This window comes from Flavicella sediminum, from assembly GCF_006381105.1.
Lineage (GTDB): Bacteria > Bacteroidota > Bacteroidia > Flavobacteriales > Flavobacteriaceae > Flavicella > Flavicella sediminum.
Map to the genome: position 1 here is coordinate 115,343 of NZ_VDET01000008.1, position 57,671 is coordinate 173,013.

Sequence of the window (57,671 nt, forward strand, 5' to 3'; positions counted from 1 at the left end):
TAAGCCACATATATTTCCATGGCCGTAAACTCTGGGTTGTGCGTTCTGTCCATACCTTCGTTACGAAAGTTTTTAGAAAACTCGTACACCCCATCAAAACCACCAACAATTAATCGTTTTAAATACAATTCATTGGCAATACGCATATACAACGGAATGTCTAATGAATTGTGATGTGTGATAAACGGTCTTGCTGATGCACCCCCTGCAATAGGTTGCAAAACTGGCGTTTCTACCTCAAAATATCCAGCTTCGTTAAAGAAATTTCGCATGGCGTTGAATAACTTTGTACGCTTTACAAATACTTCTTTTACATGTGGGTTCACTACTAAATCGGCGTAACGCTGACGGTAGCGCAATTCAGGATCGTTAAATTCATCGTATGTTTTTCCTTCGGCATCCGTTTTTGGTAAAGGCAAAGGTTTTAAAGCTTTACTCAATAATTTAAAAGTGCTTACTTTTACTGAAATTTCACCTACTTGTGTTTTAAATAACACACCTTCAATTCCAACAAAATCTCCTAAGTCCAATAATTTTTTAAAAACATCATTGTACAAAGTTTTGTCTTCATCCGGACAAATTTCATCTCTATTTAAATAGATTTGAATTCTTCCTTCCGCATCTTGTATTTCTGCAAAGGAAGCTTTTCCTTGAATCTTCTTTCGCATTAAACGTCCAGCAAGAACAACTTTTTTCCCTTCTACATAATTTTCCTTAATCTGTTTAGAATAAATATCTACAGGAAATAAATCCGCAGGATAAGGGTTGATTCCCAAAGCTCTTAATTTGTCAAGCTTTTCTCTTCTTACAATTTCTTGTTCTGATAATTGCATGGTTCGTTTTATTTAAGATAATGAATTTTATAGCTTGCAAAGATACCGAATGAAAAGTGAATTAGAAATAATAAAAGCCAAACTTTCTATGCACCAATTTAATAGCTATTTATTCTGGTTTTGATAGTTAATAATTTTTGCTAAACGTTGTAATTTGCCTATATTTGCCATGTGTTGTTTTGATGCTTTTAGAAAAAAGCATCGTGGTTTTTGTTGAAACCAGTGGAAAGCTTCCCTAAATAGGGTTGCTTTTTTTTTGTCTTATTAGGAAAAAAAATCAGCTTTGAAGGCCCATAGATCTGCAAAGAAGTAATAGCAAAACACAATTCCCACAATAAGTTTTAGTCCTGTTGAAAACAAGAATCCTATAAACGAACCAACAGCTACTTTAAAAGCGTGCTTTGTTTGTTTTGGGTTGCCTAAGTATTCACCTAAGAATGCTCCCAAAAAGGGGCCTGCAATGATTCCGATGGGGCCAAAAAAAAGTCCAACAATCAATCCTAAGGTGGCGCCCCAAACACCTTTTTTTGTGCCTCCAAATTTTTTTGTACTTAGTATTGGAATGATATAATCTAAAACAGTCACTAGTATGGCAATAAATAAGGTAGTCCATAAAAAGTTCCAGTTAGTAGGTATAGCATCGGTAAGGTGCAATAATAGAAGTCCAACCCAACCTGTAGGTGGCCCCGGTAATACGGGAAGAAAGGAGCCTATGATTCCTAAACTTATAAAAAGAAACCCTAGTATCGCTAAAATAATATCCATTGTTTTTTATGCAAAGTAAGTTTATTTTTTGTTGAATTAAAAGTGGGGTATGCAATTGTACCATTTTAAGGTTAATCAGGTCTATTTCAGGTGTTTTATTATCTATTTAATTGTCGTAATTTCACCAATAATTAAAGTAGCAAATTTTGTTTAAAAGAGTACTTCTTATTTTTGTGTTTTCTACGTTGGTGTCCTGTGAATTTTTACAAAAAAATATTGGAGCTAAGTTGAGTCCTGTTTCTTTAGATACGGTGGTTGATTTTGGGAAGGTAGATCAGTTTCCTGCATTTGCTAGTTGCGATAGTATTTTAGATTTGGATCGTAAAAATAGATGCTTTACAAAAGAATTGTATGCGCATTTATCCAGTACCTTATTGACGCAAACGTTTCAGGTAAGTGAAAGCATTAATGAAGTGGTGAAAGTAAAATTGGAAATTGATAACTTAGGGAAGTCTACGGTTGTGAAAATTGAAGCCAGTGATTTGATTTTAAAACAGCTACCTAGTTTGGATAGTTTGATCCGAAGAAGTGTAAAAACATTGCCTCAACTGTTTCCTGCACAAAAAAGAGGAATTCCTGTAAAAACGGTATATGAGATACCGATTGTTATTCAGATAGAATAGAAAAAGGAGATACAAAACAATTGTATCTCCTTTTTTATTATTTAAATGGTACTTATTAATTATTAAGCAATGCCCAAATTTTGTCTTTCAACTCCATCAATCCTATTTGTGCTACGGAAGAGAAAAATAAACTAGGAACACCTTCTGGAAGTTCCTTTGCGAGTTCTTCTTTTAGTTCGTCGTCCAACATATCACATTTAGAAATTGCTAAAAAACGTTCTTTATCTAAAAGTTCTGGATTGTGCTTTTTTAATTCATTTAGCAAGACTTTGTATTCAGCCTTTATATCGTCTGAGTCTGCAGGAATTAAGAACAATAATGCAGAGTTACGTTCAATATGTCTTAGAAAACGATGTCCTAAACCTTTTCCTTCAGAAGCACCTTCAATAATTCCAGGAATATCCGCCATCACAAAACTTTGATGATTTCTATAATCAACAATTCCTAAATTTGGCTTTAGGGTTGTAAAAGCATAATCAGCAATTTTAGGTTTTGCTGCGGTAATGGCTGCTAATAAAGTAGATTTTCCTGCATTTGGAAATCCAACCAATCCTACATCGGCTAATAATTTTAATTCCATTTGAAACCAACCGTCAATACCAGGCATACCCGGTTGGGCATATCTAGGTGTTTGGTTGGTAGATGATTTAAAGTTCCAGTTTCCTAGACCTCCCATACCACCTTCAACTAAAATTTTTTCTTCACCATCTTCAGTAATTTCAAAAAGGATTTCTTGTGTTTCTGAATCTCGCACAATGGTTCCTAAGGGAACAGGTATGTATTTATCAGCACCATCTTTTCCTGTACTCCTACTTTTACTACCGTTTCCACCATGGTCTGCTCTACTATGTTTTAAAAAGCGCAGGTGGTGTAATGTCCACATTCCTTTATCGCCTTTTAGTATTACATGTCCTCCACGTCCACCATCACCACCATCGGGTCCACCTTTGGTAATAAATTTTTCACGGTGTAAATGTGTAGATCCACCTCCACCATCACCAGATGCTGCGTAGATTTTAATATAGTCAATAAAGTTTCCTTCTGTCATGTTTTCTATAATTTAGTAAGTACTTATAAAGTATCTACTACGTCAGAAATTAGTTGGGTAATAGAGGCAATAGAACCAACTCCGTTAATTCCGTAATATTTATTTTGTTTTTCGTAATAGTCTTTTACAATAGCCGTTTTAGTATTGTATTCGTTGAATCTATTGCGAATTTTTGCTTCATCTTGATCATCCGCACGTCCAGAAACTTTTCCTCTTTCTAACAAACGTCCTACTAAGATATCTTCTTCAACTTCTAAAGCAACCATACCGTTAATAGTCGCATCTTTTTTTGCTAAAAAAGCATCTAGTGCGGCAGCTTGATCTTCCGTTCTTGGAAAACCGTCAAAAATAAATCCGTTAGCTTGTGGATTTTTTTCTACTTCTGCTTCCAACATGTTGATGGTTACTTCGTCAGGAACTAAGTTTCCATTTTCGATATAAGACTTTGCTAATAAGCCAAGTTCCGTATCGTTTTTCATGTTGTAACGAAATACATCACCTGTAGAAATGTGTACTAAGTTGTATTTGTCTTTTAATACATCTGCTTGAGTTCCTTTTCCTGCTCCAGGAGGGCCGAATAATACAATATTCTTCATGTTGCTTTAATTTGATAATTTATATATATCTGGAAGGTTTCTTCCCAATCCATCATAATCCAAACCATACCCAACAATAAAATGATCAGGGATGGAAAAACCGACATAGTCGATATGCAATTCTTTTCTGAAAACTTCTGGTTTAAAGAAAAGTGTTGCCACTTTTAATTGCTTTACTGGTTCCTTTTTTAGGAGGTCGTACACTGTTTGAAGTGTCGTGCCAGTATCTATTATATCTTCTAAAATAACAACCGTTCTATTGGTTAAATCTTCATTTAAACCTATTAACTGGTTCACAATACCTGTGGAACTTGTTTTTTCATAAGAAGCCAATTTTAAAAAAGAAATTTCACAATTCCCTTCATAAGACCTCATAATATCTGCAGTGAAAATAAAAGAGCCGTTGAGGATGCCAATAAATAATGGAATTTCCTCCTGTAAATCTGTTTTAATTTCTTTAGCCAAGCGTTTAACGGCTAAGTTTATTTTTTTACTTTCTATAAAACAATCAAAACTTTTATCGTAAAGTTTAGCTGACTTCATTTTGCAAGGGTACTAAATTTATTTTTACTTGAAATAACACAAAACCGTCCACAAAATAATTTGGGACGGTTTGCTACAGAGTTTCCTCGTATATTATTTCTTTTTTTCTTCTGCTTTTTCAGAAGTATCAAACATAATTGGTGATGCAATAAATAGAGAAGAGTAGGTACCTACTACAACTCCAATAATCAATGCAAACATAAATCCTCTAATAGAATTTCCTCCAAATGTGAAGATAGCTAGTAAAACAATTAAGGTAGTTAAAGAAGTATTGATAGTTCTTCCTAAGGTACTACTTAATGCTTTGTTTACTACATCACTATATTTCCAGTTTTCATGTAGGTTTGCATATTCTCTAATTCTATCAAATATAACCACGGTATCATTCAATGAGTATCCAACCACGGTTAGAATTGCCGCAATAAATGATTGTCCGATTTCCATATCAAAAGGCATTACTTTGTAAGCAATAGAAAATATAGAAAGTACAATTAATACATCATGGAATACAGCAGCAACAGCTCCTAAACTATATTGCCATTTTTTGAAACGCAATAAGATGTATAAGAAAACAACTAATAAAGATCCGATAATAGCCCATTGAGCAGCCGTTTTAATATCATCTGCAATGGTAGGTTCTACCTTAACAGCGCTAAATACACCGACTTTTTGTGCGTCAAACCCTCCGTTGAATTCTTCTAAAGTAGTTCCGTCAGGTAGTAAAGATTTTACACCTTCAAATAAAGCCGTTTGCACTTCTTCATCTACTTTAGGTCCTTCTTCGTTAATTCTATATTTTGTTGTGATTTTTAAGTTGTTGCTAGCTCCATAAGTTTTTACCTCAGGAGAACTTCCAAATACTTCTTTTAAGTTACTTGCAACCTCTGTAGGGCTTACTGCTTGTTCAAAACGAACAACATAAGAACGTCCTCCAACAAAATCAACTCCATAGTTCAATCCGTTTGTAAACAAAGATCCTAAACCAACGACAATAATAATAGCAGATACGATGTACATTGATTTACGTTTCTTTAAGAAATCAACATTGATTGTTGTAAACCATTTTTTAGTAATTCCAGTATTAAATGTCAATGTTTGTCCTTTACCAGAATAAGCATCAATAAATAATCTTGTAATAAAAATAGCTGTAAATAAAGAAGTAGCAATACCGATCATTAAGGTAGAAGCAAATCCTTTTACAGGACCAGTTCCGAATATAAATAAGATAAGACCTGTTAATAAAGTCGTAATATTTGCATCTAAAATAGAAGACAATGCGTTGTTAAAACCGTCACTGATTCCTTCTTTTAAGGTTTTACCTTTTGCCAATTCTTCTTTGATACGTTCAAAGATAAGAACGTTCGCATCAACCGACATACCAATTGTTAATACAATACCTGCAATACCAGGCAATGTTAACACGGCTCCAAAGGCAGATAAAATTCCGAATATGAATAAAATATTTACTGCCAAAGCAATATCACTAAAGATACCTGCTTTTCCGTAATAGAATACCATCCATACCAATACTAAAATCAAAGCCAATACAAATGAAATCATTCCGCTGTCAATAGCTTCTTGTCCTAAAGAAGGACCTACAATTTCCGATTGGATGATATGTGCTGCAGCTGGTAATTTACCTGCTTTTAATACATTTGCTAAATCTTGCGCTTCTAATACAGTAAAGTTACCAGAAATAGAAGTTCTTCCTCCTGTAATAGCTGTATTTACACTTGGAGCAGTATACACATAGTCATCTAAAACCACGGCAACAAATTTCCCTACATTTTCAGTAGTCATTTTTGCCCATAACTTAGAACCTCTAGAGTTCATGGTCATGCTTACTTCAGGTTTTGTTCCTAATTGATCGTATTCTTGAGAAGCATTTACAATAACGTCTCCTTGAATAGGAGCGATATCTTTTCTGTTTCCTTTAATAGCATATAAATTAATAACCTCAGTATCTTTAATAGGTTTTGCGTCCCATAAAAATTTAACATACTTTAATTCTGCTGGCAAAAGATCTCTAACTTCTTTCATTGAAAGATATTGGTTTACCTTTGCTGTATCAATAACAGAAGCCGATCCAATAATTGAAGAAATTTCATTTTGACTTCTAGGAATTCTAGGGTACAAAACACTAAATAGATTATTTACTTGTGCTGCATCAGTAGCTGTAGAATCTTTAACTTCTCCTAATAAATCGTCAATATCACTTCCTTCTTTTTTAGCGTCACTTTGCGTTTCTTCAGTAGACTCTTGTGCTTTTAAAAGTTCAGTGATTTTTAAATTAGCTGTGTATAAGAATTGTGCTGTTTCTTGGTTAGAGTATACTTCCCAAAATTGTAATTCAGCAGTAGATTGTAATAATTTCTTTACACGCTCTATATCTTTAGCTCCAGGCAATTCAATTAAAATACGTCCCGAGTTACCAATACGTTGAATGTTTGGTTGTGTTACCCCAAACTTATCAATTCTACTTCTTAATACCTCAAAAGCAGTGTTGATTGAGCTACTAATTTCTAAACGAATAGCTTCTTTAGTCTCAGTATCTGTTTTTTGGAAATTGATTTTCTCACGAAGCGTTTTGTTTCCAAAAATATCAGGAGCGTTTAATTTCACATCTCCTTTGCTGATTTCATCAAATGCAGTAAAAAACAAATCTAAATAAGGTGCAGTACTTTGTTTTTGAGCAATGGTAGCTGCTTTTAAAGCTTCATTGAAAACTGCGTTTTTAGAGTTGTTTGAAAGTCCAATTAAGATATCTTTTACAGATACTTGTAAAGTTGCGTTGATTCCTCCCTTTAAGTCAAGTCCTAAATTGATTTCTTTGTCTTTGATGTCGTTGTAGCTAAAAGTTACACCGAATTGATCGAAAACAGGAACATTGGCAACTGAATCTAAATAGATTCTTTCGAATTTTGCAAGAGCCCGTCCATCATTTTCATCTTCTGCATGCGCAATCGCATATTCTTTTGCGTCTTTTTCAACGCCACCAGCTAACCAAGTAAATGAAAGTTGGTACAAACTAACGATTCCAAAAAGGATAGCGAATAGTTTTATGAGTCCTTTGTTTTGCATTCTTTTTAATCTTAAATTTTATAAACGTGCAAATATAGTATTTCAAATAAGAAAAGGCAATTTTTTGCTGTCTTATATTTAAATACTTGCTTTATATCTAATTAGCTTGTTATTTCTATGCTTTTCGATGGTTTATTGCATTTTTTGTTTTAGAATTTTGTTCTAAAAATTTGTGTTTTCTGCTTTTGTCATTTTCGTGAAAAACGATAAAAATTTAATAAAAAAAAGAGCAACTCCATTTGGAGTTGCTCTTCATTAATTTTATGGAATATCGACTTACAATTCTAAAAGAGCATTTGTCTTTTTAACTGCAGCAGCGCTTTCGCCTAATTTTGTTTTTTCAGCGTCGCTTAATTCAATTTCTACAATTGATTCAATACCGTTTTTACCTAGTACTACTGGTACTCCAATACATAAATCATTCAATCCATATTCTCCTTCTAGCAAAGTAGAACAAGGGAATATTTTTTTCGTGTCACATGCAATTGCTTGAACCATAGCAGATACTGCTGCTCCTGGTGCATACCATGCTGATGTTCCTAACATTCCTGTTAATGTAGCTCCTCCAACCATGGTTGCTTTGGCTACTTGTCCAAGTTTTTCTTCTGATAAAAATGCGCTAACTGGAACAGAGTTTCTAGTTGCTAATCTTGTCAAAGGAATCATTCCTGTATCACTATGACCACCAATAACCATTCCGTCAACATCAGAGGCTGGTGCTCCTAAAGCTTCACTTAATCTGTATTTAAAACGAGCACTGTCTAAAGCTCCACCCATACCAATAATTTGATTTTTAGGTAAACCGGTTGCTTTGTGTGCCAAATAAGTCATCGTGTCCATTGGGTTACTCACAACAATAATAATTGCGTTAGGAGAATGTGCAATTATATTTTGAGATACCGTTTTTACGATTCCAGCATTGATTCCGATCAATTCTTCGCGAGTCATTCCTGGTTTACGAGGAATACCACTTGTAATTACGGCAATATCGCTATTTGCTGTTTTTGTATAATCATTTGTACTTCCTGTAATTTTTGTATCAAATCCATTTAAAGAAGCTGTTTGCATAAGGTCCATTGCTTTTCCTTCTGCGTAATTTTCTTTAATGTCTACTATTACAACCTCAGCTGCAAAGTTTTTGATGGCAATGTACTCAGCACAACTTGCACCAACAGCACCTGCTCCAACAACGGTAACTTTCATTTTGTTTATATTTAGATGTTTTACTTAAATCTCTGAAGTAAAATTACTAAATAATAGCTAAATAAACATGCTTTTGGTAGATAGATTTCTGAAAAAACAGCAACTCTTAAAGCTTTAAAATCAGTAGGATTGTATTGAGGATATGTTATTTATTTCCTATGATTTTTATCACTTTAGTAAATGAAAAATTATTTTCTTTCTAAGAAATCTTGGTAGCTGTTTTGAGTGATCGCTTTTCCTAAGTCTTCATGTTTTTTTGCATTGTTTCCTGTTGAAATGATTTCTTTTTTACTTAGGTAGTCGTATACAAAAACATTGTCTTTACTGATGTTTCCAAATCCACGGTTGAATATATAGTGCGCATAGTGGTTTTTTGAACTTGTAAAAATGTTCTTGCTCCATTCAAATTTAGTGGTGTCTCCTTTTAGTAAAGAAAGTAAAGTATATGGGAAATCAGATTGTGATCCAAAAGTGTCTACTTGTTCGCTTGTTTTATTGAGTGCACCTCCTATCCATAACATGGGTATGTGGAATTTTTTCGGACTGTTAAAGGCACCTTCGTGCTTTGGTTGTGCGTGTCCATGGTCTGCCATAATTACAATCAATGTATTTTTCCACCAAGTTTGTTTTTTTGCATGCGCAATAAAATTTCCAATGGTTTTGTCGGTATAGGCATGGGAGCTTCTGAATTTGTCTGTGTCTGTGGTTTTTCCAAATTTATAGCTGTCTGGAAATTCAAAAGGTTCATGACTGGATAGTGTAAATAGGGTTTTGAAAAATGGTTGTTTTGTAGTTTCACGATCAAGGTCTTTTGAGAATTTGTTAAAAAGCACATGGTCATGGGCTCCCCATTTTGAATTGTGGTCTTTGCTATCAAAATCACTTTCGTCAACAAAGTAATCTACTCCACCAGATCTTAAGTAGGTTTTCATATTTCCAAAACTCAAGTCGCCACCATGGTAAAAAGAGGTGTTGTAACCTAGTTTCTCCATTTCTTTAAATAAAGAAGGAAGCGTTCTGGTTTTGCTTGGTGATTTGATGATGCTTTTGTGTGCTTGCGGGAAATAGCCACTTAATATGGCAACCAAACCTTTGTCGCTTCTGTCTCCATTAGCGTAGAAGTTCGTAAAGAACAAGCCTTCTTTTGAAAGTTGGTTTAAGTTTTCTGTAACGGTGGGTTCTCCATCCAATGCTCCAACTAGTTTGGCGGTAAGACTTTCCCAAATGATTAAAATGACATTGGGTTTGTCTGTGTTTAAAATAGTTGTAAATCTTGAGTCTATCGGGGCATTGTTTATTAATTCGTTTTCTTGTTGAATCAGTTTTTGAGCTTCTTCTATTGGTGATAATAGGAACGGATTTGTCATGTCGTAACTATTAGAGCTAACGGCATTGGCAAAATTCCAAGCGTAGTTTATGGCTGCATGATTTGCATACATTTTATCAGAAAAATAAACATTGCTGTGATTGATGGGGGTATTTTGAAGTCCGCCACGCATGATAATAACTAGGGAACCTGTGGTGAGTAGAAGAATAGGGAAATTCCAAATTGATTTTTTGCCAAAGCTTGAAAATCCTTTGTTAATGACTTTGTTGAAAATGATGCCGCAAAAAATGGAGCTAAGTATCCATGCGCCAATCGTTAAATAAAGTTCAAGAGTTGGGACAGAAGCTAGCATTTCTCCTGGGGTATTGATATAGGTTAAAGGAGTTGCATCAAGTCGTATTCCCCACGGGCCATATAAAGCCAAGTCGAATAGCAATAATAAAATCATTAGAACAATAAAGATATAGGTGTAGGTCTTTAGTATGTGTTTTAGAAATGTAGTCGAATTAAAAAGAGAGCTAATAGTGATAAGTAAAAAGGGGATACTAGCAAGGTATGCACTAAAGGCTAGGTCTAACTTGAATCCGTAAATGGGTATTTGTAGAAAGGTAGTAAAATCTAGTTCTGCAGTTTTGCTGGCGTAAAAAGCTAAAAAAGTAAATCTGGCAATGATAAAAAACAGTACCCAAACACTGAAATAATTTAAATTGAATAATAATCTGTTTTTCAAGGACTGCATATTTTTATTTTTTTTGCAAATCTCGTTAAAAAAAACGAATTGAATTATGAGGATGAAAAAAGTTCTTAAAAAATAAAAGGACTGCTTTTTGGGAAAAGCAGTCCTTTATATATGTAATAAGTCGTTATTGAATGTTATGCGTCAATATTTGCGTATTTGGCATTTCTTTCAATAAAGTCTCTACGAGGTGGTACTTCGTCTCCCATTAACATAGAGAAAACTCTATCTGCTTCAACATCACTGTCGATAACAACTTGTCTTAAGGTTCTGAATTCAGGATTCATGGTTGTGTCCCATAATTGTTCTGCGTTCATTTCTCCAAGACCTTTATAACGTTGTATATTCACAGATCCTCCTAGTTTTGTAGCAATCAAATCACGCTGGTCGTCGTCCCATGCGTATTCTCTCTTTTGTCCTTTTTTTACTAAATATAAAGGCGGTGTTGCAATATATACATAGCCTTGCTCTACCATCTCTCTCATAAATCTAAAGAAGAAAGTAAGAATTAGCGTTGCAATATGACTACCATCGACATCGGCATCACACATGATGACTACTTTGTGGTATCTTAATTTTGATAAGTTCAAAGCTTTGCTATCTTCTTCAGTTCCGATAGTTACTCCTAAAGCGGTAAACATGTTTTTGATCTCTTCGTTTTCAAAAACTTTGTGAACCATTGCTTTTTCAACGTTTAAAATTTTTCCACGCAAAGGTAAAATGGCTTGGAAATTTCTATCACGTCCTTGTTTCGCTGTTCCACCTGCCGAATCTCCCTCGACAAGGAATATCTCACATTGTTCTGGGTCTGTCTCAGAGCAATCTGATAATTTACCAGGAAGTCCGCCAATAGACATAACGGTTTTACGTTGCACCATTTCACGAGCCTTACGCGCTGCGTGTCTAGCTTGTGCTGCTAAAATTACTTTTTGAACAATTGTTTTTGCATCACCTGGGTTTTCTTCTAGGTAATCCGTTAACATTTCAGAAACTGCTTGTGATACCGCGGCAGAAACTTCTCTGTTTCCTAGTTTTGTTTTTGTTTGTCCTTCAAACTGTGGTTCTTGAACTTTTACAGAAACAATAGCTGTCAATCCTTCACGGAAATCATCACCAGCAATATCAAATTTTAGGTTTTTAAGTAAACCCGAGTTGTCTGCGTATTTCTTTAAAGTACCCGTCAGTCCTCTTCTGAATCCAGAAAGATGTGTTCCACCTTCATGTGTATTGATATTGTTTACATAAGAATGTAAGTTTTCAGAGTAAGAAGTGTTGTATACCATGGCGACTTCCACAGGAATTCCGTTTTTCTCACCTTCCATTGAAATTACACTTGCAGTCAATTGCTCACGTGTACTATCCAAGTATCTAACAAATTCACTTAATCCTTCAGAACTTGTAAATGTTTCTTTGATGTCGTTTCCTTCATCATCTTGATTTCTTTTGTCTGTTAAATGAATAACAATCCCTTTGTTAAGGTAGGATAATTCTCTTAAACGAGCAGCTAAGGTATCGTAGTTGTATTCTGTTGTTTGTTGGAAAATAGTTTTGTCTGGTGTAAAAGTTACTTCTGTACCTCTTTTATCAGTATCTCCAATTAATTTTACAGGGTATAAAGCCTTTCCTTTAGAGTATTCTTGTTCGTAAACTTGACCATTTCTAAAAACCGTAGCTCTTAAATGATCTGACAATGCGTTTACACAAGAAACACCTACACCGTGCAATCCACCAGAAACTTTATAAGAATCTTTGTCGAATTTACCTCCGGCACCAATTTTAGTCATAACAACCTCTAAGGCTGAAACTCCTTCTTTTTTGTGCATGTCAACAGGAATTCCACGACCGTCATCTAGTACGGTAATAGAGTTGTCTTCGTTGATAAAAACATCAATATTGTTACAATGTCCTGCTAGTGCTTCATCAATGGAGTTGTCAATAACTTCGTATACCAAATGGTGTAAACCTCTTACGCCAACATCTCCAATATACATGGAAGGACGCATTCTAACGTGTTCCATTCCCTCAAGGGCTTGGATGCTATCCGCAGAATACTGTTGTTTGTCTTCTATATTACTCATTATATATAATGTGTTTAGTTTTGTTTTTTATGCTGTTCAAAAACGAGCCAAACAAATATAATTAAATAAGCGTTTTTAAAAAGCTATTTGTTTAAAACTTTAAAAATTGTTGATAAATACAAAAACGCCTTAAATCGTCTAAAAAACACCTTAAATAAGAAAGTTTATTTCTTGTGTAACTCGGCTGTTTTGAAAATAACAAAAATGGATTAGCGGTTAAATTTCAGCTTTTTGAAATTGGAGGAAAACGTCAAGTTTGATAAAGTTAGCTTTGTTTTTTTTAAAATTTTAAAATGAGATTTACATTTAAAAGAGTAAACGAATGCTTTGTTTAAAATGAATTTAATTTAAAGTTAACAAGTCTCTTAGACTTGTTAGATTTGGTAATCTATAGCCGTATTTTTTTTCAAGAGGAATCCCTTCCAACTCCGCTAAAACTTTCGTAATTTTGCCGACTTAAAAGTTTGACTTGTAAACTAAATAGATAAAGATGAGTAAAATTATGACAGTCGACGTCTTGTCGAGTATTAAAGGAGCAAAACCGTCAGAAGCGGTCAATCAATTATTTGATGTGATAAAAAATGCACATCCTACAAATAATAATGCTGCTGTTAATGTCCATAATAATGCGGTTTCTTTAGATGATTTAAGAGAAGATGTTGTTATAGAAAGTTCAGCAATTGAAAAGCAAATAATTATAGAGAATTTTCCGAACGAGAAGGATGGGTATTTAGTTGTTGCTAAAGTTATAGAAGATTAACATGGAGTCTCAGATAAAAAAAATACACCAACAATTGGTGTCTAAACAGATAACTTGTACTGCTTTGGTGCAAGAAAAATTGGAGTTATTAAAACAAAACACGTACAATTCGGTCAATTCGTTGTTAGATACATTGGCGCTAGATTTGGCAGCTAAGGTAGATGCGAAGATTGCCAATGATGAAGAAATTGGTTTGCTAGAAGGAATTCCTTTTGGTATTAAAGATGTGTACATGGTTCAAGGAACCTATACAACGGCTAGTTCTGATTTGTTGAAGAAATACAAATCGGCGTATACAGCAACTGCCATTCAAAAATTATTAGATGCAGGCGCTATTCCTTTGGTAAAAGAAAATTGTGATAGTTTTGGTCATGGTTCTTCTTCTGAGAATACGATTTTTGGAGCGGTGAAAAATGCAATAAATCCTGAATTGGTAAGTGGAGGATCTAGTGGTGGTTCTGCAGTAAATGTAGCCAAAGAATATACCGTTTTTTCTATCGGAGGAGATACAGGAGGGTCTGTTCGTCAGCCAGCAGGTTACAATAATATATATGGTTTAAAACCTAGTTACGGAAGAATTTCTCGATATGGTTTGATGGCCTATGCTTCTTCAACGGATTGTGTTGGTCCTTTGGCTAAATCTATTGAAGACATTCGAATTGTTTTGAATGTAATGAGTGGAAAAGATGGAAGAGATCAAACAAGTTATGTTTCTGAAGAAATTTCAGAAGCTTCTGTTTTAGAATCAAAAGAAATTAAAACGGTAGGCTACTTTAAAAACTTTATTGAAAGTGAAGCAATTGCCCCACAGGTAAAAGCTGATTTTTTAGCAAGTATTGAAAAAATAAAAGCAAAAGGAATTGAAGTAAAAGAATTGGATTTCTTTAAATCTGATACTTTGGTTTCTACCTATTATACATTAGCAATGGCTGAAACGGCTTCCAATTTGTCTCGATTAGATGGAACAAATTATGGAAATAGGATAGAGGGTGAAAACTTAAAAGATACCTATTCAATTACACGTTCAGAAAATTTTTCAGAAGAAACAAAAAGAAGAATTGTAGGAGGAAATCAAGTTTTATCTCAAGGTTTTTCTGATGCTATTTACTTAAAAGGTTTGGCATTAAGAGATCAGATTTCTGCAAATTTCGACAAAGATTTTAAAGAAGTAGATGTGATTTTATCACCAGTAACACCGGCAAGTCCGCCTAAAATTGGAGATAGTTTAAATGATCCTTTGGCGATGTATTTGTCAGATGCTTACACGGTAGGTTTTAGTTTAGGACAACTACCAACGTTAACTGTACCTCAAGGAACAGTGACAGGGATGCAAGTTACTGCAGCCAAAAATAATGATGCAACGGTATTGAAGTTTGCTAACTTCTTAAAAGATACACTATAATGGAATTAGAACAGTTAAACGCGGCTATTGAGGCGCACGATTTAGAATTGGTCATCGGATTGGAAACACACGTTCGATTGAATACCAAAACCAAGTTATTTTGTTCTTGTCCAAATCAAGAAATAGAAACACCAAACGAAAATATTTGTTCTGTTTGTACAGGGCAAATGGGGGTTTTACCAGCTATAAATAAAGAAGCGATTACAAAAGCAATTTATTTTGGGAAGGCGGTGAATTCCACATTTTCAAATGAGGTTATTTCATGGGATCGTAAACATTACGAATATCCAGATAATCCAAAAAATATTCAAATTACACAATTTCACAATCCTGTGATTCCAGACGGACAAGTTTCTTGTTACCGTAATGATGGTTCGCAGTTTACTGTGGAGTTGACACAGGTGCATATTGAGGAAGATGCAGCCAAGTTAATGCACGAGAAGAAAGTTTCTTTGGTAGATTTTAACAAGGCCGGTGTTCCTTTGATTGAAATAGTTACAGAACCATGTGTTCGTAATATTGAAGATGCTTCAACCTATGCACAGTACATTCAACGTATTGTTCAGAATTTAAAAATATCAGAAGCCAATCTTGAAAAAGGGGAGTTCAAATCTGATGTATCCGTTTCTTTACGTAAAAAAGGAAGTACGGAATTAAATCCTAGAACGGAAATTAAAAACTTGAATTCGTTTAAGTTTATGGTGGATGCTTTGAGAGAAGAGATTGAAAAACAACTGAATTACTATACGGAGCATAAAGAATTTCGCCCAGATCAAACTACAGTTTTATGGGATGCGGATTTGAAGCAAACAAAAACCATGCGTAAAAAGGAGTTTGAAGCGGATTACCGTTTTATCTCTGAGCCTGATTTGCCATTTGTTTCAATTAAAGAGGTTGTCAATAAGATAAAAGTAGACAAAAGTGTATTGCCTTATGCTGTTGAATCAATTTTAATTGAAGGTGGTGTTTTGCCACAGGATGCCAAATTCTTTACGGCAGATTCTTTGCGTTCTGAGACTTTTGTTTCGATTAATGAAGTGTTAAATGATCCTTCATTTGTCGCAAAAACATTGTCAAATAATATCAAACCAGAAGACTATGCTAAAGTTGAAAAAGTAGAGGATTTGATCTCCATTTTCTCTTTGTTAAAAGCAGAAAAAGTAACGGTGGTTTTGGTTCAAAACGGAATCAAATCATTGTTAGCGGATGCTTCTTTTGATTATAAAAAATATTTTGCAGACAATACCATTTCTGAAGCTCAGATTCAAGAAGCAATTCAAAAAGTAATTGCAGAAAATGAAGCGGTAGCCAATGATATTAAAAACGGAAACCAAGGAAAAGCAGGAATTCTTGTTGGAAAGGTGATCGCAATTATTGGTAAAGGTGCTTCAGGAAAAGTAATTCGTCAGGGAATTTTGGATGGAGTCCAAATTGATAATTCTACGCTTTCACAAGTTCAGGGTACTGGTTCAAAAGAAGAAGTAAAGGCTAATGGCGAACAGCTAACGGCCAAGGAGGAAGAAATTCTTCCTACCATTCCTTTGATCATCAAAGAAGAATATAGAACACATAAAATTTCTGAATTATCAGAAAATATCATTTCAGAAAAAGTAACTTTAGCGGGTTGGGTATCAAGTGTACGTGATCATGGTGAATTGATTTTTATTGATTTACGTGATTCTAGCAATGAAATCTTACAAGTTCGTTTGAGTAGAGAATCTTTTCCAAACTTAGATGAGTTGGTAAAGTTGAAATCAGAATCTGTAATTACAGTTACAGGTGTTATCGTTCAACGTAAAGAAGATGATTACAATGCAGGTTTGCGTTCAGGAAAAATTGAGTTAGAAACTTCAGAATTGGAGATTTTAAACTTGTCTAGAACTTTGCCTTTTGAAATAAAAAGAGCAACACGTACCAGTGAAAATGTACGTTTCCAATACAAATTCTTAGATCACAGAAATGAAGATGTAAGAAGAGCTGTGGTAAACAGACATAGAGTGATTAAGTTGATGCGTGATATTTTAGACGAACAGGAGTTCTTAGAAATAGAAACGCCAATTTTAACGGCAGGTACCGATGAGGGAGCAAGAGAATTTATTGTTCCTACAAGAAAACAACCAGGTTCGTTTTATACATTGCCACAGGCGCCACAGCAATTTAAGCAAATGTTGATGGTGGGTGGTTTTGAAAAATATTTCCAAATAGCGCGTTGTTTCCGTGATGAAGATTCACGTGGTGACCGTCAGCCAGAATTTACACAGTTAGATATTGAAATGGCATATGCAAGTATGCAGCAAATAATCGATTTGAATACAACAATGTTCAACGAGATTGTTCAAAAAATCTATGGTAAAAAATGGATTTTAAAACCTTTTGAGGTCATTACCTACAAAGATGCGATGGATAAATATGGTTGTGATCGACCAGATTTACGTTTCGGATTGGTAATGCAAGATATTACGGAGATTGTAAAAGACACAACTTTCCAGGTATTTAGCAAGCCTATTGAAGAAGGTGGAATTGTAAAATGTATCAAAGTTTCTGCCAAAGAGCAAGGAAACAAACGTATGTCTAAAGGTCAAATTGAAAAATTGACTTCAATTGCACAAGATCACGGATTGGGTGGATTGGCTTATATTATTGTCAATGAAAACGATTTACAGTCGCCAATTATTAAATTCTTAGGAGAAGAAATTGCGGCAGGAATTATTTCAGCAACTGATGCACAAGTAGGAGATATTGTATTTTTCTCTGCAGCAGATTATGCAACGGCAAACAAAGCATTGGATGCTGTTCGTCAAGAAATGGGTGCCATGTTGCGTTTGATCAATCCTAAGGAATTACACCCTGCTTGGGTGGTTGATTTCCCTATGTTTGAAAAAACGGATGAAGGACGTTGGACATTTACACACAATCCTTTCTCTATGCCGGCTATGTACGACTTAGACAAGCATATGAATGGTAAAGAAGAGGAGATTGGAAGTATCATCGCTCAACAATACGATTTGATTTTAAATGGATATGAAATCGGTGGAGGATCTGTTCGTGCACACAAACCAGAAATATTGGAAGCTACCTATAAAAATATGGGTTACGATAAAGAAGGGATGATGAGAAGTGTTGGTACGATGTATGAAGCTTTCCATTATGGAGCACCACCACACGGAGGTATTGCCTGGGGAGTAGATAGGTTGATGATGATTTTAGAGAAAAAAGCTTCTATTAGAGAGGTAATGGCTTTCCCTAAAACTGGAAGTTCTGAAGATTTATTATTTGGAAGTCCTTCGCAATTATCAGATAAAAAAGTAGAAGAAATGAATGTGAAAATTATGAGAAAATAGTTTGAGTCATTTTATCATATTAAAAAAGCTGTCCAATTTGGATAGCTTTTTTTTTGACTTCATTTTAAAATAAAATATAAAGAAGCGGTAAAAGTAGACCGCTAAAATTGCTTTATATTTGCGGCATATTTAAAAATTGAAAATCATGAAAAATTATTTCTACGGACTTTTGGTCTTATTGATTGTTGGGTGTTCGGTTCAGCAAAAAGTAGTGCAAACGGTTCCGCAAGTTCAAAGTACTCCTGAGCCTATTGTTGAAAAAGTAAAAGTGCTCAAACGAAAAGTGGCTATTGCTCGTTTTTCAAATGAAACTCAATATGCAAAAGGTGTTTTTTACGACAAAAGTAACGACCCATTAGGGAAACAAGCTTCCGATATTTTGGCGACCAAATTGGCTGCTAGCGATAAATTTATTTTGCTAGAACGACAAGATATGGATAAGATTTTAGAAGAAATGAAATTGCAAGGCAGTGAAGGACTTCAAAAAATTGGTGCTGATTATTTAATTATTGGTTCTATAACAGAATATGGTAGAAAAAATACAGGCGATACGCATGTGTTTTCTAACAGTAAAACACAAACTGTTGAAGCAGGTTTAAATATTAGACTTGTAGATGTTTCTACAGGGCAAATTATTTATTCTGAAGAAGCTAAAGGGACGGCTGAAACAACAACAAAAACAGTTATTGGTCTTGGCGAAAGCGCTGATTTTGATGCAACATTGAGTGATAAAGCTATTTCAGGTGCGATTTCAAAATTGGTGGAAAATGTAATTAACAATTGCATGGATCGACCTTGGAAGTCTTTTATCTTGAGTGCTTCTGAAGATGGAATTTTAATTTCTGGTGGTGTTTCTCAAGGATTAAAAGTAGGCGATGTTTTTGATGTCGTTGAAGCTGGAAAAAAAATTAAGAATCCACAAACAGGAATGTTTATTGAATTGCCAGGTAAGAAAATTGCAAAAGTTAAAATTGAATTGACAGGAGGAGATACTGTTCAGAATGAATATTCTGTAGTTTCTGTTGTTGAAGGAAGTATTGATAACAGCCGTATTAATAAATATCAAATTAAAGAAATAAAATGAAAAAGCTATTAATTTTAGTGGTTGGTATTTTGTTTGCCACTGCTAGTTGTACAGGAATTAAGACGGTTACTAAAGGACTTGAAAACGAAAGTTTTTTAGTTGTTTTTGGAGATGCTAAAACTTACGAAGAAGGAGTAGATGTTATACTAGATGACCAATCTAGCTTTAAAGCTGAGGTTAGCAAAGCAAATGGCAAATTGCCTAGAGAAACAAAATATACCATTCCAACAGGGAAGCATAAATTGGAAATAAAATTTAAGAATACTACGCTTTACAGCAAAACAATTTTCACTTCTTCACAAGAAACAAAAACAATTACACTGCCATGAAAAAAAGTATGGGACTAATAGTTGTCGCTTTTATGTTTGCCTCATGTGGTGCAAAAACACCACTTTATTATTGGTCGACTTATGAAAGAGATAGTTACAATTATTTAAAAAATAACGATCAAGAATCCATCGATAAACTTGGCTTGACATATCAAAAAATTATCGACAATCATAAAAAGGGAAAATCGATAAGAAAAGAAGTGCCTCCTGGCGTATATGCCGATTATGGTTTTTTGTTGATTAAAAACAACAAAGTAAAAGAAGGAAAAGAATTATTGGCAATTGAAATAGCCATGTATCCAGAATCAAAGATTTTTGTAGAACGAATTTTAAAAATGATTGAATAATGAAAAAGATATTCGTAGTACTAAGTCTAATAACGATCACGCTTTCTAGTTGTGCAACAAGTTCAAGAATTACAAAAGCCACAGCGTACAAGGGAATGTATGAACAAAAACCTGTTTCTGTTTTGTTGATGCCACCCATTAATAAAAGTAACAATGTAGATTCTAAAGAATATTTTCATTCTACTTTATATACGCCTATTGCAAATGCGGGCTATTATGTAATTCCTCCATTTATGTCGATGGAAATTTTGAAAAAAGAGAGCGCATACGACGCAGAATTGTTTTTAAATGGAAGTTTGGCAAAGTTTGGTGAAGTTTTTGGAGCAGATTTAGCAGTCTTTACGATTATTCATGAGTGGAAAAAACACAAGCTTGGAGGAAATGTTTACGTGAAAGTAGAGTACATTATAAAATCTACAAGAACAAACGAAGTCCTTTATACCCGAATAGGAAATGTAACCTACAATACGTCAATTTCTTCAAGTGGGGGTGGACTTATGGGAGCGCTTGTAAGTTTGGCAGCGACGGCAATTAATACGGCGGCTACGAAATATGTTTCTGTAGCTAGAGCTTGTAATGAATATACCTTTGGTGATCTTCCGGCAGGAAAATACAGTCCTTATAACAAAGTAGACGGAACACAAATGTCAGGAAAAAAAGAATTTTCTGTAAATTTAAATAGCAATTCAACCTACTAGAATTGACATAAAATAGAATTTATAAAAGCCATTTTCGAATGGCTTTTTGTTTTGAAATAAGGAAAGGAATATTTTTAGGCTCAAAAATTGGTCAATTTAAAAATCTACCTTATTTTTGCAATGTAAAACAACAAAATGAAATTCAATACAAAAAATATTTGGTGGTGGAACTCTCTTAATTCATAAGTGAGAAACTACTTGTATTTTGTGTTCAACATATAATAAAAGGCTTATCTCACGATAAGCCTTTTTTGATTCATATCCGTAAGGATGAATAATAAATTATAATTAAATGGAAAAAATAAAATTTAAATCAATTACAAAAAAACGTATCGCTGATACAGTGACGCCGGTAGGTTTGTATTTGAAATTCAGAGATAAGTTTGCCAATACTTTATTGTTAGAAAGTTCTGATTATCATAGCAAAGAAGAAAGTTTTTCTTTTATCTGTATAGAGCCTATGTTAACGGTAAAAGCGGAAAATCACCATTTAAATTTGTCTTATAAGGGGAAAGAATTGGCTTCTAATAAGTTGGAAGATTTAAATTTTTATGAGCTTTTTCAACAATACACATCAACTATTGAGTTGGATTGTGACCCGGCTATAAAAGGTTTCAATGGTTTGTATGGTTATACAACTTATGATGGTGTTCAGTATTTTGAAAATATTGAATTAACATCCAAAGAAGCTCCTTCTGCAATTCCATTAATGCAGTACAGTTTTTTTAGATTCGTCATTGCCATCAATCATTTTAATGATGAGATGATTATTATTGAAAACTTAGAAGAAGGGGGAACTTCAAGAATTTCTGAAATAGAAACAATTGTAAAATCGAAAGCTTACAATACGCAAAGTTTTAATTTTGTTGGAGATGAAACTTCAAATTGTACGGATGAAGATTTTAAAAACTATGTAAAAAAAGGAAAAGAACACTGCAAACGTGGTGATGTTTTTCAAATTGTTTTGTCGAGACAGTTTCAACAAAAATTCAAAGGAGATGAATTCAATGTGTATAGAGCTTTACGTTCTATAAACCCTTCGCCTTATTTGTTTTATTTCGATTATGGAAATTTTAAACTAATGGGCTCTTCACCTGAAGCACAAATAAAAGTGAGTGGAGGTAAAGCAATTATCAATCCTATTGCCGGAACATTTAGAAGAACAGGTGATATGGCAGAAGATATCAAATTAGGGAAAAAATTATCAGAAGATAAAAAAGAAAATGCGGAACATGTAATGTTGGTCGATTTGGCCAGAAATGACATGAGTAAACATGCCGACCATGTAAGCGTTGAAGTGTTTAAAGAAGTACAATATTTTAGTCATGTTATTCATTTGGTATCTACGGTACAAGGTGATATCAAAGGAAATCCGATAGAAATTGTTGGAGATACTTTTCCTGCAGGAACTTTAAGTGGCGCGCCAAAATACAAAGCCATGCAATTAATTGATACTTATGAAAACCAAACCAGAGGTTTTTATGGAGGTGCTGTTGGGGTTATCGGATTGGATGGATCGGTGAATTTAGCCATTGCCATACGTTCTTTTGTTAGTAAAAACAATGTTTTGTATTCTCAAGCAGGTGCAGGAATTGTGATTGATTCAAGCGAAGAAAGTGAATTGCAAGAAGTAAATAATAAATTAGCAGCCTTGAAAAAAGCGTTGATTTTAGCAGAAAATATATAGATAGTATTTTGCTTTTAGCCGTTAGCCATTGGCTAATAGCGAAGAGCCAATAGTCAAAAGCAAAAAAAATGAAAATATTAATATTAGACAATTACGATTCTTTCACCTACAATTTAGTGCATTTGGTAGAAGAGATTACTGGAATTTTTCCTGATGTATTTAGAAATGATAAAATTTCTATTGCCGATGTTGGAAAGTATGATGTGATTATGCTTTCTCCTGGTCCAGGAATTCCTGATGAGGCTGGTATTTTAAAAGAAGTCATCAGAACCTATGCAGCAAGCAAACCAATTTTTGCCGTTTGTTTAGGCTTGCAAGCAATTACGGAAGTTTTTGGAGGAACCATTATCAATATGGATAAAGTTTACCATGGTGTTGCAACAGAAATGACCGTAGTTGATAAAGATGCATTGATTTTTCAAGGTTTGCCAGAAAAATTTGAAGCAGCAAGATACCATTCTTGGATCGCTCAAAATTCTGACTTTCCTAAAGAATTAAAAATTACAGCTGTAGATGATGAAGGTGGAATTATGGCATTGGAACACGAAACTTATAATGTAAGTGCTGTACAATTTCATCCAGAATCTATTTTAACGCCACTAGGAGAAAAAATGGTTCGTAATTTTATGGATAATTTAAAATAGTCTTTTACTTTTAGCCGTTAGCCATTGTCTAGCGGTCAAAAGCCAAAAATCAAAAGCTAATAGCAATGAAGAACTTATTAAACAAACTATTCCAACATCAGACTTTATCGCATAACGAGGCAAAGGCTGTATTGATTGAAATTGCCTCTGAAAAATTTAACCAAGCACACTTGGCTTCTTTTTTAACGGTTTTTATGATGCGTCCTATTACGGTTGCTGAATTGTCTGGTTTTAGAGCTGCCTTATTAGAATTAGCAGTTAAAGTCGATTTATCAGATTTTAATACCATTGATTTGTGCGGAACAGGGGGGGATGGAAAAAATACATTTAATATTTCTACACTGACTTCTTTTATAGTTGCAGGAACAGGAAATAAAGTAGCCAAACATGGTAATTATTCGGTTTCTTCAGCTTCAGGTTCTTCCAATATGTTGGAATATTTAGGCTATAAATTCACCAATGATGAGTCGGTTTTAAAAAGACAATTAGAGAAAGCTAATATTTGTTTTTTACACGCGCCATTATTTCATCCTGCTATGAAAGCTGTAGGGCCGGTTCGAAGAGAATTAGGTTTGAAAACATTTTTCAATATGTTAGGCCCCTTGGTAAATCCAAGTCAGCCCCAAAACCAATTGGTAGGTGTTTTTAATTTGGAAGTGGCCAGAACCTATAATTATTTATTGCAAGAAACAGCACTGAATTATGGTGTTTTATATGCTTTAGATGGCTATGATGAAATTTCATTGACAGGTCCGTTTAAATTATTTTCTAAAGAAGCAGAACAAACTATATATCCCACAGAATTAGGTTTGAAACGATTGGATCCTTCAGAAATATTTGGAGGAAATTCCGTTCCAGAAGCAGCAGAAATATTTAAAAGTATTTTGGATGGAAAGGGAACCGAGGCTCAGAACAATGTAGTACTAACAAATGCAGCATTTGCATTAAAAACTTTTGACAATTCGAAAAGTTTCGAAACTGCTTTTGAAGAAGCGAAAGATTCATTGTTAGGATTGAAAGCTAAAAAAGCACTAGAGTTAATTATAAGTTAGAAACTATTTTTTCGACCAATAGAGGGATTGAGAGTATATAGTATAATAAACGTTTAAACAATGACACAGTTCAACAACATGAACAATATATTAGAACAAATAGTCGCTTTTAAAAAGCAAGAAGTTGCCAAAATAAAACAAGAGGTAAGTCTGGAAAAATTGGTAAAAAGTCCGGCGTTTAAAAGAACACCGCTTTCTTTGGCAACCGCTATTACAGAAAAAGGCTCTACAGGAATTATTGCAGAATACAAACGTCAATCTCCTTCTAAAGGAATTATCAACGATACATCTACCATTCAAGAGGTAACTCAAGGCTATTTAGATGCCAATGTTGCCGCGCAATCTATTTTAACGGATACACGTTATTTTGGCGGAACAATGGTTGATTTAATGACTGCCAGAACCATCAATACTGTGCGTCCTATATTAAGAAAGGATTTTGTGGTGGATGCTTTTCAAATAGTAGAAGCAAAAGCCATTGGCGCTGATGCCGTTTTATTAATTGCAGCTTGCTTGACTAAAGAAGAATTGAAAAATTATGGGAAGTTGGCCACTGATCTTGGTTTGAGTGTTTTGTATGAAATTCATAGCAAGGAAGAGCTCGATAAAATATCAGATGTTGATGGAAAAATCATCGGAATCAACAATCGGAATTTAAAAACGTTTAAAGTTGATTTGGAACATTCCATTGCTTTGGCAGCAGAAATACCAGATACCTGTATCAAAATTTCAGAAAGTGGAATTAGCGATCCTAAAATTATTACCGGTTTGAAAGAATTCGGATTTGAAGGTTTCTTAATAGGAGAGAACTTTATGAAAACAGACAATCCAGGTTTGGCTTGTAAACAATTTATTGATCAGTTAAGATAAACTCAAGAGACTAAAAACGATAAAGATGAAGATTAAAGTTTGTGGAATGGGATCCGTAGAAAATATAGAAGCCGTAGCTGCCTTACAGCCAGATTACTTGGGTTTTATTTTCTTTGAAAAATCTGCCAGAAATTTTAATGGAACGCTGCCAATAATTTCTCCAGAAATTATAAAAACAGGTGTGTTTGTAAATGCAAGTTTTGAATTTATTCAAGAGAAAGTAAAAGACCTAGGCTTAAAGGCTGTACAGCTGCATGGAAGTGAGAACCCCGAATTTTGTGAGGCCGTTAAAAATTTGAATGTGGAGGTTTTTAAAGTGTTTTCTATAAAAGGAAATTTTGATTTTTCTGCTTTAGCTCCTTTTGAAGGGAAATTAGATTATTTCTTGTTTGACACCAAAGGCGAATTACCTGGAGGAAATGGTTATACCTTTGATTGGGAAGTACTGAAACAATATAATTCAAAAACACCGTTTATATTAAGTGGAGGAATTGGATTGGAAGAAATAGAAAAAGTAAAAGAAATTATAAAGACAGATTTGCCTATTCATGCATTAGACATCAATAGTAAATTTGAAATAGCACCGGCATCAAAAGATGTAGCAAAATTAAAAGAGTTTTTTAAAGAGTTTAAGTAAAAAAGGCAAACAGTCAAGAGCTAATACATATATGGAACCAAAATTTCAACCTACAAAAGAAGGATATTACGGACAATTCGGAGGAGCATTTATTCCAGAATTATTGTATCCAAATGTCAAAGAATTAGAAGATAATTATTTAGAAATTATTTATTCTGAGGCTTTTCAAAAAGAATATAAATATTTATTGAACCAATATGTTGGCCGTCCAACACCTTTGTATTTATCTAAAGGCTTGTCTAAAAAGTACAATGCTTCTATTTATTTAAAGCGTGAGGATTTATGCCATACAGGTGCCCATAAAGTAAACAATACGGTTGGACAGATTTTGTTGGCCAAACATTTGGGTAAAAAACGAATTATAGCGGAAACAGGAGCAGGACAGCATGGTGTTGCTACAGCAACTGTTTGTGCTTTGATGGAGTTGGAGTGTATCGTTTTTATGGGGGAAGTGGACATCAAACGTCAGGCGCCAAATGTAGCGAGAATGAAAATGTTAGGTGCTACAGTAATGCCGGCTAAAAGTGGTAGTAGAACCTTAAAAGATGCGACCAATGAAGCCATTCGCGATTGGATTGGAAACCCTGAAGATACCTATTATTTAATAGGGTCTGTAGTAGGACCGCATCCGTATCCAGACATGGTAGCGCGTTTGCAAGCTGTAATTAGTGAAGAAATTAAAGCACAACTATTAGAGCAAACAGGAAAAGAAAATCCTGATACGGTTGTGGCTTGTGTAGGTGGAGGTAGTAATGCTGCTGGGGCTTTTTATCATTATTTAGAAGATACTTCAGTAGAATTAATAGCTGTTGAAGCAGCAGGATTAGGAGTGAATAGTGGTGAAAGTGCAGCAACATCGCAACTAGGAGAAGTAGGCGTTATTCATGGAAGTAAAACTATTTTGATGCAGGATGAATACGGTCAAATTATTGAGCCTTACTCTATTTCTGCAGGATTAGATTACCCTGGAGTTGGTCCGTTACACGCTTATTTGTATGAAACTAAAAGAGCTACTTTTTTAAATGCAACAGATCAAGAAGCGTTGGATGCTGCGTATGAATTGTCAAGAGTTGAAGGAATTATTCCAGCTTTAGAGTCGGCTCATGCCTTAGCAGCTTTAAATAAAATGGACATAAAAGCGGGACAAGTTATTGTCTTAAATTTGTCGGGTAGAGGAGATAAAGATTTAGAAACCTATATTGATAATTTAAAAGAATAGCATCTTTTAAATTATGTTAAGTAAAAGAAGAATAAATACATTTATCTTTGCGGTTCTGCAAAATATTGATATTCAGTATTTGAGCTCTTTTTAGAAGGAGGAGGCAGGCAGTGCAAGTTAAATTCATTTAAAATTATTTTTTTGAAGATTGTTTTTTTAGTTAAAATTATGGGGATATGTAGTTTGAAGGAAGTGAAGGTGGCTTTGCTGTTTTTATTTTTTTCAATGCTTAGTTTTGGACAAACGATAGAGTTTACCAAAAGGACAGGGACTGATAACCCATTGGATACAGCAGATGTTGGTACAGGTATTAATTCTGCTTCTGTAGATATTGATAATGATGGCGATTTCGATTTGTTTATTGGAAATTTAGCAGGAACAATCAGGTATTATAAAAATATTAGTACAGAAGAAAATCCTAATGTTTTTGAAGAACAAGAAGCAGCAGGCAATCCATTAGCACTGGTTGCTGTTGGAGCAAATTCTAGTCCAACTTTTACAGATCTTGATGATGATGGTGATTATGATGTTTTTGTAGGTAGTGGCTCTGGAATTTCTTATTTTAAAAATGAAGGAACAATTACAACGCCTATTTTTGTTTTGAAAACAGGAAGTGAAAATCCGCTTTCGGGTTTGGTTGGTGCAAGTAATCATTCCTATTCGACTTCTTTTGTAGATATTGATGCAGATATGGATTTGGATTGTTTTATAGGTTGGATCGATTATGAATCCGCTGATACAGCAGGCATCTATTTTTATAAAAATAATGGGACAGAAGTGGCACCCGTTTTTGAAAACCAACTGAATGCTGAAAATCCATTTAGAGACTTTAACGAATTGTATCCAAACCCTGTATTCTTAGATATGGATGCGGATGAAGATTTGGATGTTTTTATAGGAAAAGGAAATGGTACTTATTCGTATTATGAAAATACAACAGAGGCAGAGGAATTAGGTTTAGATAATATTCAAAATGAAAATGTTCACTTTTTTCCAAATCCAGCGGTGTCAGATGTAACCTTTGTCGTTCAACAAGAATTTGTAAAAGTGGAATTGTTTTCTTTGTCAGGTTTGTTGGTGTATAGCGGACAAATAACGAAGGAAACCCCAAAATTAAATATTCAAAATTTTGCAGATGGAATTTATATTCTACGTTTGCAAGATGGCGAAAATAAGATCGTAAAAAAATTGGTGATTAGTAAGTAAAGGTAAATACAGAAATAAAAACTAGTAGTACCTTTGGTAAAAAGATAAACAAATGAGTGCATTAATAGAGTTATTAAAAACAAAACAAAACAGATTGTGTTCTGTGTTTTTTTCAGCAGGTTTTCCAAAACTTGAAGACACAGCAACCATTATAAAAGAATTAAGTACAAATGGCGTAGATTTTATTGAAGTAGGTTTGCCTTATTCAGATCCTCTAGCCGATGGTACAACCATTCAATACAGTAGTGCCGTTGCTTTGAAAAATGGAATTAATTTAGATGTTATTTTTGAGCAGCTAAAATCTGTTAAAAAAGAAAATACAGCACCTTTGGTTTTAATGGGATACTTGAACCAAGTTTTGAAATTTGGTGAAGAAAAATTTTGTGAAAGCTGTAGAGAATGTGGTATTGAAACGGTTATTTTACCAGATTTACCAATGATTGAATATGAAAACCATTACAAAGCTTTGTTTGCAAGTTATGGTATTTCCAATGTGTTTTTAATTACACCACAAACTTCTGATGAAAGAATTAGAAAGATTGATGAGATGACCGAAGCTTTTATTTATGTTGTGGCTTCTTCTTCTATTACTGGTGCAAAAGGTGGTATTTCTGATGGGCAAATCGCTTATTTTGAACGTATCAAAGCCATGAACTTAAAAAGTAAATTAATTGTAGGTTTTGGAATTTCTAACAAAGAAACTTTTGATACTGCTTGTGACTATATGAATGGTGCCATTATTGGTTCTGCCTTTATCAATTTTCTAGATGAAAAAGGAGTAGCGGCTATCCCTGAATTTACAAAGGGTATTTTAGCCTAAGATTTTTAAATATTAAAAGCGCCCTTTAGATTTTTCTAAAGGGCTTTTTTGTGCATATTATTTTGTCAGAATTCCTGCTAAAAGAAAAAATACAGTTTACCTTTGTGCTCTCAAAATAGATGTATGTTTGATGCGCTAAGACGTTTTTTTATAAGTGCAGATTTTTATAAAAGTCTTACCTTTTCTATAGGGGCCTTGTTGCCTATTTTAATTAGTGAGTTTTGTTACGACAATGCCACCATTGGTTTTGCCATTGCTTTAGGGGTTTTTTACAACTCGCCAACAAATGTTGCAGGTAGTGTTCGTCATAGAACCTATGGAATGCTAATCGCTATTTGTTTGACCACCTTAGCGACGCTTATAATGGGCTATGCGGTCTTTCATCTTTGGGTGTTACTTTCTGTTTTAGGTTGTCTTACTTTTTTAATTTCTTACCTATCTGTTTTTGGATTTAGAGCTTCGCTTGTTTCATTTGCAGGTTTGTTGGCTGTGGTTATTAGCTTCGGAAATTCTTATGTTCAGGTAAGTGTATTGGAATATGCATTGCTTATTGGAGCTGGAGGTGTTTGGTATTTATTCTTGGCTAGTTTTATGAACTATATCAACCCTAGAATGTATGTAGAAGAATTATTATCGGATACTTTAGAGTTGACCGCAAAATATTTGGAAGTACGTGCTAAATTATTAACAGAAACCGAGCAACGAGAACAATTAACAAAACAGTTATTCGACTACCAAGCGCAGCTTAGCGAGAAACATGAAACCCTGCGGGCAGTCATTCTAACCAAACGTCAGAAGTCGGGAGTTTCCAATAGAATTAGACGAAAATTATTGATTTTTATAGAATTGGTTGATATGTTAGAATTGGCCATTGCAAATCCGATAGACTATCAAAAATTGGACGAATTGTTTAAAGATCGACAAGAACAAATTTTGCCGTTTGTCGATTTGATTTTAGAAATGGTTTCGCAATTGGACTATATTTCGAAAGTAATTATTCGAGGAGAAAAACCAAAATCGAATAGTGAAATTCGGTTTTTGTTGAAAAAAATTAGAACTTCTATTGATGCCTATAAGGAGAAAATTGATTTAGAAAATCATAGTGAAGGGTTTTATATATTGGTTCACCTTTTTGAATACCAAGCAGAACAAGCTCATAAAATAAAAGCCATTGAACGCGCCTTAACGGTTATTTCTGGGAATAATTCTTTAAAATCTTTTACTACAGAAGACGCCAAGTTTTTAACACCTCAGGATTATGGTTTTAATAAATTAAAAGAAAATTTCAGTTTTAAGTCCTCTATTTTTAGACATTCCTTGCGTTTGTCTATTGTTATGGTTGTCGGTTTTTTAGTAGGAGAATTGTTCTCTTTTCAAAATCCTTATTGGATTTTAATTACCTTATTGGTTATTATGCGGCCTAGTTATGGCTTGACAAAAAAGCGCATGCAGCAAAGGGTTGTAGGAACTTTAATAGGAGCAGTTATTGCTTTGGTAGTAGTTTTACTGATTCAAAATACGGTGGTGTTTGCTGTGTTGGCAGCACTAACGTTGGCTTTGGCATTGGCTTTGGTTCAATTAAATTATAGAATATTTGCTGTTTTTTTAACCTTGCATATTGTGTTTCTGTATGCCGTTTATAGCCCAGATGTTATTCATGCGGTACAATTTCGAGTTATTGATACTTTGGTTGGCGCAGCTTTGGCTTTTTTATCCAATTTGTTTTTATTTCCGGCCTGGGAGTTTATGAGTATTGAAGAATCTGTGGAAAAGGTGTTGAAAGGGAATTGTAGTTATTTAAAACAGATTGATGAAACCTATCACACAAAAAAAGAAATTGATGCCGATTATAAGTTGGCGCGTAAACAGGCTTTTTTGGCTATTGGCGATTTAAATGCTGCTTTTCAAAGAATGACACAAGAACCTAAGTCGCGACAAAAATATTTTGATAAAATTTATGAAATTGTCGTTTCTAGCAATACCTTTTTATCTTCATTAGCTTCCTTAGGTACTTTTGTAAGAACCCATAAAACAACAACGGTATCTGTTTCTGTTGAGACCTTTGTAGAGAATATTTTGGGGAATCTTGAAAATGGAATTGCCCTTTTGCAAAATAAAAAAATGACGAATCTAAATGCAGAAGAGGAAATTCAAGGGGCATTGAGTTCCTTAGAAAAAAAATACGATGCACTAACAAAAGATTATGATACCATTGAGTTGAAAGGAGCTGAGGCTTTTGCCACAAAAGAAAATTTGGTTGGTGAAATTCAAGAAGCTAAATTAGTATTGGAACAAATGTCGTATTTATTTACGCTGTCAAAAAACATGATCAACCAGATAAAAGAATATCAATTAGAAAAACAAGAAGATGTATAAAAGTATTGAATTAGTCCCCTTGCAAGCGTATGCCATTTTAATGAATGATTGGAATGAAGAAATTTCTGGTTTTTTTATTGCCGAAGGATCAGAGTGGATTTTGTTACACGACAATCAAAATGATTTTATGATTGACGGTTTGCGTTTTGTCCATAAAAGAAATATCGATGAAATACTACGTGAAGAAGATGAAATTTTTAAAGAAAAAATAAGAGCCCTAAAATATCCTGATCTTTCTATAGAACATGCATACGATTTAGATGATACGGGCATATTAATTAGGCAAATACAAGCTAAAAATGAATTATTTCACTTTGATACTTATGATGAGGAGGAATTGACTTTAGGGAAGATTACAAGTGTTGCTGACAAAGATTTTGAAACAAAAACACTGACTCCTACAGCTACTTGGGGTGATGTTTGTTTTTGTGAATTTGCAGAACTAAGCTCATTAGCCATTGAAAATGATTATTTAAACTCGCTAAGTTTTTTAATCAAATAACATTTTACAATGATTTTATTTTGGTGTTGTATCAAAATAAAATCATTGTTTTACATCTTGGTTTTTTATTTCAAATGAAACTGGTATTTCAACCCAGCCATAATTTGAAAACCTTGTACTTCAAAATTTGAAAAACGTTGGTAGTTTTGATTGAATAGATTGCTCACTTCCATAAAAGCGCTCCATTTTGAACTAAACTGATAATGTGCATTGATATTCAAATCGGCATAGGCTTTTAAAAATTGTGGTATGCTAGAACCATCGGAATTCATTAATACATCTTTACGTTTTCCAACAATGTAAAGCTCCGACCCAAAGCGCCATTTTTGAAAACTAAAATCTCCGAAAATAGTGGTGTTGAATTTTGCTAAATTCCAAGCTTCTTGCTCTAGTTCTGTATCGTACGATTTGATATGCGCATTCGCGCCAATAGTTAGATTGTCAAATAATTCTGTAGAAATTTCTCCAAAGAAATCTAAAGTTTTGATATTGTCATAAACTACATCAAATGAATTTCCGTAGTTGTAACCTTGGTCTTGAACGTCAGTTCCATCTGATAAATTTTGGTTTAAACGAAACAAAGTCTTGTTGTCTTCGTTGCTATAAGTAGCTTTTACATTGTAATTTATTCTTGAGGATAATTTTCCTTTTAAACCTGTGTAAACAGTATAGGTGTTATCAGTGGGTTTAAGGTCTAATGATGGTGATACATATGGGTTTAAGGTCGACAAGTTACGGTAGGTGTTTTGTTGTAGGCCACCGTTGATTCCTGCATATACATTAAAAAGTTCATCAACAACTACATAATCAACTTTTAGGTCGGGGTAGACTTTAAACAATGAAGTCTTGTTTTCTAAATCCGAAGTGTAATTTATTTTTGCGCCAATAGAGAAAAATAAATTTTCCTTTTGAATTGGGTAATAAGCTCCAGATTTTAAGCTTAACAAACCATAGTTAATGTTCTCGGTAGCCTCATAGTTTTGTTTGAATTCACCATTTAAAATTTCTACCGAAACATCGGCTAAAATTTTATTTTTCTTTAGTGGAAATTCAAATTGAGGCTTTAATATTAACTGCATTTCATCACTATCAAACTTGTCAGAAAATGTATGTACTTCGGCCTGAATGTTTTTAAGCTTTCCTTTTTTAAAAGCCAATTCAGCTGCTAGAGACAAGTCGTTATAAACTTGCTGCTCTTCAATAGCATCAATCACAGAGCTAAAGTCGGTTGCCATTGGCAAGCCATACCAATTGTATACATTTCTACTGTAGTTTACACTTCCTTTCCAGGTATGGTGGCGTTGCTTATTTTTATAATCTAAGGCAATATTTGTGTTGAGGTACTTGTCGTTTAGCGCCACGTTTTTGATACCACCGTTAGAGGCCTTGTTGTATAATAAAAAGTCAAACTCATGTACCCTATTTTTTTTCGTTAAAAAAGCTTCTACCAAAGGAGTTCCATAATTACCATATCCGATTCTTACAAAATTTAGATAGTTTATCTTTTTTTTAGGCTGAATAGCGGTTTTATACGAGCCTACGTTGGGTGTAAAAATAGAGGGCACTTGTGTTTCATTGATAGAATAAGTTTGTGCTTTTTTTTGCGTATCCTTGGTGTCAATTGTCGGATTGTCTTTACTTTTAAAAGCATCTGAAATTGTTGGCGTGTATGAGGTAACGACATTTATTACTTCTGTGGCAATGGTGTCTTTTTCTTGTTGCGCAAAAGTAGTTGCCGTTAGGCAAAGCAAGAAAACCAATAAAATTTGTTTTTTTAGTATCATATTATTTTTAGAAATCAGTGCTTTCATTTTCAGTTTTTGTTGTATTTCTTTTGGTAATCTCTTCTAGTATAGTTTGTGCTTCTAATTTTAAATCTTCAAACTGACCGTAGTTTTTAATTATGTTTTCTAAAATAAAAGTTGCTTGAAAGGCATCCTTTAAACCATCGTTATTTTTGGCCATTAACAATAAACCTTTTACGCCCCAGTATTTGTGTGACGCATAATCGGCCGCCAGTATTTGAACGGTTTTGTTAGAAGCTTCATAGTCTTTGTCAAGATTTTTAAAATACGCATCGTAGTATAAGGCTTCCGCTTTTAAGGCTCCTTTTGCAATTTTAGAAACTTCTTCATAAGCAGTTTTTGCTTTTTCCAATTGTGCTGTTTTAATAGCAGATCTGGCAATAAATATATAGGCATCAGATTTTACTTGATCTTCTACTTTTTTATTTTCTAGTACTTTTTCAGCATAAAGAACGGTGTTTTCAAAGTCTTGTTTTTCATACATTCCCTTCATCAAATTGCTTTGTGCAAAAACAATATTTTGAGGGAAATTAGCTTCCAGTTCCAATCTTTTTAAAATAGGAATTGCTTGTTCCCAATTATTTTTTTCTAAATAAATTTGTGCCAATCTCGATAAGGCTTGTTCTGTAAATTCACTGGCGTTTTGTGAAATAACAAATTGATATTGTTCTGCTGCTTTTTCAGTGTTTTTAGTTGAGAAATATGCTTGAGCACTATAAAAATTGGCTTTTAATGCATGTATCCCTTCAGGAAAGTTGATCAAATATTTTTTAAAGCTTGAAATGGCTTGGGTTAAATTGTTGGCCAAAAACTTTTTCTCTGCGGCCTCATACATGGTGTTGTCTAAATCAATGTCAGAAACACTGGTATAATTGATACTTCTAATCCATTCAGCATATTCATCTACTTTGTCAATATCTACATATACCTGACGCGCATTTTTAACAGCCTGAGACGCTTCTTTTGATTTAGGGTATGTACTGACAATAGATTTGTATTTGGCTATGGATTTATCTGGGTTGTTTTCGTTGTAATAGATAAGTCCCTGTTTTAGCAAGGCATTGGGTATGTATACACTTTTTTTGTGGGTGTCAATTAATTTTTGAAAAGTACTGATTGCATTTGAACTTTGTCTTTCTCGGATATAGGCATTTCCTAATTCAAACAAGGCATCGTCTTTATAAGTAGATTTTGGATGGTTTTTTGAAAAAGGTTTTAAGGTTTCAATTTTTTTGGTATTTCGACTGACAAAACCATAACTAATGGCTTTTTGGTATTGCGCATAGTCGGCATCAATAGCGTTGGCTTCTATCACTTTATTATAGGCTGTCATGGCGTTCCAATAACTTTTTCCGATAAAATGGCAATCGCCTAAACGCACATAACTATCGTAAAATTTCACCTTGTCTTTGGGTTTTGTTTTAATGAAGTTTTCAAAATATCCTTTGGCTCTATCGTAGTCTTTTAATTTAAAATAACTGTAGCCAATAGAGTAATTACTGTTTTTATACTCTTCGGTGTTTTTGGCATAAGCATTGGTTGAAAATCTTTTAAAATCAAGTAGGGCTTGTTTAAAATTATACATTCTGTAATAAGTTTCTGCTTGCCAATACAAAGCTCTAGCCTGAACTTTTTTGTCAAAAACCTGGTTGCTAGAAGTTTTAAAATGTGCTAAAGCTTCTTGGTAATCGGAATTTTGAAACAATTGAATTCCTCTATACAAGGATGTTTTTTGGTAGTTGCTATCTTTTGATAAATGTCTTTTTTGATAATAGGCCAATGCACCTTTGTAATCTTTAGAGCTGATAAAAGATTGCACGATTAATTTATTAATTTCACGTGCCTTGGCATTGTTTGGGTATTGCTGAATATAACTCATTAAAACCTCTGAGGTGTTTTTGTAAGGGTTTCCAATGTCGTAACTCAATTTGGCATAATTGTACCAAGCATCTTCTTTTATGTCTTGGTCGTAATTCAATTCCGAACAATTTTTAAATGCATTTAAGGCTTCACTCTTTTTATCCATTTTTAAATACGAGTCGGCTAAATGATAATAGGCATTTTGAGCAACGGCATCTTTTCCTTTGGCAATTCTACTAAAGGTAAGTACGGCGTTTGGAAAATCATTTTCTTTATAATACGCATTCCCTAAAAAATAATGATCGTTGGTAGACAGTCGGTTTTTCTTTCCTTTGTAGTTTTTTAAATGTGGAATGGCTTTTTTGAAATCATTCAAATAAAAATAACTTTCTCCAACAATTTTAGAAATTTCAGAAATCTGTCTTCTCGAAACAATTTTCAATAAATCTTCACCTGTTTCAACTACTTGCGTATACTTTTTTTGTTTGAAGTTGATGTTCATTAAGTAATAGGCCAAGTCGTTTTTATAACGGGCATTGTTTTCAATTTTCTTAAAATATTCTTGAGCCGTGCTGTAGTCTTCTTGTAAATAGGCAATGTACCCGTAGTAATAATTGGCTTCATCCGCATATATTTCAGAGCGGGTAAGGGGCAATAAATATTGTTTTGCTTCGGTGTATTTTTTGTTTGAAAACAACGCATAGCCCATTTTAAAATTATAATCGGCCTCTTGCTTATTTGTCATAAATTTAGGCGATGCTTTTTGAAACCATTTTAAGGAGGCGGCGGGTTTACCGTTGGCGTAGTAATGATTTCCAACTTCTAGATAGGCTTCATTTTTTCGATTGCTTGTAGGATAGTTTTGTACAAATTGTGTCATTAAGGCATCTCCTCCTTTTTCGTTTAATTTAATAGCCGTTAGTGCGTAGTAATAATTGCAATCTTCACGGTATTCCGAATTGACATCCATCGTATGGAAGGCTTTTTCAAAATGTTGATTTGCGGCTTTGAAAGCTTCATTTTTATAAAAATCAACCGCTTTAAAATAAGCCATTTTGGCCAATTCATTGTGTTCAGATTTTTGAGCAATTGCAGGGGAGCTAACCGAAATAAGTAAAAGTGAAAAAACGTATGTAAAGTACTTCATTTAATAAGGTGTTTGATATCCAAAAATAAATAATTATCTCCTAGTAAAACGTTCAAATTTTTTTTTTATTGAACAAGTTGTTAAATTCACAATTGCGCTTTAACATCAGGTTTTAGAAATTGTTTTACTGTGCATTGAATAACAAGAACCGTGCTAGAATGATTTGGAACAACAGTTGTTAGTTCGCCTTGAAATTGATAAGTTTGTAAGACTAAAATTTATCCATGGAAAATTCAATTCTCAAATTAGAAAATGTAAGTATCTTTCAAGAAAGTACTTTGGTATTGTCTGAAGTAAATTTAGATATTAAGAAAGGTGAGTTTTTGTATTTGATAGGGAAAACGGGAAGTGGAAAAAGTAGCTTGATGAAAACGCTGTATGGCGATTTGAAATTGAAGGAAGGAAACGGGGAAATTGTAAGCTTCGATTTAAAAAAATTAAAGGAGCGTCAAATCCCTTACTTAAGAAGAAAAATAGGAATTGTTTTTCAAGATTTTAAATTATTAAACGACCGAACGGTTTTTGAAAACTTAAAATTTGTTTTAAAAGCTACAGGTTGGAAAAATTCAAAAGAAATTGCGGCTAAAATTGAAGAAGTTTTGAAAAAGGTAGGCATGGAAACCAAATATTTTAAAATGCCTTTTCAACTTTCAGGGGGTGAACAACAACGAATTGCTATTGCGCGTGCTTTGTTGAATGATCCAGATTTAATTTTAGCGGATGAACCTACGGGGAATTTAGATCCGAAAACCTCTATTGAAGTTATGGAACTGTTAGGTGAAATTCACCGAAGTGGAAAATCTATTTTAATGGCAACACATGATTATGCGTTGATTTTAAAATTCCAACAACGAACTTTAAAATGTGAAGGTGGCGAATTGTTTGAGGTGGTACAACAACAGCATCAAACTATTTAAGTAAAGCAATTATTTTTTTAGCACTTTCTAGAGGGTCAAATTTTTTGAGCAGTTCTTTTCTTTGTTCAAATTCCTGATTTGTATATTCTTGGGCTAGTAGTTTAGTGATTTGCGCTCTGAACTCTTCTAAAGTATTGGCTTTGTAACAACAGTTTTCTAATCCGGTATCATCAATTATTTCATTATTTGCTACGATAAATTTACCTTGGGTTAGTATGTTTAACAAACGTAATTTTATGCCTGTTTTTTGATAAGAAACAAGGGGGTGTACATGTGCCGATTGCAACAATTGATTCATATGTTCATTGTCTTTTACTCTTTCATACCTAATGTTTGGATGTTCCATCAGTTTGCTTAAAAGCTCATCGCTAATAGAACTGCTTGCTACCACCAACGGACTTTTAAGCTTCTTAAAAACTTGAATCATAAAAAGTAAGGCTTTCTGATTGTCGGAAACACGCAAGTCGCCATGCCATAAAGCAAATTTTTCTGAGGTGCTTTTGATTAATTGTTCGTTATGATTGAAAAAAACAGGTGTGTAAATAGCTTTATTTCCAAACTTATTTTTAAAATATTCATGTTCAAAAAGAGAAATGGTTAAAATATAATTGGCTTTTTTTAAGATACGCTCATATCTCGAAAGCTTTTTAGCTTCGGTTTCAAAAAACACTTTTTTTCTTTTGCTACTTTCACTTTTTGCCAAGCCAGAATAGTAATCGTGTTCAATATTATGTGTTCTTACAAGTGTAATTCTATTCTTTAAGAGGTTGGTTGTGAGCGGGAAAGTAGTATGAAGTCCTTCAAACAAAATTGGGAAATGGTCCTTTCGTAGGCGATTTAATAAATTTTCAGAGCTTCTGGTTTTTACAATAAAAGGCTTTCGTGAAAGGATGTTTTTTAAGGAATTGTTTCTTTTGTAATAATGTACTTCCTTGCAATATTTGTTTAATTCCTCTTGTTCGCCTCTACCGTATTCATAGGTATGTAAAATTATTTGTATTCCTAAAGCCTGCAAGCTTTTTAGTTTGTAAAAAACATCAATTACACCGCCATAGTTAGGGGGGTAAGGAACGTCAAACGATACGATGTGAAGTGTGGTTAGCATTTTTTTTGGTACGGTAATTATAAAGATACTTATTTGTGCAAAGAAGTGAGTAGTTCAGTCCATTTTTTTGCAATTATATTTGGCTTTAAATGAGCCACACTGCTTTTTGCATTTTTTTTACAATGGAGGTACAACTCTTTGTCGTCTATAAATCGATTAAAGGCATTGGCTAATTTTGTAACATTGTAGTTTTCAACTAAGAGACCGTTGTGCTCATGACAAATAATTTCATTTGGCCCAGATTTACAATCAACCGACACAACGGGAGTGCCAACGGCTAATGCTTCAATTAAAACTCGAGGAAAACCCTCATACCTACTTGTTAAAACTTGAAATAAGGCAGATTTTAAATAGGGGGTAACATGAGGTGTGTATGGAATTAATTCGACATGTGTATCAAGCGAGAGTTCTGTTGTTTTAGACTTTACTAAATGCAAATCAGGTCCATCACCTAAAATTTTAAGTCGGATGTTTTTTTGAGCTAAATTAGAAGCCTTGTAGGCATCGAGTAATAGCGATAGGTTTTTTACAGATTCTTGAATGCGACCAAGGTACAAGATGTATTTCTCTGCAGACTTTTCTGTTTTTGGAAGATCTGTAGAAATGCCTTCTTCAGAAATTGGGTTGTAAATATATTTGTTTTTTGAACTTGGAAATTTTGTGTTTATTTTTTCTGAAATGGCTTTTGAAACACTAACAATGGCTTCCGACTTGTTGATCATGGCTTTTGTTAGCAATTTGCTGGGTGGAAAATATTCCGACAAATTGTAACTATGTACCACATAAATGACCTTGTTAGCTTTGTATAAATAATGCAAATAGAGAAATTCTTTTACATTAGAACTTCTGGTTCTGCTGTCTAGGATACAATCAAATTGTTCTTTTTGTAAATATTTTTTAAATCGTGAAAATCTTTGGGGCAATGAATTATTCTTTTGTGCATACAAACAAAATAAATTACCAGAATATTCATAATCTATATGCTGGGTCAGACAAACAATATGTACTTCAAATCCCTCTTGGTAAAGTAATGTAGAAAGTAAAGCTGTGCATCGTTCAGCACCTCCATTTGCTAGTGAAATAGTGACAAGACATATTTTTTTTCTAGTAGACTTAGGTGTGTGACTCATATGGTTTTTACAGCTGTCAATTTTTTGTAAAGATAAAATTAATTAAAGTATCGCCTTAACAGATTTTTAAACTTGTTTAGCACAAGGTATATGGGTTTAGGAGCAGCTAATAAGATTCGTTGTATAAGGTGTAGGTTTTTCGAATTAATTTTTTTAGAAAGCTTTAAAAATTGTTCTTGTTCGTTATTTACTTTGCAAAGTGCAGCAAGTGAGTATCGATTGATATCTAATACTTTTCTAAAGGCTTTATCATTTAAAAACTGATCGTCATAATCTTCAAAAAAATAATGATTTTCAATTTTAAAGCTGGAGGTTGTCAAACTGTTTTTAGTTTTTCGAATACAAACGGAAGGGGTATTGTGAAAAATAACCGGATATTTTAACCCGATTCGGAACCAATATTCAATGTCTTCGTAATTGGAATATTTAGGGTTAAATCCACCAACTGTAATGGGCACATTTTTATGGATAGCAATTGTTGAAGGATGAAGAATAGAGCTGATGCTACTTCCTTCAAAATAATTTAATTTTTGAATTTTTTTATTGGATGTTGTGAATTGGAAACTGCGTAAATTTTTCCCTTTCCCTTCTGTGTATGCTGTAGAAAAGATATGTTCCTTCGGATATTTGTCTATGAGTTTTTTTAAATCTTGTAAATGATAAGGCATCCAAACATCATCACCATCTAAAAACACAAGGTAATTTGAGTTTGCTTTTTCAATACCAAAATTTCTAGCCTTAGAAACACCGTTGTTTTTGGTGCTAAATACGCTAATATTGGGGTGTTCAAATTGAGAAACTATGTCTAAAGATTTGTCTGTAGAGCCATCGTTAACAAGAACAATTTCATAATCAGAATAGCTTTGTTGTTTGATGCTGTTTAGCGTGTCTAAAATATAGTCCTCTTTATTGTAAACGGTAACAATAACTGAAAAAAAGCTCATTTGGTTCTTTAAGGGATCAAGTTATGTGCGCAATTTACAAATTCAGCTACAATTTTAGCGAGATATAAAATTTAATTAGTCGAACAACTAAGCGCGTTGTTTTTAAAACTTAAATCGGAATCTATGGTTTCTAAAATATCTATATCAAAAGAAATATCAATCGGGTATTGAATGCTAAATACTTCTTCAGAGGATACTGCCGTCATAAATTGAAAAAGCTGTTTTTTTGATAAAATAGTTTCAGAAAAAGATTGATTGATTAAGGTGTTGAAAAATTGAATTTTAAGGGGAAAGCCTAAATCGATACAGCTTATTGCACGATCTTCTAAGGGAATGGCGTCGCAGCGTTTTTTTAGTTCAGCTAAATCTGTTGTGTTGTTGAGTACAACTTCTGTGTAATCATACAAAGTAACTGTAATTGGGTAATTTAGAACTAAGGTGTCTGTATCCGTAGGCAATTGATTGAAAATGTTTTCGATTAAAATATAGTCGGCTTCAGTAGCAATAGTTAGTGAAATGTTATTTGCCAAAACTGTAATCGGAAGTTGTACCAAAGCACAAGAATTGGCATCTATAATATCATCAAGGCTTCCATCCAACATACTTGTGCGTTTATACAAGTTGGTGGTTTCGCTATTTTTTGTATTCGTGTTTACAGAAATTTCTTCAGAGAATTCTGTATTTTGTTGACAAGCGAAACAACTAAAAATAAGGAAGTATATGATGTTTTTCATAAGAGTTGTCTTTAGATAGATGCTTTATTTATAGGAATAAAGGATTGCATTTGTTGAAATGCAATCCTTAGTGTTGCTAAGCCTTATTTTGAAATCAAATTTACTGAATTATTTGGATTTCGGGTAGGTGTAACTTTTTAGCGAAACAACCATTGGTTGAATTTTCGGGGTAGGAGTTTAAAATCGGAAACCGATGGAAACTTGTAATAAATCGTTGTAATAATTTAGCTCTCCATTATTTTCTTGTAAATCGTAATTGTATCTGGCGCTAATTGTAAAACCTTCAAGGGTTTTAAAACCAATTCCTGCGTTGGCACTCCAGTTAAATAAATCAGGATTGTAATCTCTTTCATTGTTGACAATAAAAGATTCTGTTTCTTCTTTATGCGAAATTACATATCCAATTTGTGGGCCAATTTCAAAGAAAAATGTTTCTGCAGGGTAAATTTTAAATAAAACAGGTAAGTTGATATAATCCAAACGTTGTTTTATTTTAAAGCTGTCGTTTTCAAAAGTATGCCCAATTCTAGAAAATAACAATTCAGGCTGAATAGAAACATGATCACTAATATACGATTCTGAATAAACTCCTACATGGAAACCTGATTTTCTATCAGATTCATTGTCGTCAGCATTTCTTAAAAGAGTGAAGTTGTAACCTCCTTTTATTCCTGCTTCAGCATTTTTTTTGGAATGGGTTGTGGCTTCTTGAGCTGTGGCAACAAAACCAATACAAAGGGCAATATAAACGAAAAGAGTTTTCATAATTTATGGGTTTAAAGGGTTTGTATATTTTTTAAGATAAGGATTGCATTCTGTTGAATGCAATCCTAGTTTGTTTTTATTATTTATTACTTGCCGTCAAATTTACAGCTATATTTAGGTTTACATTGGCATTTACATTCAAATTAGTTAAATCTATATTGGTTATAGATTCAGCAATTAATACCGAACTAAATTCTAATTCTCCGTCATTATCTTCATCTGTATAAGAAGCAAAATGCAATTCATATTCTCCTGACTCAATAAAATTAAGACTGTAATTTCCTGTAAAGTCACTTACAAAACTACTACTTACTGCATTGGCAAATAAAACATTACTTTGCCCTTGTCCCTGAGTTTCAGTAGCCGCATTAAAAGTTCCTTTTTCATAAGCATATACAATAATTTTTTCTGAAGAATCGTCCATATCATTCGCGTTACCTTCAATTTCTGCAGTATCGTCTTCGTTTACAATTCTAATGCTTTCTCTCATTTCGGCAGTAGATACAAACTTAAATTCACTGTCGTTGTCTGATACTATGGCTTTTCTAACATCAAAATCTAACACAATATTATTGGTAGTGTTGGCAAACACTTCAAAAGAATCCTTAATCTGAATAGAAGATTGTGTGTTTTGCAAAGCTGTTTTTGTGCGGTCTTTTAATTCTACAAAACATCCTGGGCTATTTCCTGAAGCATCTGTTTCATAATCTAACACCAAATTGATATTAGAATAGGTACCCGCTTGTAATTCTAAATTCCCTAACAATTCGGTTACCCCATTTTGGTATTGTAATAGGTCAATGGTTGTTTTTGAAAAACCTTCAATAGAAACTCCGTCAATTTGAACATCAGCTACGGTAACAATTACTCCTTTTACATTGGTATTGTCTGTTGGCGCATCTGTCATATGGAAATTTGTTTTGTTGGCTTCTCCTGTTCTTTCCATTCCTTCGTTTTCAGCACATGCTGTAAATAAAGTTACGGAAGCGGCTAATAAAATTGTTTTGAATACGTTTTTAGTTTTCATAATAGAAATTGTTTTAAATGTTGAATTAATTTTTGTGTCTGTGTTATGTATTGTTTTCATAATGGTAAATTTTAGTGTTTATTAATTTTGCTTACATCAACTAGACAACGCAAGATTTCTTTACCCTACCGATTTTTTATTTTTTTTTGAAATTAAAAGGAAGATTGCATGGTTTTTCCTGTTTTTATAAGGGCTTAGACGATGCAATAAAATTTTAATTATTTTTCAATTTTTAGAAAACCTAGAAAAAATGAGTACATTTGGCGCTTATGGAAGAATCAGTTTTTGACAATTTATGTGAAGAAAAGCAGTTTGATGCTTTTTATAAGAAGCAGGTCAACCATGCCTTTCGTTTTATTGTCGCAAAAAATAAGGATAAGGATGAAGCCTTTGATGTGGTTCAAGAAGCCTTTATAAAGATTTGGGAAAATTGCAACAAATTTGACTTGAGCAAAGCCAAGGCCTATTTATTGTCTACCGCTCGAAATATTTTTTACAATATGAAAAAGCACGAAAAAGTAGTTCGTGCTTATGAACAAGCGGCACCAGATGATCTGTATACTAGTAATGACACTCCAGAAGGTGCTTTGCAAGAAAAAGAGTTCAAGCAAAAGTTGGAAGAAACCATTAATAAGTTACCCGATATTCAAAAGGAAGTTTTTTTATTGAATAGAATGGAAGGAAAAAAATACAGAGAAATTGCCGAGCTGTTAGATATATCTGTAAAAGCGGTAGAAAAAAGAATGAGCAAAGCCTTATTGACCTTACGTTCTGAAATGGAAGGTTTAGAGAATATTTAATTTTTGTTAGGGAGAATTTGAAGTCAGTTGTCTATTTATTATGAAAAACGAGAAAGAAATATTAAAATGGTTAAATGGTGACATGTCACCTGAAGAACTTGCCGATTTTTCTAAAACGGAAGATTTTAGCAACTATGCTCAAATTGCGTCTGAATCTGAAAAATTGAACTATCCCTCCGTCGATCCAAATGTTGCCTTAAAAGATTTTAAAGCACGTGTTGCAGGAAGGAAGAAAAAGGAAACGAAAGTAATTTCTTTAAAGAATTCTATTTTTTATAAAGTAGCGGCTTCTGTGGTTATTTTGTTAGGAATTAGTTATTTCTTTTACAGCATGCAAAAGGAAACTTTGACAACCACTTTTGGTGAAAACAAAACGGTTTTATTAGCAGATGATTCTAGAGTAGTGCTAAACGCAGTTTCAAGTATCGCCTTCAAAAAACGAAATTTTGAAAGTTCTAGAGAATTGACTTTACAAGGAGAAGCCTTTTTTGAAGTTACTAAAAAAGGAAAGTTTGAAGTGCAAACTTCCTTAGGTGTAGTTAATGTATTGGGAACAAAATTCAATGTAAAATCCAGAGAGAATTATTTTGAAGTTTTCTGTTATGAAGGGAAAGTTTCTGTGGCGATTAATAAACAAACGGTTATTTTAACTCCAGGAAAAGGAGTGGTGTTACAGCCTGATGGGCGTTTAAAAGAAGTTGAGGATGCTTCACAAGTAGATCCAAAATGGTTGCATGCAGAAAGTGTATTTACCGAAGTGCCTTTTTCAGAGGTTTTGGCCGAATTTGAACGTCAATATAAGCTAACCATTAGCGCAAAAAATATAGATGTATCCGTATTGTATTCAGGTGGATTTAGTCACAAAAACAAAGAAGCAGCCATTCAATCCATTAGCTTACCTTTAGGATTGAATTACCGAATTGAAAATGACAAAATTGAATTGTATAAATAAACGTTTTTGGCTTTTTATACTTGTGTTTGCTGTTTTTGTAAACACGCTTCAAGCACAAGAGACTTTGGCTTTAAAAAATGTTTTATCCAGTTTTGAACAAAAATTCAATGTAAAATTTTCCTATGTAAATAGTGCTCTAACAAATTTAGAATTGGAAGGCGAAGTACCCGATGTTTCAAATTTAGAAGAAGCATTGACTTATTTACAAAGTATTTCAATATTAAAAGTAGTTCCTATAGATGCTCGGTTTATTTCCATTGCGTTAAAAGTTGAAAAACTGAAAATTTGTGGTCGAGTTGTAGACGAAAATCAAGAGTCAGTCCCTTATGTTTCTATCGTTGTTCTGGGTACAAAAACTGGTACAACAACGAATGAGCAAGGGGAATTTTATTTTGAGGATTTACAAGTGTTGGATACTGTTCAGTTTCGTTTTTTAGGCTTTCAAACCTTGGTGAAAAACGGAAACTATTTTTTTTCAAATCAAGAAAAAAAGGGTGCTTGTTTTAATGTGCAATTGGAACCTTCCTATGAAGAAATAAATGAAATAGTACTGAGCCAATATATTAGCAATAGTATTTCCAAATTAAAGGATGGAACTTTTGTACTGAATACAGATAAATTCAACATACTTTCCGGACAAGTAGATCCTGATTTATTACAAACTTCTTTATTGTTTTCTGGAATAGAAAGTGTCAATGAGTCTGTTGCAGATATCAATGTTCGCGGAGGAGCCAATGATCAAAATGTTGTTTATTGGGATCAAATTCGCTTGTATCATGCCTCTCATTTTTTTGGGTTAATTTCTGCTGTCAATCCTTATTTAACATCTAAAATTTCAATAGTAAAAGATGGGACCAGTGCAAAGTTTAACAACGGAGTTTCCAGTTCTATATTTTTAGAAACAGCCACTGAGATTTCTGAAAAAGTACTTGGAGGAGTAGGAATGAATTTTTTAGCTGCCGATGTGTTTGCGAAAATTCCAGTAACTAAAAATTTTGAAATCAATACCTCGTATCGAAAATCCAATACCGATTGGTTTGTTTCTCCTACCTACGAATCGTATTTTAAAAAGACCTTTCAAAACAATGATATAGGTGAAAATATGTCCCAGACTTCTTTTAATTTTCACGACATTAATTTAAGTGCTTTGCTGAAAATAAAAGAAAAGCATCATTTAAAAGCAAACTACATCAAGGTACATAACGATTTGTCTTTTGTAGAAAATAGGGCAAATGCTTTACAAGATGCCCTGCAACAAAATACGGATGCGGTTGGACTTTGGTACCGTTTTCAGCAAACTGAAAATTTAGAAACGCAGGTGCAATTGTACCACAGTGCTTATTCATTATTTTCAAAAAATTATCAAAACAACCAAGAACAAATTTTACTTCAGCAAAATAAAGTAGAAGAAAATACTTTGAAAGTAAGCGAGAAAATAACATTTTCTCCAAGCGTATTTGCTGAGTTTGGTTATCAGTTAAATCAGACACAGGTATTAAATTTTGCAAACATCGACAATCCACTGTATACGAGAAGGCAAAATGGCGCTATGACAAATCATGCCCTATTTGCTGAAGGGAATTTTAAAAAAAATCGTTTTTTTGTACGAGCCGGATTGCGAGCTAATTATTTTCAACAATTAAAAGAAGCTACTTTAGAGCCAAGGCTGAATGTAAATTATGCCGTCAACCATGGATTGGATTTTAGTCTTCGTTTTGAAAAAAAATCGCAATATACTTCTCAGGTAGTTGAGTTTTTAGATGATTTTTTAGGAGTGGAAAACAGACGTTGGTTGGTGGCTGATGAAAATATTCCTATTGTGACCAGTGCACAAACTTCGTTAGGCGTACACTATAAAAAAAACAAGCACTTGTTTGATGTCACTATTTTTTACAAAAAATTGCAGGATTTATTAATATCTGGACAAGGGTTTAAAAATCAAATTTACGACAATCGTATAACGGGAAGTCAGCGTGGAACGGGCTTGGAGTTTTTGTACAATCGTAAATTAGAAAAATCTAATTTTTGGTTGTCGTATACCTATAGCCATTACAAATTAGACTTTAAAGAAATTTCAGCTACATCTTTCTTGGCAAATACACACACACCACATTCGGTAACGCTGGGAGCAAACGTTGAGTTGTTAAAAAATATAGATACGTCTATCAGTGCTTTGTTGCGTTCAGGAACTCCGTATTCAAAACCTGTGGAAGGCAATGAAACCAAAAAAGAGGGAAACACGCCGTTGGTTAATTATGGTGATTTAAATGTATTTCAACAAAAAATGTATAGTAGGGTAGATGCTTCTTTAAGTTATGCTTTTTACAAGTCGGATGCCTATAAAGGAAGTTTGAAAGTAGGAATTCAAAACCTTTTCAATCAAAAAAACACCATCAATACCTATTATATTTTAGATGAGGAAGATACTTCTAAAACAAAAAAAATAGCGCTGTACTCCTTAGGCTTTACACCAAATATATCTTTGCGTATGTTTTTTTAGAGAATTGTATTAGTGAATTAGAGTTAGGTTCTGTATTTACGCCTTAAAAAATATAACCTTGTAAACAGGGTGTTTACAAGGTTATTAGTGGAGACGCCGGGAATCGAACCCGGGTCCAAACAAGCAACCGCAAGGCTTTCTACATGCTTAGTTCTTATTTGATTTTCGTTTTGCAACCGCCTAAAAACCGGCTATTACAAACTTATCTTCTTTAGTTTCGGAAAAACATCGAAGCCTATTTTTCCTATGTATACATTTACGACACCTCTAAATGGAACGCCGCATACCAGGGCTGTCCGGAGATGTACAGCTTGCTCACCTTGTGAGCCTAGGCCAATCTTACTATTAATTCAGATTAAGCAGCCATAGCGTAGTTATCTTCGCCGTGTAAAATGGTTGAAACAGAGTTTAACGAGATATGTTTCCTTACTCGACATGCTTACAAATTGATTGATCTCGCTGTCAAAACCAGTCGTCCCCAATTGTTCAATGAACTAGTCTGCAAAATTAGTCAAATTATTTAGTTTTTAATGTGGAGATTTAAGTTTTTAATTGTTGTTTTACAAAGAATTTAACTTTATTTAGTTTTTCGCAGAAATGGATCAACAAGAATATTTAAAAACCTTGGCACATACCAGAATGCCATTCGGGAAATATAAGGGTACCTATCTTATAGATTTGCCTGAGCACTATATTGTTTGGTACAATGCCAAAGGGTTTCCTAAAGGAAAAATGGGAGACATGCTTCGTTTGGTGTATGAATTAAAACTAAACGGCTTAGAGCATTTAATTCATACCATTAAGAAGAATACTTAAGCTTATCTAATTTTATAATGCAACACCGTTTCGCCGTTGGCAATAATATGTAAGGTGGTGTTTCTTTTTCCCTGACAAGGAATTTTTATCGAAGTTCCATTTTGGTTGACTTCGGGGATGATCGTCGTTAAATAATAATCCTTTTCATAGGCATAGCCCAATTCACAATCGGGAGCCATATTTTTAAATTGCACCGTAATGAATTTTTTGTTTTTAGTAGAAATAAGTCCGGCTAGTGGGCTTTTCAGCGAGATGCAAGAATTGTAAAAGCTTGGAGAATATATCGGCTTGTCTGCAAATTCCTTTTCATGAATTGGATTTGGAATTAGTTGCCAGTTAGAATTTATAGGATAATGAGAATTTAAAAGTTGCTTTGGAGCGGTAAAAAAGAAATGGCCATCAAATTTTCGGATCCATTTGTTGTTTTCACTAAATCCTGCTCCCCAAGTAGCATCAATCAATTGCCACTGTTTGTTTATTTTTACAGCATTCCATGCATGTCTGCCTCCTAATGGAAGTTCGCCAATTTCAGAAGCACTAGTTTTGGTAAAACCGCTTATGACTTCACATTCAATAGCTAATAAATGACAGACAGATTGAAAGGTTTGCGCATAACCTTCACAAACAGCTTTTCTTGTTTTTAAGGTTTTGTGTACCAGTTCATCATTTCGTTTTTTGATGAGATTCTCCAATTCTTTTTGCGAAGCATATCTAAAACTATATTGTTTTTTCCCGCGGTAAAACTCATTTAAATCGTAAGAAATATTTTTCGTGAGCCACACAAATAAGGCTCTTGTTTTTTCTGTGTCTGTAGAAAAATCTTTTTTTATTTGTTTGGCCAATGAGCTAGCCTCTCTAAATAAAGGATATGCACGTGCCTGCTCATCAATTTTATCAAAATTTTGAGCAAAGCCTTTTCCTGTAAAAAGTAAGATTACGAATAGGTAAAAAAACGATTTCATAGCTGTATAAAATCGTTTTTTCTTAATGAGTTGCTTGTCATTTTACGACAAGGTGTTTATTGTTTTTCGGATCGCAACTAAATTGCTCAATAATTTTTCTAGATGTTGTAAGTCTAACATATTGGCACCATCAGATTTTGCATTTGCAGGATCAAAGTGTGTTTCTAAAAACAAACCATCAACACCCGTTGCAATTCCAGCTCGGGCAATAGTTTCAATCATATCGGGTCTACCTCCAGTTACACCACTTGTCTGATTGGGTTGTTGTAAAGAGTGTGTTACATCTAAAACAGTAGGAGCAAAGGCTCTCATTTCTGGAATTCCTCTAAAGTCAACAATCATATCTTGGTAGCCAAACATTGTTCCCCTGTCGGTAATCCATGCTTTTTCGTTTCCGCTATCTTTTACTTTTTGTACCGCGTGCTTCATAGCAGCAGGACTCATAAATTGTCCTTTTTTTAAGTTGACAACTTTTCCTGTTTTTGCAGCCGCAGCTACTAGGTCGGTTTGACGAACTAAAAATGCAGGTATTTGCAATACATCCACATATTCTGCAGCAATAGCAGCATCTTCATTTGTATGAATATCAGTAACCGTTGGTACGTCAAAAGTTTCAGAAACTTTACGTAAAATCTTTAAAGCTTTTTCATCTCCAATTCCTGTAAAACTATCAATTCTAGAACGGTTGGCTTTTTTAAAACTTCCCTTAAAAATAAATGGAATTTCAAGTTTGTCCGTAACTTTTAAGATATGTTCTGCAATGCGTAAAGCCATTTCTTCTCCTTCTATAGCACAAGGTCCAGCTAAAAGAAAGAAATTACCACTATTGGTGTGTTTTAATTTCGGAATAAGATTTAAATCCATGGAGTTTGTTTTTTGTGCAAAGATAGGTTTTCAATTAGCAATGTACAATTCAAAATTATGTAATTGTTAAAACCTGTAGTTCGTTTAAAGTCTTATGTATAAGTTGCGAATTTTAGCGTTTCGTTTTGAGTTTTAAGAAGAAAAATTTATTTTACTCATTACTCATTACTCATTACTCATTACTCATTACTCATTACTCATTACTCATTACTCATTACTCATTACTCATTACTCATTACTCATTGCATCAAATCATAACTTCGATCCCAATCTTTCCAAACAACTTCATAGCCTTGCTGTTGGATCATTTCTTTTATTTCTTGGGTATTTCTTTCATCTGAAATTTCAAATTGTTCTAAGGATTCTGGAGCTACGGCATAACCTCCAGGATTTGTTTTTGATTCTGCGCTTATTGAAGTAATTCCAAGTTTGATAATATTGTTTCTGAAAATTTCACTTTCACGTGTAGACATGGAGAGTTCTACATCCTCATCTAACAGTCTATATGCACAAATTAATTGGACCAAGTCAGAATCTGTCATTTCAACCTTCGGCTGAACGTCTCCTTGGTGAGGTCTTAAGCGTGGAAAGGAAATAGAATACTTCGTTTTCCAGTAGGTTTTTTGTAAATATTTTAAATGAAGTGCTGTATAAAAAGAATCTACTCTCCAATCTTCTAGTCCAAACAATGCTCCAATTCCAATTTTATGAATTCCTGATTTTCCCAATCTGTCTGGTGTATCCAATCGATAATCAAAATTAGATTTTTTTCCTTTGGGGTGATGAGTTTTATAAGTGGCTTTATGGTAGGTTTCTTGGTATACCAAAACAGCATACAAGCCCGCGTCAATTAATTCTTCGTATTCGTTTTGGTCTAGGGGTTGGACTTCTATCGTAATATTTGAAAAATGTTGATTGATGAGTTGAATGGCATGTTTTATATAAGAAACGCCAACGGTTTTATTGGCTTCACCTGTTACTAACAAAATATGATCGTAGCCTAGTCCTTTTATATGTGCTACTTCTTTTAATATTTCCGAATCAGAAAGTGTTTTTCTTTTGATTTTATTGGTCATGCTAAAACCACAATAGGTACAAATATTTTGACATTCATTTGATAAGTACATTGGAATGTACATTTGAATGGTATTGCCAAAACGTTTTTTTGTTAGGGCATTACTTCTTTGCGCCATCTCTTCTAAAAAGGGTTTTGCAGCAGGAGATATTAGTGCTTTAAAATCTTCTAAATTTATTTTTTCTTTTTGAAGTACTGTTTGCACATCCTGCTTAGAAAAAGTATAGATTTCATTTTCTAGCGCATTCCAATCTTGTTTGTCGAAGGTAGTTTTAAAGGACATTGATGATATTTAAGAATTCAGTAGTTAAGAGTTTCTAAATTTTTTAGGCTATTAACTTTTCGCTTTTGGCAAATTTATTTTCAAGCTAAAGGCAAACGGCCAAAAGCGAATAATAATTTTAGTTATTCAAAAAAGAGGTTAACGGACTGCTAGCTTCTGCATGTTTTTTTTGTGGCGCTAATTTAGCCTCATAGGCCATTCTTCCTGCTTCTACGGCCAGTTTAAAAGCTTTTCCCATAGCAATAGGGTTTTCGGAAACCGCAATGGCGGTATTTACCAAAACAGCATCAGCGCCTAATTCCATCGCATAGGCGGCATGAGAGGGAGCACCAATTCCTGCATCTACAATTACGGGAACATTACTTTGCTCAATAATAATTTCAAGAAAATCAGTAGTTTTTAAACCTTTGTTACTTCCAATAGGTGCTCCTAAAGGCATGACACATTGCACACCAACATCTTCTAATTTTTTGCACAAAACAGGGTCGGCATGTATATATGGCATTACTACAAAACCTAGTTTTACCAATTGCTCAGCGGCTTTTAAAGTTTCTATAGGGTCTGGTAATAAATATTTCGGATCTGGATGAATTTCTAATTTGATCCAATTTGTGTGCAGTGCTTCTCTTGCTAATTCGGCGGCAAATACAGCTTCCTTAGCTGTTCTAACACCAGATGTATTGGGCAAAAGATTGATGGTTTTGTTGTTTAAATGCACAAGCATATCATCACTTTCGTTTTTTATATCGACACGTTTTAAGGCAACGGTCACCAATTCACTTTCAGAAGCTAAAATAGCTTCACGCATCAAAGAAACATTTTTGAATTTTCCCGTTCCAGTAAAAAGTCGGGAGTTAAAGGTTTTATCTGCTATTTTTAATAGATTGTTCATTTGTGTAGTAGTTAAGTAGACGAGAAGTTAAAGGTGTTAAGGAGTATCATTATTTCTTAAGCTCTAAATTCCGTATTTTTATTTTTCACTATCGAATTTATACACTTGCTCACTCGTAGATGGAGCGTCTAAAAACGTATTTATTTTTGGAATTAAATTAAAATCTTTGGTAATGGCTCCCGACATAGCAATACCATGGACTTTTGTCATCATAATATCTAAAATATCATCTACTTCAATACCTCCAATTGCAATAATTGGCGTTTCTGTTTTTAACTCTTCAACGATGGTCAAATACCCGTTGATACCTAAAATAGGACTTAGATTTTCTTTGGTTTCCGTAAAACGAAAAGGACCTAGGCCTATGTAATTTACCTTTTTTTCAATTAGTTTTTTACAATCTTCTAAGGTATTTCCTGTGCCTCCAATAATTTGCCAACTGTATAACTGTTTTTTTGCTTCTAGTGGACAAGCATCCGTTTTTCCTAGATGAACACCATCGGCTTTTATTTCTTTGGCAATTTTATAAGAATCGTTGATAATTAGTCTTGTTTGAAAATGATTGGTAATTTCTCTAGCTTCTTGTGCTGTTTTTAGTAGCTTTTTTTCTGAAATATTTTTCAAACGTAATTGTACCAATTCAGCACCCGATTGACAGGCTTGCTGTATGTTTTCTAAATGCTCTTTAGGCGTGTTTCCTTGAGAGATGTAATGTAGTTTATTGATGATCATGTTTGTGTTTTAAGAATGTGGAAATTAGGAGTTAGAATTTAGTATTGCCTTTGAATATGCATTGATTAATTTACCAGTTTCGTTTATTAAATTATTTAGTTTGTCAATATTATTAATATAGCCTAAGTCTTTTGAGAGAATAATGTAATATCTACATTCTTCTAATGACCCATGAGAAATATTAAAGAATCTAACTTTATCTTTAAGACCTTTCTTTTTATATCCTTCTGCTATATTTGCAGCAATTGATGTAGCAGCTCTTTTAAATTGAGAAGTCAATCCATAAGTTTCTTCTTTTGGGAAAGTCTTAGTTGTTGAATATACCAAAAGAGTAAATTGGTGAGCTTTTTGCCACATGATTAAATCCTCAAAAGTGTTTTTCTTCATAATAATAAATTCTAGTTTCTAGCTTCTGTATTCTCAATTCTAACATGCGTTCCCAATAAAGACTCATTAGAGTTTAAAAACTGTTCGATGTAATTTTTTGCGTTTTTGGCAGCATCCTCTAGTTCTATTCCGAAAGCTAAGTTACAAGTTAAAGACGATGACAATACACAACCACTTCCGTGTTTTTCTGAAACTTTATCTACGTTTGGTGGAATGTTGACCATGACAATTCCGCTATGATACAATTCGTCCCAACCTTTTTTATCTTCTCTATGTCCACCTTTTAAATAAATATTTGTTTTACTAGCAATATGCTCCAACGTGTCTTCAATATCTAAATTAGGATATAGCAATTGAATTTCGTCATAATTAGGAGTGATGATATAACACTGTTTCCAAACTTCATCTAACAAATCTTGATTTTCTTCTGTGTGAAAATCAAAACCAGCAGTTGCTTTGATGATAGGATCTAAAACGATTTTTATTTCCGAATTTAACGAGTGTAATTTATCTAAAACAAGTGATAATACTTCCCAAGATTGGATGATTCCTATTTTAACGATGTTGATTTTAAAACGCTCAAACAAAGTTTCTATTTGTTGCAAAATAAGGTCAATAGAAATCCAATGGCAGTTATTAAAATCGATGTCATTCTGAACAGTAACCGCTGTGCAAACAGATAAACCATACAAATTGTGAGCTTCAAAAGTTTTGATATCTGAAGTAAGTCCGGCACCTCCCGAAGGATCATGACCAGCAATGGTTAGTATGTATTTATGATCGTTTATCATTTTATTTTGTCATTCCTGCGTAGGCAGGAATCTTAGTGTTTTAATCTTGTTGTTTGGATTCCTGCCTTCGCAGGAATGACATTCGTATCTTTTAAATAGACTTCGACGAGCTCCGTCTACGTATTTTTTACTTCGAAACCTGATCTTGTTGAAACTTCATCTTTCTAAAATCTTCCACCGGGTTTTCACTATTCCAAATACCACCTAAAACACCCACTCCTTTAAAACCTAATTTATCAAATTCAGCTAAATTTTCTGTTGTAACTCCACCCATACCAATAATGGTTTTGTCAATGTGATTGACATCAAATCCTCTACCATTGTATCCTTGTTTAGAAATAGATGAAAATACAGGACTTAGTAAATGATAATCAAATTCAAAAGTACAATTCTCAAGTTCCTCAGGTTCATGAAAAGAAGAGCTTATGGTTTTTCCGTACATATTATTGAGTTTGACAAAATAATCGGTAGGAGTATCTAAATGATCTCTTCTTTTTTGTTCCTGAAAATGAATTCCTTTTAAAGAATATTCGTTGACCAACTCATGAAAATAATGCACTACAATTCTGTTATGATATTGTTTATTTATCTGATTTAAATACTCACAATGTTCTTGGTAGTTTTTGTATGGTTTTCTAAAATGGTAGTATTCCAAACCTGCTTCGAATAATTCATTTAGAATTTCGATTTCGTTAGGGATATCAGTTTCTGGTGCTATTAGGATGATCATGGGAATTAGCTTAACAATTAGTGATTTTCAATTAACAATGTACAGAGAACAATTGACAATGCGAACATACAAATCATTCTTACATTATTAACTGTCCATCGCACATTGCAAATTGTTCATTGATTACAAATACACTTCTGATCCTTTTTCTTTAAATTCTTGAGATTTTTCTTGCATTCCTTTTTGAAGAACTTCGTTATCGTCAGTAATTTCATTTTCAGCTGCAAAATCACGCACTTCCTGAGAAATTTTCATAGAACAGAATTTAGGTCCACACATAGAACAGAAGTGAGCTACTTTTGCACCGTCGGCAGGTAAGGTTTCATCGTGATATTCCAAAGCACGTTCTGGGTCTAATCCTAAATTGAACTGATCTTCCCAACGGAATTCAAAACGAGCCATACTCAAGGCATTGTCTCTGTGCTGAGAACCCGGATGACCTTTGGCTAAATCGGCAGCATGAGCCGCTAATTTGTAAGTAACCACACCTACACGAACGTCTTCTTTATTAGGTAATCCTAAGTGTTCTTTTGGCGTTACGTAACACAACATAGCACAACCAAACCAACCAATCATAGCAGCACCAATACCTGAGGTGATGTGATCATAACCTGGAGCAATATCCGTAGTTAAAGGGCCTAATGTGTAAAAAGGAGCTTCGTCACAAACATCAATTTGCTTTTCCATGTTTTCTTTAATCATGTGCATGGGTACGTGACCTGGTCCTTCAATAAAGCACTGCACTTCGTGCTTACGGGCAATTTGAGTCAATTCTCCTAAAGTTTCTAATTCGGCAAACTGAGCAGCATCATTTGCATCAGCAACAGAACCTGGACGTAAACCATCTCCTAAAGAAAAAGCAACATCGTAAGATTTTAAGATTTCACAAATTTCTTCAAAGTGCGTGTATAAGAAACTTTCTTTATGATGAGCCAAACACCATTTTGCCATAATAGATCCTCCACGAGATACAATTCCTGTAACACGATTAGCGGTCATAGGAACGTAGCGTAATAAAACTCCAGCATGAATGGTAAAGTAATCTACTCCTTGTTCTGCTTGTTCTATTAACGTATCACGGAAAATTTCCCATGTTAAATCTTCAGCCACACCGTTTACTTTTTCTAAAGCTTGGTAAATTGGCACAGTTCCAATAGGTACTGGAGAGTTACGTACAATCCACTCACGAGTTTCATGAATATTTTCTCCTGTAGATAAATCCATAATGTTATCTGCTCCCCAACGACAAGCCCAAACAGCTTTTTCTACTTCTTCTTCAATAGATGAAGTAACTGCAGAATTTCCAATATTTGCATTGATTTTTACCAAGAAGTTACGACCTAAAATCATAGGTTCTGCTTCTGGGTGATTGATGTTTGATGGAATTACCGCACGACCTCTAGCAACTTCTGAACGTACAAATTCAGCAGTAATTTTATCTGGAATAGAAGCTCCAAAGTGTTCACCTTTGTGTTGCTTTCTAATTTCCGTCATTTCGTCAATTCGTTGGTTTTCACGAATAGCGATGTATTCCATTTCTGGCGTAATAATTCCTTTTTTAGCGTAGTGTAATTGGGTTACGTTTTGTCCTTTTTTAGCACGTTTTGGTTTGTGCTTTAAGTTAAAACGCATGTGGTCTAAACTTCTATCGTTTAAACGTTCGTTACAATATTTAGAAGAAAAACCGTCTAATTCTTCTACATCTCCACGATCTAAGATCCACTGTTCTCTAATTCTTTCAATTCCAGCATGGATGTCAATCTCCTTGTTAGGATCTGTATAAGGTCCAGAAGTATCGTACACCGTTACAGGTTCGTTTGGCGTTTTCTTTTTCGTTATTGAATCTGTTGTGTCGCTTAAAGAAATTTCACGCATCGCCACTTTAATTTGTGGATGAATTTTTCCTTCTACGTAAATCTTTTTAGAATTAGGAAACGGATTTCTTGTAATTCCGTCTTGTTTTGGTGCCGTGTCTTTGTTTTTCATTTTTTTATGGTATTGGCTATTGGCCTTTGGCTTTTAGCTCGTTATTATTTGTTATTTAGGTGCTAATGGCTAACAGCCAAAAGCTAATTGCTGAAAGTTATCCTCCCTGTGTAGCTTGAATAATAAGAATAGAGTCGTTGTTGTTTAGCTGAGTTTTCCCCCAAGTTTCTTTAGGAAGAATAGTTGCATCTATAGCCACAGCAATTCCGTTTAAAGGAGAGTTGATTTGATGTAGGAGTTCCACAATAGTGGCATTTTCTTTAATGCTAACGGTGGAATTGTTTACTTGAATAGAAATCATTAACAGTTGTTTTAAAATAGGAAGGTGTAAAACAAACTGCTTTGAATAGGTGTGTTTCAAAAAAAGCACACATAGAAAGATAGTAAACAAGTATTTCAACTCGTTTTCACTTTTCCCTTCGACGGTACTAACCGCATCAGGTTCAAAGGGTATGTCTCAGTTCCAAAAGGAACACCCCTAAAGTTTACGCAGCAAATGTAAGTAAAAAAATATGAGGAAAAGAAATGTGAGAATTTGATTTTTTAAATTCAAGGAATAAAAGTGTATTTTTAAACTTCTTTAATTTTTTGAAAAAGATTATTCTATGAAAATTATAAAAATAAAAAGCATTTTCTATACTGTTACAGTCTTGCTGTTGG

51 protein-coding genes, 1 other RNA gene and 1 riboswitch (2 of these 53 running past the window's edge) are annotated in these 57,671 nt (G+C 33.8%); of the genes, 24 read left to right on the forward strand and 28 right to left on the reverse strand.

Annotation, left to right across the window (positions count from 1 at the left end; translation table 11 throughout):
- Positions 1-833, reverse strand: the 5' portion of a protein-coding gene (gene lysS / locus FGM02_RS10585; protein ID WP_139958354.1) for a lysine--tRNA ligase. It extends 865 nt beyond the left edge of the window; the window shows 833 of its 1,698 coding nt (coding positions 1-833); the start codon lies at positions 831-833; the stop codon falls past the left edge of the window.
- 264 nt (positions 834-1,097) lie between these two features.
- On the reverse strand, positions 1,098-1,598 hold the full coding sequence (locus tag FGM02_RS10590) for a DUF456 domain-containing protein (protein ID WP_139958355.1): 501 nt from the start codon (positions 1,596-1,598) through the stop codon (positions 1,098-1,100).
- A 146-nt stretch (positions 1,599-1,744) separates the two neighbouring features.
- Between FGM02_RS10590 and FGM02_RS10595 the strand changes: the two genes are divergently transcribed.
- Positions 1,745-2,221, forward strand: a complete 477-nt coding sequence (locus tag FGM02_RS10595) for a hypothetical protein (protein ID WP_139958356.1) — start codon at positions 1,745-1,747, stop codon at positions 2,219-2,221.
- 55 nt (positions 2,222-2,276) lie between these two features.
- Here FGM02_RS10595 and obgE read toward each other — a convergent pair whose 3' ends face one another.
- The 7 genes from obgE to gyrB form a co-directional block, all read right to left on the reverse strand.
- On the reverse strand, positions 2,277-3,269 hold the full coding sequence (gene obgE / locus FGM02_RS10600; protein WP_139958357.1) for a GTPase ObgE: 993 nt from the start codon (positions 3,267-3,269) through the stop codon (positions 2,277-2,279).
- 23 nt (positions 3,270-3,292) lie between these two features.
- Positions 3,293-3,865 (reverse strand): adenylate kinase, encoded by a 573-nt coding sequence (locus FGM02_RS18365; protein WP_166461164.1) that lies wholly within the window; start codon positions 3,863-3,865, stop codon positions 3,293-3,295.
- Positions 3,866-3,871: 6 nt separating this feature from the next.
- A complete protein-coding gene (gene hpt, locus FGM02_RS18370; RefSeq protein WP_166461165.1) occupies positions 3,872-4,408 on the reverse strand; it encodes a hypoxanthine phosphoribosyltransferase in 537 nt (178 codons plus the stop codon).
- 93 nt (positions 4,409-4,501) lie between these two features.
- The gene (gene secDF, locus FGM02_RS10610; protein WP_139958358.1) at positions 4,502-7,489 is read right to left on the reverse strand and encodes a protein translocase subunit SecDF; all 2,988 of its coding nucleotides are present in this window, start codon (positions 7,487-7,489) and stop codon (positions 4,502-4,504) included.
- A gap of 276 nt (positions 7,490-7,765) precedes the next feature.
- Positions 7,766-8,692 (reverse strand): malate dehydrogenase, encoded by a 927-nt coding sequence (locus FGM02_RS10615; protein ID WP_139958359.1) that lies wholly within the window; start codon positions 8,690-8,692, stop codon positions 7,766-7,768.
- Positions 8,693-8,880: 188 nt separating this feature from the next.
- Positions 8,881-10,467 (reverse strand): LTA synthase family protein, encoded by a 1,587-nt coding sequence (locus tag FGM02_RS10620; RefSeq protein WP_243739390.1) that lies wholly within the window; start codon positions 10,465-10,467, stop codon positions 8,881-8,883.
- A 425-nt stretch (positions 10,468-10,892) separates the two neighbouring features.
- Entirely contained in the window at positions 10,893-12,833 is a 1,941-nt protein-coding gene (gene gyrB / locus FGM02_RS10625) for a DNA topoisomerase (ATP-hydrolyzing) subunit B (protein ID WP_139958360.1), read from the reverse strand.
- A 490-nt stretch (positions 12,834-13,323) separates the two neighbouring features.
- Here gyrB and FGM02_RS10630 point away from each other — a divergent pair, with 490 nt between their 5' ends.
- From FGM02_RS10630 to FGM02_RS10710, 17 genes are all read left to right on the forward strand, one after another.
- Positions 13,324-13,593 carry an Asp-tRNA(Asn)/Glu-tRNA(Gln) amidotransferase subunit GatC gene (locus FGM02_RS10630; RefSeq protein ID WP_208021506.1) on the forward strand — a complete coding sequence of 90 codons (270 nt, stop codon included), beginning with the start codon at positions 13,324-13,326 and terminating at the stop codon, positions 13,591-13,593.
- 1 nt (position 13,594) lies between these two features.
- Positions 13,595-14,995: an amidase family protein gene (locus FGM02_RS10635; RefSeq protein WP_139958361.1), complete on the forward strand. Its 1,401-nt coding sequence runs from the start codon at positions 13,595-13,597 to the stop codon at positions 14,993-14,995.
- Entirely contained in the window at positions 14,995-18,336 is a 3,342-nt protein-coding gene (gatB/aspS, locus tag FGM02_RS10640; protein ID WP_139958362.1) for a bifunctional amidotransferase subunit GatB/aspartate--tRNA ligase AspS, read from the forward strand. Before FGM02_RS10635 ends, gatB/aspS begins: the two co-directional genes overlap by 1 nt.
- Positions 18,337-18,481: 145 nt before the next feature.
- Complete coding sequence (locus tag FGM02_RS10645; RefSeq protein WP_139958363.1) at positions 18,482-19,420, forward strand: CsgG/HfaB family protein; 939 nt, start codon at positions 18,482-18,484, stop codon at positions 19,418-19,420.
- Positions 19,417-19,749, forward strand: coding sequence for a hypothetical protein (locus tag FGM02_RS10650; protein ID WP_139958364.1), 333 nt, complete (start codon positions 19,417-19,419; stop codon positions 19,747-19,749). Before FGM02_RS10645 ends, FGM02_RS10650 begins: the two co-directional genes overlap by 4 nt.
- Positions 19,746-20,096 (forward strand): DUF4810 domain-containing protein, encoded by a 351-nt coding sequence (locus FGM02_RS10655; protein WP_139958365.1) that lies wholly within the window; start codon positions 19,746-19,748, stop codon positions 20,094-20,096. The genes FGM02_RS10650 and FGM02_RS10655 overlap by 4 nt, the downstream gene beginning before the upstream one ends.
- A complete protein-coding gene (locus tag FGM02_RS10660; RefSeq protein WP_139958366.1) occupies positions 20,096-20,794 on the forward strand; it encodes a GNA1162 family protein in 699 nt (232 codons plus the stop codon). The genes FGM02_RS10655 and FGM02_RS10660 overlap by 1 nt, the downstream gene beginning before the upstream one ends.
- 292 nt (positions 20,795-21,086) lie before the next feature.
- Entirely contained in the window at positions 21,087-22,481 is a 1,395-nt protein-coding gene (locus tag FGM02_RS10665) for an anthranilate synthase component I family protein (RefSeq protein WP_139958367.1), read from the forward strand.
- 68 nt (positions 22,482-22,549) lie between these two features.
- A complete protein-coding gene (locus tag FGM02_RS10670; protein ID WP_139958368.1) occupies positions 22,550-23,125 on the forward strand; it encodes an anthranilate synthase component II in 576 nt (191 codons plus the stop codon).
- Between the two features lie 65 nt (positions 23,126-23,190).
- Positions 23,191-24,177, forward strand: coding sequence for an anthranilate phosphoribosyltransferase (gene trpD / locus FGM02_RS10675; RefSeq protein ID WP_139958369.1), 987 nt, complete (start codon positions 23,191-23,193; stop codon positions 24,175-24,177).
- A gap of 78 nt (positions 24,178-24,255) precedes the next feature.
- Entirely contained in the window at positions 24,256-25,047 is a 792-nt protein-coding gene (gene trpC / locus FGM02_RS10680; protein ID WP_139958370.1) for an indole-3-glycerol phosphate synthase TrpC, read from the forward strand.
- A gap of 25 nt (positions 25,048-25,072) precedes the next feature.
- Entirely contained in the window at positions 25,073-25,684 is a 612-nt protein-coding gene (locus FGM02_RS10685) for a phosphoribosylanthranilate isomerase (RefSeq protein WP_166461166.1), read from the forward strand.
- 31 nt (positions 25,685-25,715) lie between these two features.
- Positions 25,716-26,903: a tryptophan synthase subunit beta gene (trpB, locus tag FGM02_RS10690; RefSeq protein WP_139958371.1), complete on the forward strand. Its 1,188-nt coding sequence runs from the start codon at positions 25,716-25,718 to the stop codon at positions 26,901-26,903.
- Positions 26,904-27,071: 168 nt separating this feature from the next.
- Positions 27,072-28,109 (forward strand): T9SS type A sorting domain-containing protein, encoded by a 1,038-nt coding sequence (locus FGM02_RS10695; RefSeq protein ID WP_139958372.1) that lies wholly within the window; start codon positions 27,072-27,074, stop codon positions 28,107-28,109.
- A gap of 52 nt (positions 28,110-28,161) precedes the next feature.
- Positions 28,162-28,929, forward strand: a complete 768-nt coding sequence (trpA, locus tag FGM02_RS10700; protein WP_139958373.1) for a tryptophan synthase subunit alpha — start codon at positions 28,162-28,164, stop codon at positions 28,927-28,929.
- A gap of 123 nt (positions 28,930-29,052) precedes the next feature.
- The gene (locus tag FGM02_RS10705; protein WP_139958374.1) at positions 29,053-31,305 is read left to right on the forward strand and encodes an FUSC family protein; all 2,253 of its coding nucleotides are present in this window, start codon (positions 29,053-29,055) and stop codon (positions 31,303-31,305) included.
- Entirely contained in the window at positions 31,298-31,807 is a 510-nt protein-coding gene (locus FGM02_RS10710) for a hypothetical protein (RefSeq protein ID WP_139958375.1), read from the forward strand. The genes FGM02_RS10705 and FGM02_RS10710 overlap by 8 nt, the downstream gene beginning before the upstream one ends.
- A gap of 65 nt (positions 31,808-31,872) precedes the next feature.
- Here FGM02_RS10710 and FGM02_RS10715 read toward each other — a convergent pair whose 3' ends face one another.
- Both FGM02_RS10715 and FGM02_RS10720 read right to left on the reverse strand, forming a co-directional pair.
- The gene (locus FGM02_RS10715) at positions 31,873-33,618 is read right to left on the reverse strand and encodes a TonB-dependent receptor (protein WP_139958376.1); all 1,746 of its coding nucleotides are present in this window, start codon (positions 33,616-33,618) and stop codon (positions 31,873-31,875) included.
- Positions 33,599-36,619 (reverse strand): tetratricopeptide repeat protein, encoded by a 3,021-nt coding sequence (locus tag FGM02_RS10720; RefSeq protein WP_139958377.1) that lies wholly within the window; start codon positions 36,617-36,619, stop codon positions 33,599-33,601. The genes FGM02_RS10715 and FGM02_RS10720 overlap by 20 nt, the downstream gene beginning before the upstream one ends.
- A 224-nt stretch (positions 36,620-36,843) precedes the next feature.
- Here FGM02_RS10720 and FGM02_RS10725 point away from each other — a divergent pair, with 224 nt between their 5' ends.
- Positions 36,844-37,536, forward strand: a complete 693-nt coding sequence (locus FGM02_RS10725) for a cell division ATP-binding protein FtsE (protein ID WP_139958378.1) — start codon at positions 36,844-36,846, stop codon at positions 37,534-37,536.
- Here FGM02_RS10725 and FGM02_RS10730 read toward each other — a convergent pair.
- From FGM02_RS10730 to FGM02_RS10755, 6 genes are all read right to left on the reverse strand, one after another.
- A complete protein-coding gene (locus FGM02_RS10730) occupies positions 37,529-38,641 on the reverse strand; it encodes a glycosyltransferase family 1 protein (RefSeq protein ID WP_139958379.1) in 1,113 nt (370 codons plus the stop codon). The two genes, FGM02_RS10725 and FGM02_RS10730, sit on opposite strands and share 8 nt — an antisense overlap.
- A 29-nt stretch (positions 38,642-38,670) precedes the next feature.
- Entirely contained in the window at positions 38,671-39,771 is a 1,101-nt protein-coding gene (locus FGM02_RS10735; RefSeq protein ID WP_139958380.1) for a glycosyltransferase, read from the reverse strand.
- Positions 39,772-39,809: 38 nt separating this feature from the next.
- Positions 39,810-40,715, reverse strand: a complete 906-nt coding sequence (locus tag FGM02_RS10740) for a glycosyltransferase family 2 protein (RefSeq protein ID WP_139958381.1) — start codon at positions 40,713-40,715, stop codon at positions 39,810-39,812.
- A 71-nt stretch (positions 40,716-40,786) separates the two neighbouring features.
- Entirely contained in the window at positions 40,787-41,449 is a 663-nt protein-coding gene (locus FGM02_RS10745) for a hypothetical protein (RefSeq protein WP_139958382.1), read from the reverse strand.
- A 177-nt stretch (positions 41,450-41,626) separates the two neighbouring features.
- The gene (locus tag FGM02_RS10750) at positions 41,627-42,214 is read right to left on the reverse strand and encodes a porin family protein (RefSeq protein WP_139958383.1); all 588 of its coding nucleotides are present in this window, start codon (positions 42,212-42,214) and stop codon (positions 41,627-41,629) included.
- Between the two features lie 79 nt (positions 42,215-42,293).
- Positions 42,294-43,301, reverse strand: coding sequence for a DUF4382 domain-containing protein (locus tag FGM02_RS10755; RefSeq protein ID WP_139958384.1), 1,008 nt, complete (start codon positions 43,299-43,301; stop codon positions 42,294-42,296).
- A gap of 209 nt (positions 43,302-43,510) precedes the next feature.
- Here FGM02_RS10755 and FGM02_RS10760 point away from each other — a divergent pair, with 209 nt between their 5' ends.
- Genes FGM02_RS10760 through FGM02_RS10770 form a run of 3 tightly spaced genes read left to right on the forward strand, consistent with a single transcriptional unit; the run spans position 43,511 to position 47,493 of the window.
- On the forward strand, positions 43,511-44,041 hold the full coding sequence (locus FGM02_RS10760; RefSeq protein WP_139958385.1) for an RNA polymerase sigma factor: 531 nt from the start codon (positions 43,511-43,513) through the stop codon (positions 44,039-44,041).
- Between the two features lie 40 nt (positions 44,042-44,081).
- Entirely contained in the window at positions 44,082-44,993 is a 912-nt protein-coding gene (locus FGM02_RS10765; protein WP_139958386.1) for a FecR family protein, read from the forward strand.
- Positions 44,977-47,493: a carboxypeptidase-like regulatory domain-containing protein gene (locus FGM02_RS10770; RefSeq protein ID WP_166461167.1), complete on the forward strand. Its 2,517-nt coding sequence runs from the start codon at positions 44,977-44,979 to the stop codon at positions 47,491-47,493. Before FGM02_RS10765 ends, FGM02_RS10770 begins: the two co-directional genes overlap by 17 nt.
- Before the next feature lie 85 nt (positions 47,494-47,578).
- On the opposite strand, the gene ssrA is transcribed toward FGM02_RS10770, so the two are convergent.
- Positions 47,579-47,973, reverse strand: a transfer-messenger RNA (tmRNA) gene (gene ssrA, locus FGM02_RS10775).
- A 117-nt stretch (positions 47,974-48,090) separates the two neighbouring features.
- On the opposite strand from ssrA, the gene FGM02_RS10780 reads away from it, so the two are divergent.
- Positions 48,091-48,309 carry a DUF3820 family protein gene (locus FGM02_RS10780; RefSeq protein WP_139958388.1) on the forward strand — a complete coding sequence of 73 codons (219 nt, stop codon included), beginning with the start codon at positions 48,091-48,093 and terminating at the stop codon, positions 48,307-48,309.
- Between the two features lie 2 nt (positions 48,310-48,311).
- On the opposite strand, the gene FGM02_RS10785 is transcribed toward FGM02_RS10780, so the two are convergent.
- From FGM02_RS10785 to thiS, 10 genes are all read right to left on the reverse strand, one after another.
- Positions 48,312-49,271 (reverse strand): transglutaminase domain-containing protein, encoded by a 960-nt coding sequence (locus tag FGM02_RS10785; protein ID WP_139958389.1) that lies wholly within the window; start codon positions 49,269-49,271, stop codon positions 48,312-48,314.
- 42 nt (positions 49,272-49,313) lie between these two features.
- Entirely contained in the window at positions 49,314-50,135 is an 822-nt protein-coding gene (gene kdsA / locus FGM02_RS10790) for a 3-deoxy-8-phosphooctulonate synthase (protein WP_139958390.1), read from the reverse strand.
- 239 nt (positions 50,136-50,374) lie between these two features.
- Complete coding sequence (gene thiH, locus FGM02_RS10800; protein WP_139958392.1) at positions 50,375-51,493, reverse strand: 2-iminoacetate synthase ThiH; 1,119 nt, start codon at positions 51,491-51,493, stop codon at positions 50,375-50,377.
- A gap of 118 nt (positions 51,494-51,611) precedes the next feature.
- A complete protein-coding gene (locus tag FGM02_RS10805) occupies positions 51,612-52,385 on the reverse strand; it encodes a thiazole synthase (RefSeq protein ID WP_139958393.1) in 774 nt (257 codons plus the stop codon).
- Between the two features lie 78 nt (positions 52,386-52,463).
- Positions 52,464-53,114, reverse strand: a complete 651-nt coding sequence (gene thiE, locus FGM02_RS10810) for a thiamine phosphate synthase (RefSeq protein ID WP_166461172.1) — start codon at positions 53,112-53,114, stop codon at positions 52,464-52,466.
- A 27-nt stretch (positions 53,115-53,141) separates the two neighbouring features.
- The gene (locus tag FGM02_RS10815; protein WP_139958395.1) at positions 53,142-53,504 is read right to left on the reverse strand and encodes a four helix bundle protein; all 363 of its coding nucleotides are present in this window, start codon (positions 53,502-53,504) and stop codon (positions 53,142-53,144) included.
- A gap of 11 nt (positions 53,505-53,515) precedes the next feature.
- Positions 53,516-54,295, reverse strand: a complete 780-nt coding sequence (locus FGM02_RS10820) for a hydroxymethylpyrimidine/phosphomethylpyrimidine kinase (protein ID WP_139958396.1) — start codon at positions 54,293-54,295, stop codon at positions 53,516-53,518.
- 127 nt (positions 54,296-54,422) lie between these two features.
- Positions 54,423-55,025, reverse strand: coding sequence for a thiamine phosphate synthase (locus tag FGM02_RS10825; RefSeq protein WP_139958397.1), 603 nt, complete (start codon positions 55,023-55,025; stop codon positions 54,423-54,425).
- A 123-nt stretch (positions 55,026-55,148) separates the two neighbouring features.
- The gene (thiC, locus tag FGM02_RS10830) at positions 55,149-57,011 is read right to left on the reverse strand and encodes a phosphomethylpyrimidine synthase ThiC (RefSeq protein ID WP_139958398.1); all 1,863 of its coding nucleotides are present in this window, start codon (positions 57,009-57,011) and stop codon (positions 55,149-55,151) included.
- 97 nt (positions 57,012-57,108) lie between these two features.
- The gene (gene thiS, locus FGM02_RS10835; RefSeq protein ID WP_139958399.1) at positions 57,109-57,312 is read right to left on the reverse strand and encodes a sulfur carrier protein ThiS; all 204 of its coding nucleotides are present in this window, start codon (positions 57,310-57,312) and stop codon (positions 57,109-57,111) included.
- A 96-nt stretch (positions 57,313-57,408) separates the two neighbouring features.
- A riboswitch (TPP riboswitch) is annotated at positions 57,409-57,501 on the reverse strand.
- Positions 57,502-57,616: 115 nt separating this feature from the next.
- Here thiS and FGM02_RS10840 point away from each other — a divergent pair.
- Positions 57,617-57,671 carry the 5' end (the start) of a M20/M25/M40 family metallo-hydrolase gene (locus tag FGM02_RS10840; RefSeq protein WP_139958400.1) on the forward strand. It continues 911 nt past the right edge of the window, so the window shows 55 of its 966 coding nt (coding positions 1-55); its start codon is at positions 57,617-57,619; the stop codon falls past the right edge of the window.

Bases quoted from the DNA above. Each gene is read 5' to 3' on its own strand.
- secDF (WP_139958358.1), bottom strand. From the start codon at position 7,489: ATGCAAAACAAAGGACTCATAAAACTATTCGCTATCCTTTTTGGAATC.
- FGM02_RS10670 (WP_139958368.1), top strand. From the start codon at position 22,550: ATGAAAATATTAATATTAGACAATTACGATTCTTTCACCTACAATTTA.
- FGM02_RS10765 (WP_139958386.1), top strand. From the start codon at position 44,082: ATGAAAAACGAGAAAGAAATATTAAAATGGTTAAATGGTGACATGTCA.
- FGM02_RS10660 (WP_139958366.1), top strand. From the start codon at position 20,096: ATGAAAAAGATATTCGTAGTACTAAGTCTAATAACGATCACGCTTTCT.
- FGM02_RS10760 (WP_139958385.1), top strand. From the start codon at position 43,511: ATGGAAGAATCAGTTTTTGACAATTTATGTGAAGAAAAGCAGTTTGAT.
- FGM02_RS10740 (WP_139958381.1), bottom strand. From the start codon at position 40,715: ATGAGCTTTTTTTCAGTTATTGTTACCGTTTACAATAAAGAGGACTAT.
- FGM02_RS10590 (WP_139958355.1), bottom strand. From the start codon at position 1,598: ATGGATATTATTTTAGCGATACTAGGGTTTCTTTTTATAAGTTTAGGA.
- FGM02_RS18365 (WP_166461164.1), bottom strand. From the start codon at position 3,865: ATGAAGAATATTGTATTATTCGGCCCTCCTGGAGCAGGAAAAGGAACT.
- FGM02_RS10820 (WP_139958396.1), bottom strand. From the start codon at position 54,295: ATGATAAACGATCATAAATACATACTAACCATTGCTGGTCATGATCCT.
- FGM02_RS10725 (WP_139958378.1), top strand. From the start codon at position 36,844: ATGGAAAATTCAATTCTCAAATTAGAAAATGTAAGTATCTTTCAAGAA.
- trpC (WP_139958370.1), top strand. From the start codon at position 24,256: ATGAACAATATATTAGAACAAATAGTCGCTTTTAAAAAGCAAGAAGTT.
- FGM02_RS10695 (WP_139958372.1), top strand. From the start codon at position 27,072: ATGGGGATATGTAGTTTGAAGGAAGTGAAGGTGGCTTTGCTGTTTTTA.
- trpD (WP_139958369.1), top strand. From the start codon at position 23,191: ATGAAGAACTTATTAAACAAACTATTCCAACATCAGACTTTATCGCAT.
- FGM02_RS10805 (WP_139958393.1), bottom strand. From the start codon at position 52,385: ATGAACAATCTATTAAAAATAGCAGATAAAACCTTTAACTCCCGACTT.
- FGM02_RS10815 (WP_139958395.1), bottom strand. From the start codon at position 53,504: ATGAAGAAAAACACTTTTGAGGATTTAATCATGTGGCAAAAAGCTCAC.
- FGM02_RS10615 (WP_139958359.1), bottom strand. From the start codon at position 8,692: ATGAAAGTTACCGTTGTTGGAGCAGGTGCTGTTGGTGCAAGTTGTGCT.
- FGM02_RS10750 (WP_139958383.1), bottom strand. From the start codon at position 42,214: ATGAAAACTCTTTTCGTTTATATTGCCCTTTGTATTGGTTTTGTTGCC.
- FGM02_RS10735 (WP_139958380.1), bottom strand. From the start codon at position 39,771: ATGAGTCACACACCTAAGTCTACTAGAAAAAAAATATGTCTTGTCACT.
- FGM02_RS10745 (WP_139958382.1), bottom strand. From the start codon at position 41,449: ATGAAAAACATCATATACTTCCTTATTTTTAGTTGTTTCGCTTGTCAA.
- FGM02_RS10685 (WP_166461166.1), top strand. From the start codon at position 25,073: ATGAAGATTAAAGTTTGTGGAATGGGATCCGTAGAAAATATAGAAGCC.
- hpt (WP_166461165.1), bottom strand. From the start codon at position 4,408: ATGAAGTCAGCTAAACTTTACGATAAAAGTTTTGATTGTTTTATAGAA.
- thiC (WP_139958398.1), bottom strand. From the start codon at position 57,011: ATGAAAAACAAAGACACGGCACCAAAACAAGACGGAATTACAAGAAAT.
- FGM02_RS10620 (WP_243739390.1), bottom strand. From the start codon at position 10,467: ATGATTTTATTATTGCTATTCGACTTGGCTTTATATGGCCCGTGGGGA.
- FGM02_RS10650 (WP_139958364.1), top strand. From the start codon at position 19,417: ATGAAAAAGCTATTAATTTTAGTGGTTGGTATTTTGTTTGCCACTGCT.
- FGM02_RS10655 (WP_139958365.1), top strand. From the start codon at position 19,746: ATGAAAAAAAGTATGGGACTAATAGTTGTCGCTTTTATGTTTGCCTCA.
- FGM02_RS10705 (WP_139958374.1), top strand. From the start codon at position 29,053: ATGTTTGATGCGCTAAGACGTTTTTTTATAAGTGCAGATTTTTATAAA.
- FGM02_RS10730 (WP_139958379.1), bottom strand. From the start codon at position 38,641: ATGCTAACCACACTTCACATCGTATCGTTTGACGTTCCTTACCCCCCT.
- gyrB (WP_139958360.1), bottom strand. From the start codon at position 12,833: ATGAGTAATATAGAAGACAAACAACAGTATTCTGCGGATAGCATCCAA.
- trpA (WP_139958373.1), top strand. From the start codon at position 28,162: ATGAGTGCATTAATAGAGTTATTAAAAACAAAACAAAACAGATTGTGT.
- thiH (WP_139958392.1), bottom strand. From the start codon at position 51,493: ATGTCCTTTAAAACTACCTTCGACAAACAAGATTGGAATGCGCTAGAA.
- FGM02_RS10715 (WP_139958376.1), bottom strand. From the start codon at position 33,618: ATGAAAGCACTGATTTCTAAAAATAATATGATACTAAAAAAACAAATT.
- FGM02_RS10665 (WP_139958367.1), top strand. From the start codon at position 21,087: ATGGAAAAAATAAAATTTAAATCAATTACAAAAAAACGTATCGCTGAT.
- kdsA (WP_139958390.1), bottom strand. From the start codon at position 50,135: ATGGATTTAAATCTTATTCCGAAATTAAAACACACCAATAGTGGTAAT.
- thiS (WP_139958399.1), bottom strand. From the start codon at position 57,312: ATGATTTCTATTCAAGTAAACAATTCCACCGTTAGCATTAAAGAAAAT.
- FGM02_RS10780 (WP_139958388.1), top strand. From the start codon at position 48,091: ATGGATCAACAAGAATATTTAAAAACCTTGGCACATACCAGAATGCCA.
- FGM02_RS10710 (WP_139958375.1), top strand. From the start codon at position 31,298: ATGTATAAAAGTATTGAATTAGTCCCCTTGCAAGCGTATGCCATTTTA.
- FGM02_RS10785 (WP_139958389.1), bottom strand. From the start codon at position 49,271: ATGAAATCGTTTTTTTACCTATTCGTAATCTTACTTTTTACAGGAAAA.
- FGM02_RS10825 (WP_139958397.1), bottom strand. From the start codon at position 55,025: ATGATCATCCTAATAGCACCAGAAACTGATATCCCTAACGAAATCGAA.
- FGM02_RS10635 (WP_139958361.1), top strand. From the start codon at position 13,595: ATGGAGTCTCAGATAAAAAAAATACACCAACAATTGGTGTCTAAACAG.
- obgE (WP_139958357.1), bottom strand. From the start codon at position 3,269: ATGACAGAAGGAAACTTTATTGACTATATTAAAATCTACGCAGCATCT.
- FGM02_RS10630 (WP_208021506.1), top strand. From the start codon at position 13,324: ATGAGTAAAATTATGACAGTCGACGTCTTGTCGAGTATTAAAGGAGCA.
- trpB (WP_139958371.1), top strand. From the start codon at position 25,716: ATGGAACCAAAATTTCAACCTACAAAAGAAGGATATTACGGACAATTC.
- gatB/aspS (WP_139958362.1), top strand. From the start codon at position 14,995: ATGGAATTAGAACAGTTAAACGCGGCTATTGAGGCGCACGATTTAGAA.
- FGM02_RS10755 (WP_139958384.1), bottom strand. From the start codon at position 43,301: ATGAAAACAATACATAACACAGACACAAAAATTAATTCAACATTTAAA.
- FGM02_RS10645 (WP_139958363.1), top strand. From the start codon at position 18,482: ATGAAAAATTATTTCTACGGACTTTTGGTCTTATTGATTGTTGGGTGT.
- FGM02_RS10720 (WP_139958377.1), bottom strand. From the start codon at position 36,619: ATGAAGTACTTTACATACGTTTTTTCACTTTTACTTATTTCGGTTAGC.